Raw genomic sequence first — 57,671 nt, 5'->3', positions numbered from 1 at the left:
ACATCGCCCGCCACCCCCGCACGGACTACGTCGCGCAACTGGTCGGCCTGAACCTCTACCGGGGTACGGCCGACGGCCACAACGTCCGCCTCGACTACGGCCCCGGCATCACCACCGCGGAGACCCTGTCGGGCCCGGTCTTCGTGGCCTTCCCGCCGAACGCGGTCACGCTCCACCGTGACCGGCCCGCCGGCGCCAGCGCCCGTAACCTCTGGCGCTGCGAGATCGCGGGCCTGGAGACCCAGGGGGACCAGATCCGCGCCGCTCTCACCGGCGAACTCCCTCTCGCGGCCGATCTGACCACGGTGGCCGCCGCCGAACTCGATCTGCACCCGGGCGCGGCGGTCTGGGCGACGGTGAAGGCGACACAGACCCACGCCTACCCCGTCTGAGGACGCGCCGCGGCAGCGGAACGGGCCGACGTCCTCACACGCCGGCGCGGAGGCGTACGAGGACGGAGCCGTCACCACGAGCGCTCCCGCGACGGGCAACCGGCCGCCGGTGAGCAGTCGTCAGCCGAGCAGAGCGGATCGAGGCCAGTCGGCCGGCGGGTACGGCAGGCTTCCCCCGTGTTCGTCGAGGACGAGCACGCGTTCCACGGCCTCGGGGGCATCGCCGTGCTGGGCCGGGTACGCCAGTGCCATGCACAGCCCCGGGAAGACCTGGAGGTCCCCCACCGCCCATCCGTCCGGGGCGAGGGCAGGCGCATGGTCCACTCTCGCCCAGGGCGCGGTCGAGGCCATGACGTCGACGGTGCGCAGATTCGCGGACAGTCCGTGGCCGCTGGCCTTCACCACGGCTTCCTTCCTGGTCCAGCAGCGGAAGAAGGCCGCCTGACGGTCACCCTCCGGGATGCCTGCGAGGTATGCGCGTTCAGTGACGGAGAGGGCGAGTTCTCCGATGCCCCGGACGTCCACCTCGCGGCGCTCCTCGATGTCCAGCCCAAGTTCGACAGCGCCGATCGCAAGGGCCCAGAACGGTCCGCTCCGCGAGAGGCTGAACCGCGGCGGTCCCGAATCCGGCCGCACGACCACGGGTTTCCCGTGAGCCGGACTCCCGCAGGTGACGCATGCCGCGGTTCCGAATGCGATGTCACCGGCGTCCGCTTCCACATACCGGGCCATGATGCGGCGTACCGAGGCGTGCGCGCCGGCGTAGTGGTCCCCTGCGTTGTCCCTCAGTGTGCGCACGCGGGCTCGTTCGTCGTCCGAGAGGAGGGCGAGATCGGCCTCGTCCACCCGGCTCCGGGACCGGCCCACCCACACATGGACGGCCCGGCTCGCCCTCGGTTCCCCGTGACCGCGCCGGGCCGGCAGGAAGGTCTGTTCCATCGGGCCGCTAGCCGATCGTCAGCCCCGTCACGGCACGGCCGATGACGAGGCGCTGAATCTCCGAGGTCCCCTCGAAGATGGTGAAGATCTTGGAATCCCGGTGGAAGCGCTCCACCGGGTGGTCACGGGTGTAGCCTGCGCCGCCCAGGATCTGAATGGCCTGCTCCGTCACCCAGACCGCGGTCTCACCGGCGACCAGCTTCGACATCGAACCCTCGGCGTTGTCGAAGGCCTTGCCGTTACGGGCCATCCAGGCGGCCCTCCAGGTGAGAAGCCGGGCCATGTCGACCCGGGTCGCCATGTCCGCCAGCAGGAAGGCGACGGCCTGGTTGGTCCCGATCCTGCGGCCGAACTGCTCGCGCTCGCAGGCGTAGTCACGCGCGTACTCGTACCCTGCCCGTGCGATACCCACGGCCATGGCCGCCACCGTGGGCCGCGACGACTCGAAGGTCTTGAGGGCGGCCTGGCTTCCGGAGGACCTGCCCTCCCGCGCGCCGGCGAGCCGTGTGTCCAGCAGCTCCTTTCCGCCCAGCAGGCAGGACCCCGGCACGCGTACGTCGTCGAGGAACACCTCGGCCGTGTGCGATGCCCGGATTCCGTGCTTGCTGAACTTGCGCCCCTGCGACAGGCCCTGCGTGGCCGGGGGCACCACGAACGTCGCCTGGCCCCTGCTGCCCAGTGCCGGGTCCACCGAGGCGACGACCACATGTACCGCGGCGATGCCCCCGTTGGTGATCCATGTCTTGTTGCCGTTGATGACCCACTCGTCCTTGGCCCGGTCGTACCGGGCCGTGGTGCGGATCGCTCCGACGTCGCTGCCCGCGCCGGGCTCGGAGGAGCAGAAGGCGCCCAGCTTCACGTCGTCGGCCGTGCCGAACATGGGCGGGATCCACTCCGCCTGCTGTTCCGGGGTGCCGTTGGCCAGGACGGACACGGCGGCCAGGCCGGTCCCCGCGAAGGCTGTGGCGATTCCCGCGTCGCCCCAGAAGAGCTCTTCGAACACCACCGGCAGGCTGAGGCCGGTCTCCTCCAGCGACTGGGTGAAGAAGAAGTCCAGTGAGTACAGGCCGGTCTTGGCGGCCTCCTGGATGACGGGCCAGGCGACCTCCTCCCGTTCGTCCCATTCCGACGCCGCGGGCCTGAGTACGTTCCTGGCGAAGCCCCGGGCCCAGGTCCGCAGTTCGACGAGGTCCTCGTCCAGCTCCATGTTCATGATTCTCCAACCAGCGTGGGCCAGTGGTTCTCGATGTCCTCGGCGGTGAACTTCACCTGGTCGAAGAGCGGCCCCTCGGCATAGAGGATGCGGGTGATCCGTCCGCCTCCGACGTTGAACACCTCACCCGTGGAGCGGCAGTTCTCGTGGGCGAGCCAGGTGGCGAGGGCGCTGACCTGGCCGGTTGCGAAGAGGTCGCCCGAGTCGGGCGGGAGCATGGCCTCGGTCATCCGCGTCATGGCGATCGGCGCGATGGCGTTCACCCCGATGCCGCGCCTGGCTCCCTCGATCGCCAGGGTCTTCGTGAGCCCGATGACTCCGGCCTTCGCCGACGCGTAGTTCGCCTGGCCGAAATTGCCGAAGACTCCCGCGGGTGAGGACGTCATCACGATCCGGCCGTACCCGCGCTCCCTGAGATGCGGCCAGGCCTCGCGGGTCACCAGAAAGCTTCCCCTCAGATGCACGGCCAGCACCCGGTCGAAGTCCTCCGGCTCCATCCTGGTGAAGGAACGGTCCCGGAGGATTCCGGCGTTGTTGACCAGGATGTCGACATGGCCGAATGTGTCCAGCGTCCGCGCCAGAAGGCTCCCGGCGCCTTCGGGGACGCTGATGTCGCTGGTGTCCGCCGTCGCCTCACCGCCCGCATCGCGGATCAGGCCGACGACCTCGGCGGCGGGCCCCTGTGAGCCTCCCGCCCCGTCCAGTGCCGAGCCAAGGTCGTTGACGACGACCTTGGCGCCGCGCCGGGCCAGCTCCAGGGCGTGCGCCCGGCCCAGGCCGTTGCCGGCGCCGGTGACGACAGCCACCCTGCCGTGAAAGTCAAGATCCGGCATTCTCTTCCTCTCTCCACGTGTTCGCGCGGCCTGCCCGCGTGCATCGGTCCGCTGGTCTCCCGCTCGTCATCCCGGCAACGGTCCGCCCCGGAGCGGGCGATGATCAGCCGCTCGGGGCCACGGGGCACGGGGGCGGACGGGGGCGCCCCCTGCTGCCCTGCTGCCTGGCCGGGACGCCCCCATCGCCGTCGGCCGACGGCGTCCGCGCCCTGCCCCTCTCATGCTCGTCCGGGCACCGTCCCGCTCTCCGCCGGCAGCACGTCACCGGATCCGGCGGGCCGAGGCACGGGCATGGCCAGGCCGATCAGGGCGACAACCATCGCGATGGCTCCTGCGGTCAGCAGTGCGTGGTTGAAGTCCTCGATCCGTACCGGCCCGTCGCCCGGCAGGATCAGAGCCACCAGGGCGACGCCGAAGGCGGTCCCCAGCTGCCGGGCCGCGGTGTTCGTCCCGATGGCCCCGGCCAGCCGCTCCGGTGCGGTGGAGAGCAGGACTCCGCACGCGGTCCCGGTCACCACGGCGCCCATGCCGGTGCCGACGACCATCCCGCACGGCAGCCAGAAGCTCAGGAAGTCGGGCTCCGCGCTCAGGGCCAGCCAGGTCCACACGCTCGCCGCCGCCATCGCCAGCGATCCCGCGCCGATGGCGTACTTGGGCATCCGGGCCGAACTGATCCGGCCGACCAGAAGCGCGGCCACGCCCGCGGCCAGGGCGCAGGGTGTCATGGCGAAGCCCGTCCTCAGCACCGAGTAGTGCCATACCTGGCTGAGGATCAGCACCCCGGCCAGGAGCCACACGCACATCACGATCCCGTAGAGGGTGGAGGCTCCCACGGAGAAGGAGAACGTGGTGTTGCGCCACAGGGTGACCTCGAGTGCCGGGACGGGATGGCGCACCGAGCGCCGGACCACCACCGCCACCACGAGGGCGCCACCCACGATCGAGACGGTCGTCCTGGTGTCCCCCCATCCCCAGTACTGGGCGTTGCTCACCGCGAGAACGATGGCCCCCAGGCCGATGCCGAGCAGGAGGGCACCGGCCCAGTCCGGCATGCCGGCCCGTCCGGCACTCCCGGACCGCCGGGACTTGCCGCCGCGAGCCGCCAGGAGCAGCAGCAGCGCGCCGAGCGGAAGGTTGACGTAGAAGATCGCCCGCCAGTCGAGGGAGCTGACGAGGGCGCCCCCGACCGTGGGGCCGACGGCCGCCGCCAGTGCGGTGGCGGCGCTCCAGATGCCGATCGCCCGTGTCCAGCGGGCCACCGGCACCCCGTGCAGCAGCAGTACGAGGGAGGCCGGGATCATCACCGCGGAGCCGATGCCCTGAATGCAGCGGCCGACGAGCAGCGTGGGCAGGTTCGGCGCCACCCCGCACAGCGCCGAGGCCGCCACGAAGAGGCCGACGCCGGACATGTAAAGGGGCCGGCGCCCGACGACGTCGGCGAGGCGCCCCGCCGGTGCGAGCAGCGCCGCCAGGGGTACGGCGTAGATCGTGATGACCCACATGACGCTGGACAACGACTCCGACGGAAAGCCGGAACGCAGCTCGGGTACAGCGAGGTTGACCACGGTCGCGTCGAGCATCGCCAGGAAGGTCGCGCCTGCCGCGAGGATCGTGATCACGAAACGGCCGCCGGCCGCCGCGGCCGGTGGTTCAGCCGTCATGGGTGTGCGGTCGTCGCCCGTCTCTCCGACCCGGCGGACGGCCGTGCCTCCGTCAAGGTCTGTCTCGGGCTTCATCAGCGGGACTCCTGGGGTTGATCGGCCGGTCCGGACCGTACTGAGAGCCGGTCACCCGGCGGTCATTCGAAGGTGATGCGGAACAGGTTGGCGAAGCGTTTCTCGAAGGACTGGGCGGTGACCTCCAGATAGCGTTCGTACTTGAGAACGGTCTCGGGGCCCGCGACGGCCTCGGCGGCGGTCCGGTTCTTCCGCAGGCGCTCCAGCCAGGTCCTGATCGTGCGTCCGTAGTGGGCTCCGTCGAAGCGCACCGCGATCGGGTCGAAGATCAGCTCACTGGCTTCGAGAATCTCGGAGAGCCGGGGCGGCTCGGTCTCCGGGAAGATGTCGTCCGAGACGAACGCGATGTCGCGGATGTACGCGCGGTCGAGCTTGACCACGTTGCCCTTGCCGACCGTCTGGAGTCCCAGCCGGCCGCCCGGACGCAGCCAGGAACGGCAGCTCTCGAAGAACTCCCGGTATCCCGCGACACGTTCGGTGCGCGAGAGTCCCCGCCGCGCGAAGTGCTCGAACGCGCCGATGGAGATGATCGCGTCGTACTTCTCGGCAGGCCGGTGGTCCATCCAGTTCTCCAGGCGCACCTCGGCGCCGGGCACCCCGAGGGCGCGTGCGGCTTCGGCCTGTTCCTCGCTCAGCGTCAGCCCGACGGTGGATTCGACGCCGTGCACCTGGCTCATGCGCTGCAGCAGACCGCCCCAGCCGCAGCCGATGTCGAGGACGCGTCCGCTGCCGGCGGCGCCGGTCTGCCCGACGAAGTAGTCGAGCTTGCGCAACTGGGCGCTCTCCAGCGTGTCGCCGTCCTCCCAGAGCGCGCAGGAGTAGATGCGGTTCTCGTCCAGCCAGACCCGGTAGAACTCGTTCGACACGTCGTAGTGGTGCTGGATCGCGTCGGGAGACGCGCCGTTGTAGCTCTCCTGCGTGCCCGCTGTTCCCATTCCCTCTCAGACCCTTCGTTCGAGTACTTCGATGTGGCCAGCCGGTTCAGCGGGTCACCATCGGACGACCGCGGCACCGAAGCTCAGTCCGCTGCCGAGCCCGATGAGACAGACCAGGTCGCCTCTGCGCAGTCGCCCGGAGGCCACGGAGGCGGCCAGTTGCTGGGGAATACTCGCCGCGTTGGCACAGCCGTGCTCATCGACCGTGATCAGGACCTTCTCGTCCGGGATGCCCAGGCTCCGGCAGAACTGCCGGGTGTACGGCACCGAGATCTGACTCACGCAGACGAGGCCGAAGTCGTCCATGGTCAGGTCGTTCTCCGCGAGGAGTTCGGTGATCAGGCTGAAGTCGGTGTCGGCCAGCGCCCTCAGCATCTTCATCGGCTTGACCTTGAGCCGGCCGATCTCCAGCCGTCCTTCGGCGTTGGTGGCCATCGGGGTGACCGAGGCCCGCCAGGCCCGGGAGTTGGCTCCCATCCTGTGGGCCAGGACACCCGGCTCGTCGCTCGCCTCCAGCAGCAGCGCGGCACCCACGTCCGACATGGTCAGGGCGGCGCAGCTCTCCACGTAGTCCTGGACGCTCGCCACCGTGTTGCCGAGCAGCCGGGTCGGAGCCTCGCCGCAGGCCACCAGGATGCGCCGGTAGCTGCCCGCCCGGATGAGCGTGTCTCCGATCTCGACGGCGTTGAGGACCGAGTTGCAGGCGTTCTTGAGGTCGAAGACCGGGCATGTCGCGCCCAGCCGCTCGGCGACGATGTGCGCGGTGGCCGGTTCGAGGACGTCGCCGCTCGCGGCGGCGAAGATGATGAGGCCGACGTCGTCCGGGCCCAGACCGGTCTGCTCGAACAGCTGGTGCGCGGCCGCCACCGCGAGGCCGGACGCCTCCCAGTCCGGCGGTGCCACATAGCGGTTGCGTACCCCGGTGAACCGTTCGATCAGGCCGCGGGGCAGGTCGAGGTCCGGGTTGAGGGCGGCCATCTCCTCCTCGACGTCCGTGACGGCCATCCGCCGTTCGGGCAGATGGACCGCGACGGCCCCGATCCGGGAGTGCAGCGTCACGACTGGTCGCTGTTCACGGCTTCCGCGACGAGCGCGGCGACCTGGGCGATGCTGCGGACTGCCGGGGCCTCGTCCTCGTCGAACGTGATGCCGAAGTGGTCCTCGACCGCGAGCAGCCCCTGGAGCAGCTTGAGCGAGTCGACTCCCGGCAGGTCGAGGAGCTGGGTTTCGGGCGTCACCTCGGCCAGGGGGACCTTGAGGTGATCGGCGATCAGTCCTCGTACCTCCTCGAGTACGCGTGTGTCATCCGTGTTGCCGCCGTCGACCGTCTCGGCCGTGTGCTGGGTCACCTGGGTCATCTCCTTCGTCTTGCTTCGGGTCAGCTTCGGTTCGTTCTCGGGGTCAGTCCGGCAGCGGGGCCGGCCGGTAGTCGTTCAGCGAGCTCGCCAGTACGGCACCGGTGGCACCGATCTGACGCAGCCGGGACACGTAGGCGGCGCCCCGCATGAGCTGCTCGGCCACCTCGGCCACCGTCCGGTTCTCCACCGGGAAGAGATCGCTGTCCTTCGCCCAGTCGTTGAAGGCGCCCATCGCCGGGCCGCACCACACCTGGTAGTCCCGGAGACGGTCGGCTTCCCCGTCGACGGCCCACCGTGCCGACAGGCCCAGGTACCAGCGGAACACCAGCGCCATCCTGACCTTGGGGTCCTTGGCTGCGCGGTCGATGTGCGCGGGTTCGCGGGGGCCCAGGTAGTCGACGCACGCCCGCCACACCTCGTCCACGGACATGCGGAACACGTCCTTCTCCAGGCGGCTCAGCTCCTTGGCCGGCAGCGCGTCGAGGCTGTCGTACGTCCGGTAGAGCTCGCGCAGCTTCGCCGCCCGCATCGGGTACATGGTGCCGCTCCTGAGGACCTGGACCTCGGCGCCGATCTCGAACATGTCGGCGGCGGGCGCCATCGCGTAGTCGGCGACACCGGCCCGGCCGAGCAGCTCCTTGGTCCGTGGTGATGTTCCGGCTTCCACGCAGCTCTGGTTGACCGATCCGGTGACCACGTAGTCCGCGCCCATCGTGAAGGCGGCGGCCAGCCCCTCGGGGCTGCCCAGCCCCCCGGCGGCTCCGACGCGGGGCACCGTCGGGTAGCCGTGCTCCCGGGTGATCCGGTCCCGCAGCCGCAGCACGGCGGCGGTCATCACGTTCGCGGGGCGGCGGTCGGTGTGCCCGCCGGAGTCCGCCTCCACGGTGATGTCGTCGGCGAGCGGCACCCGGGCCGCCCACTCCGCCTGGGGGGAGCTGATCCGGCCTTCGGCGACCAGCGTGTCCAGGATCTCCCGGGGCGCGGGCCGCAGGAACAGCGCGGCGACCTCGGGGCGGGAGACCTTCGCGATGACGCGGTTGCGCGGCACGACCCGGCCGTCCCCGTCCCGTACCAGGCCGGCCACCCGGTAGCGCACCACTTCCGCGGTCAGGCCCAGGAAGGCGGAGGCTTCCACCAGCCGGACCTCCCGGTCGAGATAGAGGTCCACGGTGGCCCGCTCCAGACCGGCCTCGGCCGGGCTGTGGATCAGGTTGCAGGCGAACGGCAGACCGGGGATCTTCGACTCGAAGACGTTCAGCGCGGACGCGATCCGGTCCGGTGCCAGGCCTGCCGCGCCGAACGACGCGAGCAGGCCCGCCTCGGCCATCGCGATGACGAGTTCCTCGGAGGCGATCCCGTTCGCCATCGCACCGGTCATATAGGCCAGCCGCACTCCGTGCGCCTCGCGGAACGCCGCCGAGCCGAGCAGGGACGCCGGCAACGGTGGTACGGAAGCCAGCAGTTCGAAGCCGTCCCCGTCCGTCTCCGCACCGCCGGACACCGCGCCCACCGCGTCACCCTCGGCGACGATGTGGCAGGCGTCCTGGAGCCGGTGCAGTTCGCCCCGCACTCCCGCGACATCGAATCTCGGGGCGCGCTCCCCCTGCCAGTTCAGTGTCCGGCTCACTTCTGACCACCCCCCGTGACCACCGCGATGGCGATGTCCTTGAATGCGTAGACGCGCAGTTCGCCGCGCCAGACGCTGGCGTCGGCGACCAGGATTCGCTGACCGTCCTCCTGGCGTACTTCCTTGATGTGTGCCTCGAAGTCCAGCCGGGGATGGGTGTTCGCGAACTCGCCCCGGTAGGTCCACTCGACCTTGACGCCGGGCGCGTGGTCGAAGTGCGCGTCGGGCCATCCCCGGGCCACGTCGGTGGACATGGCATAGGCCCGGAGGCCCGCGTACACCGTCTCCGCGCCGAGCGAGCCCGGCATCACCGGGTCCTGGTGGAAGTGGAGCGGGAAGTACCAGTCGTCCGGGCTCAGGTCACGGTGGCCACGCAGATAGCCGGCACCGTGCAGGCCCCCGTCGGGGACGTAGCTGAAGCCGTCGAGCATGTCCAGGCGCCCGGTACCCAGGCGCAGCGAGCCGGTCCTGGCCCGGAGCCCGTCCAGGTCCGCCTCGATCGCGGCACCGGGCGGCAGCTCCGCCTGGTCCAGCCACAGCGGTACGGCCTCGCCGCGGTCCAGGCCCACGCTGCCCTCCCGCAGAGCGCTGGTGAAGTAGCCGGAGAGCTGCTCCCCGGTGTAGAAGGGTTCGCCGTCCACGGAGAGTTCCCAGTCGGCCCGGTGCAGGATCGCTCCGCCGACGGCGTCGTTGGACAGGATGGTGACCCGCTGCCGGACCGTCTTCCCGCGCAGGTCGACCTGGCGCAGCGAGGTGGCGTGCCCGCCGAGATTGCGCAGGAAGTACTCGGTCTCCGGGAACCGCAGCGTGGTCCCGAGGAAGTACGGTCCGAGCACCCCGGGCTGGACTCCGGCCTCCATGTACGCGAAGTGCGGCATGTACCGCTGGTTGTTCTCGGTGAAGTACCAGCTGTCCTCGGGAACGTAGTACTCGGACTCGATCACGTCGCCGGGCCTGATGGCGCCGCTGACCCCGTCGATGCGCAGCACCCGGTCCACGAAGCAGAGTTCACCGCTGGGCAGCCTGGGAGTCCGGGGCATGTCGCGGAAGACCTCGAACTGCTCGCCCAGCATCGCGTGGTCGCCCTTGGCCACGTGGGCGATGTGCATCTCGTTCAGCAGGGTGGGCTCGTCGGACGCCCCGCGACGGGCGAGCGCCCGAGGTGTGTGCCCCTCCCGGTCCGGGCGGAACGGCGTGCCCGGCTTCTCGACGATCTGGAAGCCCACGTTGCTGATCCTGGCGACGGGCAGTTCGTCGGCGTGGACGAGAACGTCGGCGATGACGAAGGGCCGGGGCACCAGGCCGATGTCGACGATGTCGATCTCGTAGCGGATCTGGCGCGTGGCCGGGTTGATCTGGCCGCGCACCTTGGTCGTTGTGGTCAGCCCCTTGATGGGCTGGTACGTGGCGTCCGGCAGGCACAGGTGGAGGCCCGCGTGCAGCCCGTACACCTGGAGCGCCTGCATGGCGCCCTCCGCCACCAGTGTTCCCGGCATCACCGGGTCGCCGACGAAGTGGCTGCTGAAGTACCACTCGTCCGGGTCGAGCCGCTTCACCGACGTGCACGAGCCGAGACCGTGCGCACCGCCGGTGAGTTCCATGCGGGGTACGTCGTCCACCATGAGGAGCCGGGTGGGGTTCAGCCGCAGCGAGTGGTTGGCGCCGGGCTCCTGCTGATGGGCCGGGCCGAACACCTCCGCGAAGCGGCCTTCGGTGAGCTTGGCGATGTCGTCGCCGTCCAGCTTCGTACGGTCCGTCCTGGCCAGCGGTTTGAAGGCGGATGCCCGTGGTGCCGCACGGCCTGCCGGTTTCGGCTTCGCCCCGGTGGACTTGGCCTCGATGATGCCGCCCGCCTCGGCGAGTTCGCGGTCGGTGAAGAAGCCCGCGCAGCCGTTGCGCATGGTGAAGGCGAGCTCGCCGTCGACGAAGCAGTCGTAGTGGAAGAACGTCAGGGTCGGTCCGTTGGTGCGCAGGACATTGCTGATGTGGATGTCGCACTGGATCCGCTGCCCCTCCCGGACGGAGGAGCCGTACGCGGTGAGGGACCCGTCGAGCAGCCGGTAGACCCGCTCGCCCCGGTTCTCCAGGTCGATCCCCATGTAGCTGATCAGTACGAGGTCACACTGTCCGGCTTCGGCGAGCACCCCGAAGGGCATCTGACCGTCGACGCTGTACCAGGCTCCGGCCGGCACGTCGTACTCGGTCCGGATGAACGACGGTTCGAACTTGCCCAGTTCGGCGTCAAGGGCGGTGACTCTGCTGACGAAGTGGTAGGGCTCGGCGGGCAGCCTGACCCGGCGTTCGTACTGGTCGACCGGCGCGTACCGCGGCCCGAAGGCCTTGCCGATCTCGCCGTTGGCGAACTCGTGCAGGTCGTGCTCGTCGAGGATCACGCCCGGCGGCTTCGTCCGCACGGGGACCGCGGGGCCGTCTCCGGCCGGCGGCCGTGGCCCTTCGGCCGCGGTGGTCGCGGCCCGCCGGGGGCGGCCCGGGAATGTGATGGCCGGCTGCTCCTCGGGAGCCCTGCTTTCCGGTCGCAGCCGCTGGATCGCTGCGCGGCTGTGGCCGGCCACGGACTCTGCCACCGGTGGTCCTCCTAGGGTGATCTGGCGCAGGGGCAGCGACCGCGTGGTCTCCCCGGGCGGTGCGGGCAGGTAGGGCGAGAGGTTGACGGGCAGGCCGTGGGCGGCCAGCCGGGCCAGGACGCGGCCGATTCCGGATGCCGCGCTCGTACGACGCCGGTCCACGGACGCCGCGACGTGGCTCCGGCCCGGCAGGATCTCCTTGATCCATCTGCTGCAGGTGCCGCCGGGCCCCACTTCCACGAAGTACCGGTAGCCGCGCGCGTACAGCGTCTCGACCAGCCGGGGGAAGTCGATGGTCTGGCGCAGGGTCGCCGCGTTGTTCCGGGCGATGCGCTCGGCGTCGAAGTCCGACAGGGGAGCGTAGCCATTCGCGGAGTACAGCTCCACGTCGGCGACCGGCCGGGTCCGCCTGCGCAGACAGCCGGCCAGTTCGTCCGCGTCCGGGATCGGACAGTGCAGGACATGGCTTACGCCGCTGGGCAGGCTCCGGCAGCCGAGCGCGTCCACGACGGCCTGGCACTGAGCCGGGTCACCCGAGATCACCACCTCTTTGGGGGTGTTGACGTGGGTGACGAAGACGCGGTCGTAGCGTTCGACGGCATCGCGCACCTTCGCCGAGTCCTCGAAAAGGACGAAGCCGGACCAGACGTCACCGTCCGCCGTGTCGGGCGAGAGGTTCCACGCCTCGCGGACGGCGGACTTGGGTCCGCTCAGCCGGCCCTGGAACACCTCGGTGAGCCGGGTACGCTGCTCCGGCCCGTGCGATGCGGGTGAACAGGCGCCGAGCGCGTAGAGCATGCTGGACTCGCCGAGGCTGTAGCCGAACGCGCCGTGCACGGGCACGTCCAGGAGCTTGCGCAGTGCCTGCGTCTGAAGCCACGCGAACGAACTGCCGATGTCCACCATGGAGGAGAAGTCCTGCATGAGAGCCGTGGTCGCGGCGGCCTCGGCGTCCGGGTCCGCCGGACGTACACGGCGTGGAAAGAGCAGGTCGGCACGCATCAGCTCGCCCGCGTCGTCCACCGCGTCCTCGGCGATGGGCAGCATGCCCGGCAGGGCGCGGAACAGTTCGGCTCCGACACCCGGGTACGCGCTGAGCATGCCGGGGAACACCAGCGCGACCTTGCCCTCGGCGCCGATCGGCGCAGGTGTGTAGTAGCTCCCGGCCGGGGTGGTCCACTCCGTCCCCGTCCGGTGCGCCCGCGGCACCATGGCCAGCGCGCGGTCGGCCTCGCGCCGCAGGACGTCGTGGTCGGTGGCGCAGAGCACCAGCCGATGACCGTGTCCCGGCCGTGCGGCAACCTCTGTGGCGGTCCTGCTGAGTTCGGTGCGGTCTCCGGTCGCGTCGCGTACCGAGGCGACCCGGTCCATGAGTGCGGCGAAGTCCGCTGCGCCCACTGCCACGATCATCTGCCCATGGACGTCGGGGCCTTCGACCGCCTTGACGTCACCACGCGGCGAGCTGCCCGAGAGGACGACGCTCACGTGCGCGCCCCCGGTCCCCAGGCCGCTCACCACTGCCCGGCGCGGCCCCTTGCGAGTGGCACGCAGCCAGGGGCGGCTCCGCTCGGGCACGTAGAAGGACGACCCCGACAGCAGATCGGCGAAGCGGTCCGACGGGCCCGTCCAGTGCGGGACCGCCGGGAGGTAGGCGCGGTGCAGACACAGCGCGGCCTTGACCACGCTGACCAGGACCGCTGCCAGCTGGGTGTCCCCCACATTGGCGGAGACCGCTCCCAGCGCCGTCGTCCGTTCCCCGGTCCCGGTGCCGTCCCAGACCCGGGCCAGGCCCTCCAGCTCGGCTGCGTCCTGGGCGGGCACGCCCGTCGAGTGCAGTTCGACGTAGTCGACCTCACCCGGCTCGGCCCCGGCGCCGGCCAGCGCGTCGAGCGTGGCCATCCGGACCTGCTCGGCGTCGGCGGCCGGGCCGACGGCCGGGACGGGCGCGTACCGGACCGCCAGGGCGTCGATCGTGGCGTACACGGGGCGCTCGGCGTTCCGCGGGCCGCCCGCACGGGTGAGCAGCAGTGCGGCCGCGCCTTCGCCGGCCCGCCAGCCGCCCCTGCCGCCGAGGCCGAGTCCGGGCTCGCCGCCATATGCCGCGAGTCCGAAGCGCGCGAGCATGTTCTCCACGTTGCCCGTGAAGTCGACGGCGCCGACCAGCACCGCTTCGACCGAGTCGTCGAGGAGCATCAGCGCGGCCGTCTCCAGGGTGGTCGCCGCGCCGGCGCTGTCGGCGGCGACCGTGAACGCCGGTCCGGTGAAGTTCCACAGCGACGACACCCTGGTGGCGGTGATGCCCAGGTAGCTCAGCACCGCGTTGGGTGACCAGCCGTCGCCGATCCCTCGCTGCGCCGCCTCGATCAGCTCTGCCACGGCGTCGGCATCGCCGGCCAGGGCGAGCTCCTCACAGCGCCGGCGCAGCGCCCCGGCGACGTCGTGCCGTGCGGCGTAGGAGTGTCCCACCGCGTTCATGTCGGCCGCGACGATCACGGCCACCCGCCGGGCGGGCGGGCCTCCCCCGTCCTCTCCGTGCCGCTGGTATCCCGCGTCCAGCAGGGCCTCCTCCGCGACGCGCACAAAGAGCAGCTGCTGGTCGTTGAAGCCCTCCAGGTCGATCGGCGGGACGCGCAGACGTGCCGTGTCGCAGTCGAAGGAGTTGACGTACGCACCGTCGGGCCGGGGCCGGTCGGGTGCGAGCCCGCGCCAGCGCTCCTCGGGCAGCGGCCCGAATCCGTCGCGTCCCTCGTACACCGCGCGTTCCAGCTCGCCGGCGTCGGTGAAGGGGCCGGCATGGCATCCCAGGCCCACGATGTCGAGCTTCGGCAGTGCGCGGGGAGTTTCCGGCCCGGCCGGCGGCTCGGCACCGGTGGTGGCGGGCTCGGCGAGAACCACATGGGCGTTCGTGCCGCCGAATCCGAAGGACGACACCGCCGCCGTGCGCGGTCGGCCGTCCCGCGGCCACTCGGTGGGCGTCCGCACCAGCCGTCCCCGGGCGCCCGCGAGCGGTTCGGTCACCCCCGGGGTGGGCGGAATGATCCCGTGCCGCATCGCGAGGATCGTCTTGATCAGTCCGGGCATGCCGGCCCCGGTCAGCAGGTGCCCGAGGTTGGACTTGACGGAGCCGAAGAACGGGATGGTGCCGCCGGCGCCGAAGTACTCGGTGATGCCGGACAGCTCGACGCCGTCGCCGACCTGCGTCCCGGTGGCATGGCACTCCAGGTACTGAACGGCGGACGGGTCCACACCGGCGTCCTGGTAGGCACGCCGGTAGGCGTCGATCTGGCCGGTGCGCTGGGGTACGAGTGTGTGCCGGCCCGTGCCGTCGTTGGTCAGGGCGGAGCCCTCGACGACCGCGTGGATCCGGTCGCCGTCGCGCCGGGCGTCCGCGAGCCGCTTCACCACCAGCATGCCGGCGCCCTGACCGGTCAGTGCCCCGCTGGAACGGGCGTCGAAGGGCTGGCTCCGGCCGTCCTCGGGGTAGGCCCGCAGATCCGAGAACGCCAGGTGCAGGCCCACCAGTTCCTGGCCGCCCACAGCGCCCGCGAGCATCACGTCGGCCCGGCCGACGGACAGGTAGTCGCAGGCCAGTCTGAGTGCGTACAGCCCGGAGGCGCACGCACCGTCGACCGCCAGCTGCGGACCGCCGACGCCCAGCGCCGCCGCCACGACGCGGGCGGGCATGCCTCCGACCCACAGGTTGTGGGCGGCGGCCAGCGGGTCGCCGTCGTCGCGCGCCCCGCGCGACAGCACCTCGCCCGGGTCCAGCCCGGCCTCCGCCAGACCGCGCCCGACCGCGGCCAGCCACCGGTCCGAGCCGCGCCGGGTGGACAGGAGCGAGGGGAAACCCGCGTTGCCCAGCACGACCCCCGTACGTTCCGCTGACCCGGCTGCGGCTCGGCCGACGGTGTATCCGGCGTCGCCAAGAGCATCGCGGGACGCGTGGAGCGACCACTGGAAGATCCGGTCGAGTGCGCAGAGGTAGTCGGCGGGAAGCCGGTATCCGGTGGGGTCGAACCTGAAGTCCCGGACGAACCCCCCGCGGGTGCTGTAGATCCGGTGTCTGTCCCCCGGCCGGGCCGGCGGGCCACCCGGCCGGCCTCGCTCGAAGATCTCCTGGGTGCCGTCGGTGCGGCTGTCGCGGCCGTCGTTCAGGTTCCGCCAGAACTCCTCGACCGTCGCGGCTTCGGGAAACAGACACCCCATGCCGACGACCGCGTACTTCTGCCCGTTCGTCATCGCGATCAGCTCCCGGCCACTGCGGCGGTGTCCGTCCGCGCTGTACCGGATCCGCCGTCGGCGGGCGCGGACATCAGCGGGTCGAGGCCCTCGGGGCCGACCGTCGGACCGATCATGACGATCTCGTCCCCTCCGCGCCCGGGATCGAACTGCTCGGCGAACATCTCGGCTCCGACGTGCTGCGGGATGAGAACGACACCGCGCGCCTCGAACATCTTGCGAAGCTCCGGCGTGACCATCCCCCCGTCCCACGCGCCCCAGTTGATCGAGAGGACGCGCTCGGCCCGCCGCTCCCGCCCGAGTGCGGCCACCGCGCGGTTCAGCGCCTCGTTCGCCACCGCGTAGTCGGCCTGGCCCCGGTTTCCGAACAGCCCGGCGACCGACGAGAACAGCACGATGTGCTTGAGGCGTCGCGCGGAGAGCAGCGTCAGGACGTTGTCGAGGCCGACCAGTTTGGTCGCCAGCACGGCAGTGACGTCCTCGGCCTTCTTCTTGACGATGAGCCGGTCGGCCAGCAGGCCCGCGCCGTGGATCACCCCGCTGATCCGCTCCTGGCAGGGTCCCAGGGCCTCCTTGACCGCGCCCGCGTCCAGGATGTCCACCGCGTGGTAGGACACGCGGGCGCCTCCGGCACGGAACCGGGCCAGGTTCGCAGCGATCTCACGCTGGGCGAGAAGGGACCGGTAGCGTCGCTCGGTCTCGGGGAGGCTGACCTTCCCGCCGCTCCTTCTGGCCTGCTCGATGACGCGGCCCTTCAACTCGGCGCCGTCACAGCCCGTGGCCCACTCCGGCTCCGCCTCCAGCGCGGTACGGCCCAGGACCACCAGCTCGCAGGGGTACTTGGCGGCGAGTGCGGCGACACACTCGGCCGTCACCCCCCTGGCTCCTCCGGTGACCACGAACACGTCCGACGCGTCGGGCGCCGCGCCGTCGGCCCGCCCCTCTCCGGGTGCCGGCGCTCCCGCCGGGGCGAAGGCCGGCGCCGTACGCCGTCGGCCGTCGCGCCGGACCTCGCGCAGTGCGGTGTCGGCGTCGTTCAGCTCACCGTTCACGATGGACCGGACCGCTTCGTCGTGGAGTCCCGGTGCGATGTCGATGGACCGGCAGAACAGTTCGGGACATTCCACGGCCAACGTCTTGACCAGGCCGGTCAGTCCGCCCAGCATGTCGGCCGCCGGCGATCCGCCGTCGCACCCCGCTCCATCGTCCAGGCCGGTGATGACGACGAAGCCGGAGCGCTCGTCCCGCACGGTCGCCAGCAGGTGCTGCTGTGTCAGTTTCGCCAGCAGGACCACGTGGGCCAGGCGCTCGACCGCGTGTGCGACGGTCGCCGCTCCCCCGTCGGCCATCTGTACGCACAGATCCAGCCGGCCGGCCCGCCCGACCACGTCCTCGACGGCTGCGGCAAGCGCCGCTTCGTCCCACGAGGCGAGCGGGGTGACCGGGACATCCCTGGCGTCCGTCGAGACTCCCGGCAGCGTGATGAGATGTGGCCGCAGGCCCATGCTCAGGAGCTCGTCGACCACACCGCGGGTGCGGACGGAACCGTCATCGACCAGCAGCGCCGCTGACTGCGGCGCGAATGCTTTTCCCTGGGTCACCACCTCGCCCACGGTGTCGTGGGTGACTCGGAGACGGCCGACCCCCGATGCGGGTTCGTCCTCGGCCACGGGTTCCGTCCCGCCCTGCGCCGGCTCCGCCCCGTCCGTGTCGGAGGCGATCAGCACCGTCACCACGTCGTCGAGCGTCCGCAACTCACCGATCCGCTGCGTATCCATCTCACGAATCCTCGGGAACATCCCCTGCAGACCACTCACGATCTCCACCCGCTTGATGGAATCCACACCGAGATCCGCCTCGATATCCATCGCCGCGTCCAGCATGTCCACCGGATAACCGGTCTTCTCCGACACCACCGCCAACAACGCCTCACGCGCCCGTACCACCGCAACCGAATCAACCACCGGAGCCACCGCCACCGGAGCCTCCACCACTGCCGGAGCCTCCACCACCACTGGCGTCTGTGCGGCTGCCGGCGCGTTCACCACCGCCGCCGGCTCGGGTTCCGCCCCGACAGCCGCCACCGGCTCGGGCCGCGGCTCCTGGACAGGGGCCGGCCGCTGCTGCGGCACCGTCGCCGGGCAGGCCACCGAGGGCGGCACGGACACCTGCGGAACGGATGGCACCGGGAGTGCCGCTCCGTCGAGCAGAGCCGTGATGGTGTGGTGGGCCTGCTCCTGTCCCTCAAGAATCAGGGCGTTGTAGCGCTGCAACAGCTGCAGCGACATCCGGACGTCCCCGGCGGGTGCGGCTGACACCTGCTCGGCGATGTCGGCGATCATCTCCTGGGCAACGCGCAGCTGCCCGTTGAGGTACCCCTGGGACAGCGCCACATGCTTCGCCAGCAATTGGCTCGTACTGATCGACACATCAGCTCCATCATCGTGAGTAGCAGGCCCGCTGCCTGATTCCGGGGAGATCCCCACACGTCCGTCCCGGCCCGGGGGAACGACGGCAGGGCCGGGTTCCCGCAACGCCTCTGGGGCGGTGGAGCTCAACACGTGAGGTGTGGCGAGCAGTTGCCGATACGCCGCACCCTTCTGCTTCGGTACGAAGTTCTTCGCGGCGAGGCGGACCGAGCCCTTCGCGACGGGTGCCGCCTCCACGGTCCGGTCGTAGCCGCCGATGTCGTGAACGGGCAGTCCCAGGACGCGAAGCTGGAGGGCGAGCGCTTTGAGGGACCGGTCGGCGTCGGCGCGCGGCCCCTTGTCGGCCGCGAGACACACGACCGGCTTGTCCGGCAGGGTGCGCTTGACCAGTCCGGAGAGTACGGACTTGGGCCCGAACTCGACGAAGACCCGGAATCCCGCGTCGTACATCTCGGTGATCCGTCCGGAGAAATCGACCGGGTTGCGCAACTGCTCCACCAGGACGGCCTTGTTCCTGACCGGGTCCGCACCGTAGGCGGCGCCTGCCGTGTTCGCGTAGACGGGCCGGTCGGGTGTCTGGAACTCGGTCGATTCGACGGCCGCGCGGAAGGCCTCCACCGCGTGCTCGACGAACGGCGTGTGGAACGCTGCCGACACCGGGAGCCGCGACGCGGTGATTCCCCTGGCGCCCGCCTCGGCCAGAAGCTTCTCGATCTGTCCGGTGGCGCCGCCGACGACGAACTGCTCGGGGGCGTTGACATTGCAGATCCGGGTCTCGGGATGGGCCCGCACCAGATCGTCCACGACGCTCCGGGGGGCGCTGAGCGCCGCCATGGCGCCGGCGTCGCCCGTCGCGGGGGCGGCGGCCATCGCCCGGCCCCGTGCACCGGCCAGCCCGAAGAACTTCTTCTCGGTGAGAACGCCGGCGGCCCAGAGGGCCGTGAGTTCGCCGAAACTGTGGCCGAGGAAACCGTCGGGTGAGAAGCCGAGTTCGCGCAGCCAGTTGTACTGGCCGACGGAGAGCGCGCCGATCGCCGGCTGGGCGTTCTGCGTCTGCCGCAGGAGTTCGCCCTGTTGTTCTTCCCCCTTGCCGAAGGCGGGCGGCGGGAAGACCGCACGCGAAACAGCCGGCCGGCCGGACACGTACATGGCCATGCTGTCGAAGGCTTCCCGCACCGGGGGCAGGGCCAGGGCCGCGGTGCGTCCCATGTTGACGTACTGGCTTCCCTGCCCGGCGAACAGGGCCGCGACCTTGGCCGACCCGTCCAGCGCTCCGCGCCTGCCGTGGATTCCGGCCGGATCGCTCCATGTCTCGGCGTCCGGCCGCTCGCGCACCATGCGTTCGGCGCTCGCCCGCAGCTTCTCGTACTCCTCCCGCGTACGGTGGACGAAGCCGATCCGGAGGTCTCCGGCCGGAACCGCCGCGTCGTCGGCGGCCGGGGGGTGTTGCGCGAGCGCCTCCGCCAGCCGCCCGGCGTCGGGTGCGTGCCACAGGGCCGTGCGCACGGCCGGCGCCAGTACGGACGGCCGCTGCCCGGGGGTCGTGTACTCCTCCAGTACGCAGTGGTAGTTCGTCCCGCCGAATCCGAACGCGGAGACCGCGGCCCGCCGGGTCGGGCGCCCTGGTTCGTAGATCCATGGACGCGCGAGGACGTTGACGTAGATCCCGCTGTCGGCGTCGGCTGTCGCTCCCAGCGGCTGTGTGACGTTGATGGTCGGGGGCAGGACCTTCTGGTTCAGGGCCAGGGCTGCCTTGATGATCCCGGCCGCACCCGCCGCGGCCTTGGTATGGCCGATCTGTGACTTCACGCTTCCGATCGCGGCGAACTTGGGTTCGGAGGTGCTTTCCCGGATGAAATCGCTGAGCGCGGAGAGTTCCACGCTGTCACCCGTTTTGGTGCCGGTTCCGTGTGCCTCGAAAAGGCCGACGGACGACACCGGAACGCCGGCGTCTTCGTATGCGCGGCGCAGAGCCAGCATCTGCCCCTTTTTCTGGGGAGCGTAGATACTTCCGGACCGGCCGTCGTTGGCGGTGCCAAGGCCTCGTATCACCGCGTAGATCTTGTTGCCGTCACGCTCGGCGTCCTCGAGCCTGCGCAAGGCGAGCATGCCGATCCCATCGCCGAGGAGGGTCCCGTCGGCGGATTCGTCAAAGGGCCGCACGTTCCCGGAGAGGGAGAGTGCCGGAGTCTTGGAGAACGCCATATAGGCAAAGACGGTGTTGTCGACGGTACAGCCACCGGTCACCATCATGTCCTGTCGGCCGGCCGCAAGTTCGCGTACAGCGACTTCGATCGCCGCGAGGGAGCTCGCGCAAGCGGCATCGACCGTGCAGTTCATTCCGCCGAGGTTCAGCCGGTTGGCGATGCGCCCGGCCACCACATTGCCGAGCAGCCCGGGAAAGGATGCCTCGTCCCATTCGACGAACGCCCTCGTGAAACGCTCTGCGATCTCGTCGGCATCGCGCTCCGACAGGCCGATACTGCGTGCCGCGTCGGCCACGACCGGTGCCTGCATCCGGGAGCTGAGCGGGATGGTCGCCGACAGGGATCCGCTGATGCCGAGCACCACACCCGTCCGCGACGGCTCGTACCAGGAGGATCCCTCGACTCCCGCGTCGCGCAGCAGGTCCCTGGCGACGACCAGGCTGAGCAGTTGGACGATGTCGGTCGACGGCAGGAGCGTCGGCGGAATACCCAGGCCCATCGCATCGAACTGAACGTCGGGAAGAAAACCCCCGCGCCGCGAATAGGTCTTGTCCCGCGCCATTGGATCCTGATCGAAGTATCGCTCGGTCGACCATTGCGAATCCGGGACGTCCCGTATGCAATCCTCCGCCTCGATCACTCTTTGCCAGAAGTCGCCCGCGTCGCTGGAATTCGGAAAGATGGATCCGATTCCAACAATTGCGATAGGGGTGTCCGAGAGCCGCAGTTCACTTGATTGGGAGCGCATGTTTTCCCTACATAGAGTCCGTTTCGTGGCGCCCTGAGGGCGTTCCAAACCAGTCACTCCGAAACGGCGGCAACGGCCACGCGAATGCGGCCCCCGCCGTCTGCACTGCGAGCTTGACACAGCTCAACACCGGTCAGCAAGACCACTTTTGGAAGTGATCGGAGCCGATAGAGATTCTGACGGAGCGTGACACATTTTTGATTACCCTGAGTAATTAAAAAAGGGCACAGCAAGGCCGGCACTCGGCCACCGGGCCGAGCGCACAAGTTTTCTAGGGTCTGGAATGCGACATGATTCGCAAGCCGTATCGCGGCGATTTCCACCCGGTCGGCAGCACCGGCACTGCTGCGAATGATCTGGTGACGGTGGGCAATATTCTGGTCATGACCACCTTTCGGTCACGGTCCGGTGCGCGGTCCGGCAGCAGGCCTCGACCGGACTGCCGGTGGGACGCGCCCGCGGCAGCTGCCCGATCCGCGCGAGGCGGGCCTCGTGCCGGCGGCCGCAGGAGCGGGGTCCGTCGCTCCGGACCCGGGCAGCGGCGTCGACGACCTTCCGTCGCACGGGGATGTACCGCCCCAACTCTCTGTCGCCACCGGTGAGTAGTCGCTCACGGCTGACATTCTCGGCGAGCAGCGCACGGGCCTGAACCCCGCTGAAGGTGTAGCGCACGATGTGCCGGTCATCGGCTCCGTACGAGCCCGCGTTGACCAGCGCACTCCCCTCGGGGAGCACCAGAGCCCGCGCGCGCTCGTCAAGGACCGGACCGTCGTACCCCGCCGGGACGACTGCCACCGGGTTGCATCTGATCTCCCGGAGCTCCGCACGGAGTTCCGGCACTTGGCCCTCCAGGAGCGATGCCGCGGCACCGGCCTTCGCGAGGACCACGGCCGAGGTCCGCAACTCCGCCTCGGCGAAACCCGGCGGGGAGGCCTCGGCGCCGCCGACGACGGCCGTGTCGGCCTCACCGCTCCTGATCGCCCTCATGCCGGCACCCATGGCCTGGGCACCGCTCGCACCGGCCGACGTCACGCCGTAGGCGTCGCCGTGCAAGCCGTACCGACTGGCGATCTGCGCCGCCGGGGCGTTGGCCATCAGCACCGGGACGGTCGGCCCGAACACATAGTCCTGGCCCTGTTCCCGCATGAGGGCCATCTGCTCTTCGGCGGTCTCGGTTCCCCCCACCCCGGAGCCGATGGTCGACATGATCCGCTCGGACCGGCGAGGGAGCCCCGCGTCCCGTCCGGCCTGCCTGACCGCCTCGTCGCAGGCCACGATCCCGAACTGGGAGAATCGGTCCGTCCGATGGACTTCCTTGCGGGTGAGCACCTTGGTCGGCTCGAAGCCCGAGCACCGGCCCTCGCCGTCACGCAGCCCGCTCTCACCTCTGCGCGACCGTTCGCACAGTGCGGCGACTCCGTTGCCGAGCGCTGTGACAGCGCCGAGGCCCGTGACCACGATGTCACGGCTCACTCCAAGCCGGCCTTGAGACAGAGGACCGAGAGCGCGTCACCAGTCGTACTCACCTCACGGAAACCCTTGGGCTTGATATCGACGGAGAACTCCTTCTTCACGGCCTGCCCGAGTTCGGCGAGGTAGAGGGAGTCCATGTCGAGGGAGTCAAGGGTCGCCTCGGGGGTAATACTTGGCGCCTCAAGATCAAAGCGTGCCGGCGAGTCGATCACGAACTCACGTATCTGTTCCTTGGCCGCCACTTCAGATCCTCCACAAAAGTCGTTCGCGTCAGCGTGTTCGACGCGGGAGAGAGGAAGCGGAACACGAGAGACCGCCGTCCACGGTGATCGTCGGTCCAGTGATGCAACCAGACTTAGGCCGAGGCCAGGAAGCGCGCACACGAGGAGATCTGTTCCGGTCTCGCAGCCCGGCGCACCGGAATGCTGTCGCGTATCCATTCCTCGGTGAGGTCGAGGTCATCGACGAATTCGGCGTCCACGAGGCCCGGCGCGATGACGTTCACTGTGATGCCCCGGTGGGCCACCTCCAGGGCCGCCGACCGGGCGAATCCCTCCGGTCCGGCCTTGGACGCGGAGTAGCCGGCCATTCCGGGCAGGGTCCGGTCGCCGAGCGGCGAGCCCAGGATGATGATGCGCCCGAACTGGGCCCGCGCCATGGGTCCCAGCGCCCGTCGGGTGGTGCAGAAGGCCGCCGACAGGTTGGTGTCCAGCACATCTCGCCAGTCGTGCGCGTCCACCCCGAGAAGCACCCCGTCGATGCGTCGGCCCGCGTTGCCCACCAGCACCGGCACCGGCACCGGCACCGGCCCGAGCTCCTGCTCCTGCTCCTGCTCCTGCTCCACGAAGTCGAACAGCCGGTCGACCGCTTCCTCGTCCGACACGTCCGCCTGGAACGGCGTGGCCGCGCCGCCGAGCTTGATGACCTCTTCGACGACACGCTCCGCGCCTTCGGCGTCCTTGCGGTAGTCGACCGCGACGCGGTGACCGGCCTCGGTAAGCGCCTTCGCGATGGAGGCCCCGATTCCGCGGGAACCGCCGGTTATCAGCGCACATCCCCGTTCGCCGGAATTCGGCGTGCGCACAGGAGGCCGTCCGCTCATACCGGAGGACATGACTCCCTTCCATGAATCGATTGCGCAATGCACATACTTACGCTGCTTTCATTTCAGTCATATCCGCAGAAGAAGAAGACTCCACTCAAGCAATCCCCGTCCCTCGCGAGACCGAATCGTGACACACCAACTTTCGGACTACAACCCCTCTTCCTGGCGAACTTCACGCGGCGATGGTTTCAAATGGCCGACCCCGATAAGTCGGCCCAGAATCTGCACTGTTGGAGGCATTGGTTCACCCTGGTTTGCTCCCCGCGGTCACGACCGTCAGCCGCATGTCACGGCGCGAGTGGACCAAGTTCCGCAGCAGACGGGAATGTGCGTCTCCACGTCAACTGAGCGATTCCACACCGTTGCTTCTGGTTAACAGGTCATGCGCCCAGCGGGTTTCAGTGATGCTCAAGTCTCATTCTCCTTGATCTTCAAGGATCCGTTCGGCGGAATCTGCCCAGGTGAAAGGCTTGAGGCGGTCGCCGCAGCCGTCGACGGAGCGCGGACGGCGGCGAAGTGACCGCAGACGGACTCGAACGGCACACACCCGTCCGTAGGGGGCGCGTGCGGGTGATGTAACGGCAACCGGAACCGTCCGGTCCGACGATGGGGTCCCACTCCCCGACGCCGGACATCGTCCGGAGCCGAACACCGCACCCGAGATGCGCACTTCGACCCCGGATGCCCTCGGAACAGACACATTTCCGCCACCTGGTGGACCGCTCGACAAGCCGATGCCGCCACCGGACGACGACGGCCCCGACGCCGCCGAGTTACCCGCGAGAGGCCTGCGGGAAGGGCCCACCGCGCAGGGCACTCCCCCTCCGCGAACCCGGTCCGGCAACGGCTGCGCGAGGCTCCCACCTGGCCCGTCGCGGGAAACCGCAGGGATTTCGACCCGCTCTCGGCCCGCACACTCGCAGAGACACCGATGCCGGAGGCCGCAACATTGCGGGAACTGCGCGCCGACGGCTCTGCGCCACAGGCGAACCGGCGAATATCTCCGTCATCGGCGACACAGCTCGAACCCTGAACAACATCGTTCAGCGCAGGATCATGTGAGATTGAACGTCCTTTGGAGCGACAGCGGGAGTCCCTCAACTGCAATCTGGTTCGATGCCATTGCGGCTCTTCCCGAAAGGAACGAATAGCGAAGGGAATAGGGACGTCGAACCCTCGCGCTGCTGGCGACACGCGGGCGCGGGGACGTCTACCGTGACGCGCTGGCACAGGGCTGCGCGGACGCCATGCGGGCCGGTGACCCGGTGCCGGCGGGCTACTCGTCCGTGGCCACGATGAGTCAGCTGTTCGCGCCCCGGGCCCTGGCCGCCGAGGAGTTCACCCGGGACCGGCTGACGACCCTGTCCCTCTTTCCGCAACGGGAAGAAGGGTTCGCGGCCCAGTACGAGGCCACCGTCACCGGTGACCGGCTGCCGGGACTGGCCCGCGTCCGGTGTCCCTCGCTCGTCCTCGCTCGTCCTCGCGTTCGCCCATGACTTCGTCATGCCACCCGCCATGGGACGCGCGGTGGCAGACGCCATCCCCGACTGCCGCTTCGAACTGCTGAGGAGCGCGAGCATTTCGGATTCCTGGAGCGTCCTGCGGAGGTCAACCGCCGGCTGGTCGACTTCTTCCGCAGCGTCGTGCGAGGCAGTTCCCAGGAGGGATCCATGGATGAGCGGACGGCACACCGGGAAGATCGTTCTCACGTTCGCGTAAGGGGTCTCCCCCTCGGCGGACCGGAGCGCCTTGGGAAGCCTCGGTCGCCCGAAAGCGATCCTGGTCCCTACGCCCTGCGCAGCAGCATGTTCATGATCGTCATCGTCAGTACGGGCTCGCCGTGCTGATTGAGCACCTCGACATCGGTGTGCACCAGGCCCCGGTCGGGCTTCGAACGGGAGACCCGGGCCGTGGTGACAGTGGCGCGGACCCGCAGGGTGTCACCCGGCCGCACCGGCCGTGGCCAGCGCACTTCGTCGACTCCGGGCGAGGCGAGCGACGCGACCTTGCTGAGGTAGTGGTCCGCGTAGAGGCGCATCATCACGGCTGTGGTGTGCCAGCCGCTTGCGATCAGCCCCTGGAAGGGGCCGTCCTGTGCTGCCTCGGGATCCGTGTGGATGCTCTGCGTGTCGAAGCGCCGGGCGAAGTCGAGGATCTCCTGTTCGGTGAGGGTGCTGCTGCCGAAGACATGCACGGTTCCCGGTACGTAGTCCTCGAAGTACCGGTCGTCGATGGGAGTGGTGAAGTTGTCGGTCACGGCCGGGGAGATCGTTGTCATGGGTGCCTTTCCCTCGGGTCACGGATGCGTCCGGCGGCGCTCCGCCGATGTCCGCGTACGGTAACGGACCGCGGCTTCCTCGAAGGCCCCGAGTGAGTCAGGATGGGCCAAAGCACCGCGTGCCCAGACGAGTTCGTGATCCGCGTCGGCGAGTACGCGCTTGACCGGCGCCTCCGGCTTCCTGCCCGACAGGGTGCGGGGAACAGCGGGGACCTGGACGATGTGGTCCTGCACGTGGTGCTCGGAGAGTGTGGCACGCAGAGCACGGCTGATCCGCTCACGCAGCCGCAGGTCGAGCGTGCTCCCCTCGCGCAGCTCCACGAAGAGCATCAGCTTGTCCATGCCGGTCCCGGCCCCCTCCACGTGGACGACCGGGGAGTCGGCGACCCGGCCCCCGGACAGCGGCAGCTTATCTCCCTCTCGACGACGGGCAGCGCGGCACCGTGAACCCGCGCACCGTGCGCATCCTCACCGGGGTCTCCCCCGGTGAGGTGACACACCTGCTCCTGCGCGTACGCCTTCACACCGGGGGGAGTGGTGTGCCGGTGCCTCCCTGCGGACCATCCACGCCGATGACGGAGCCCACGGTGAAACGGAACGGCAACCGGGCCCGCCCCTCGACGAGGCCCAGGCCGAGCCGCAGGAGGTACACCGTGTCGGGGGCTCCCCCGTGGTCGGTGGTGTGCACCGTTTCGACGTGCGCGGCACATCCGTCCGGCAGGCCGAGTCGGGCCCGTGCCCCGGTTCCGGTCCACACCGCCCCGTCCGCGCGGAGTTCGGGGCGCAGCCGGCTGACGAACACCTCTTCCAGCGCCACCGGGCGTTCCGTCTCCACCTCGTCGACGAGCAGCAGTTCCCCGGTCCCGCGGTGCCAGGAGAAGGCGCGGCGCAGCGCTGTCAGGCCGGGCACCTCGTAGGCGCCGGTGAGATCGAGTGTCAGGTCGGCGCCGTGCGCGTGGAGGCCGAGGTCCAGGACGCGGGCCGTGCGGGCGCGGCCGGCCGACTGTTCGCGCGTGCCGACGCGGGGAACGGAGTGCGCGCGCGAGGAGGCGTGCAGGAACGTGTAGCGGGTGGCCTCGTCGAAGTACCCCTTGCGGTATTCTCCTGCGCCCGGGTCGGCGAGCAGCACCTCGCCCCGGGCGGCCAGTACGAACTGGCCGAGGTCGTTGTGGTTGTGCGGCTCGGCGTTGTGACCGCCCTTGGCCGCGAAGGCCACGCCCTGCCCCCGGTCGACCAGCCAGGCGAGGTCGGGGAGGTACGCCGAGGGCGGCTCGGGTTCCGGCTCGGCGGCGGGGTCGGGGGCGCCCCAGCGCAGGGTCCGGGAGAGGTCGGCCCAGTCCCGTGAGAGGTCCGCCCCGCTGTCCGTGGCCTGCACGGCCTCGGCGGGGATCCGGACTCCGGTCCTTCGGTCGAGCTGCCGGGCGAGACCGGCGGGCACGCGAGGCCGTTCCTCACCGTCCGAGAAGGCGGGGAAGAGCCCGTCGCCCAGATGTACGGCGGCCGGAAAGCGGGCGATGGCCCGCACCTTGGGATGCGTGAGCAGATCCTCTCCGGTGAACTCCCGCAGCCCCTCGGCGAAGTAGACGAAGTGCGCGAACCCGAACGCCCAGTAGCCCAGCCCCTCCGCGCAGCCCCCGTCGTCACCGAAGCCGCTGAGGTACGTGAGCTGAGCGCGTCGGCACCGGTCGAGGACTCGGCTGAGACGCGGTCCCCGGTCCCACAGGGCCAAGGCGGCGAGCCCCGCGCATCCGCCGCACACGGCTGCCCAGTTGTGGGCCCAGCCCTCCCAGAGAAGCGGGCGGTCGTCGTCGGCGAGGAGGGAGAGCACCCGGTGGTCCACCTGGTCGCGCACGCGGGCGGCGACCCGGGGATCGAGCCGGTCGCCGCAGACCTGGACCGCCTCGGCGAGCAGCTGCGCGGTGAGCGCGGCGAACAGGTCGAGGCACTGGTCCATGCCCCGGCCCAGGTGGGTCGCGTGCGTCTCGTGGGCGGGCAGCGCCCAGGTGTACTCGTCGCAGACGGACCACAGCGCATCGGCAAGGGGGCCGAGCGCGGCCTCCGGGTCGGTCAGGGCCTCGGCTGCGAGGGCCGTCACCAGCGCCCGGCGGCGGAAGTACAGCTCCTCGTACGCCAGCCGGTCACCGTCGTCCTCGAAGCGGCGGTACACGGAGAACGGCAGGTCCGGCAGGCGCGTGCTCCGGGCGGAGGCGGCCGCAAGCCGGATGCGGGCATGCACACCGCCCAGGCCGTCCGTTCCGTCAGCGTCCGGGCACCGCTGACGGTCCCCCGCCCTGCCTGATGGTGCCGGTGTCATCGCGCCTCCCTTCCCGTACGACAGAATCCTCCGGCGTTTCCGGATCGCCGAAGGCCGCCATGACCCGGCAGTTGCGCCACACCACGAACAGCACGCACCCGGGCAGCACCGCGAGCCCCAGCAGCGGTGCCTGGTTGATGAGCAGCAGGGCCACGGCCCCCAGCACGAGGTTCATCAGGGCCGGCAGGACGTGCCGGGTCACGGCGTACGGCGCGAGCAGGAAGAGCCGCCGCCCGGTGTCTCCACCCCCGGCCACATGCGCGAGCGCGACCGGCCAGGCGGCGACAGCCACCAGCGCGACCATCACCGCCATCGGCACGACTGCCGTACCCAGTGCGGATGTCCGCAGCGTCACGACATCCGCGACGGCCGCTGTCACGAGCAGCACGAAGGGTGCGGAGATCAGTACCGCCCGCCCAAACAGCTTCCGGTAGGCCTCGGCGAACAGCCGTACCGGCGCCTGCTCGTCCCCCGTCGCCGCGCCGAGATAGGCGAACGCGGCAGCGAGGGAGGGTCCCGGCAGTGTCAGCAGCAGCAGTCCGAAGAACAGCGGGTGCCGCCAGGGCTGATGGGTCACATGCAGCGCGGCCAGCAGGGGCAGGTTCGTCACGGCGATGCCGAGATTGACGACGAGCACACGGTGGACGTGCGCCCAGATCAGCTCCCATGAGCCGTGGGCGACATTGAGCCGTGGACGCCGGCCCGCCTCCATCGTCCCCATCCCTCAGCCCTTCACGCCGGTGGTGGCGATGCCTCGCACGAAGTAGCGCTGGCCGAGCAGGAACACCGCCAGGACCGGCACCACGGAGAGCACCGAACCCGTCATGATCATCGCCGACTCCGCGTCGTACTGCCCGATGAAGGCACGCAGCCCCAACTGGACGGTCCACAGGCGGTTGTCGGTGAGGTAGATGAACGGGCCCATGTAGTCGTTCCAGGTGTTGACGAACGTGAGGAGCGCGAGGCTCGCGAGGGCCGGCTTGGACAGCGGAAGCACGATCCGCGCCCAGATGCCGTACTCGGTCAGGCCGTCGAGGCGAGCCGCCTCACTGATCTCGTCCGGGATCGTCAGATAGAACTGCCGCATCAGGAAGACCCCGAACGCGCCGAACGCCTGCAGCAGGACGAGTGAGGTGAACGAGTTCACGAGGCCCAGCTTCTGCATGATCACGTACTGCGGCACCATGTACGCCTGCCACGGCACCGCGATCGTCGCGATGTAGCCGGTGAACAGCAGATCCCGGCCCGGGAAGCGCATCTTGGCGAAGCCGTACGCCGCGAAGCTGCCGGTGAGCACCTGCAGAAACGTGATCACGACACTCAGGAAGAACGAGTTGCCGAGGTAGGCGGCGAACGGCACCCGTGTCCAGATCGTGGTGAAGTTGTCCCATTTGAACTCTTCGGGGATCCACTGGATCGGCACCGTGAAGACATCGCGGTCATCCTTGACCGACGAGATCAGCATCCAGATGAACGGCAGCAGCACCGCAAGGGCCACGGCGGCGAGCAGCAGGTACAGGGCGATCCGCCCGGCGACCGCCCCCGCGCCGCCGCGGGCCCGGGGCTCCGCGGGAAGGCCTGTGGGAGCCGGATCCGTGGGCGCGCCGCTGCCTTTGCGCAGCACGATGGTGCTCATCGTTCGCTCCTTCGCTGCATCCGGAACTGGATCACCGTGATCACCAGGCAGATCACGAAGAGCGCGAGGGAGACCGCCGAGGCGTAGCCGAAGCGGCCCTGGGTGATGCCCTCACGGAAGATCAGCTGGGACAGGACGAGAGTGGACCGGCCGGGCCCGCCCTCGGTCATGACCTGCACCAGGTCGAAGACCTTGAAGCTGGAGACCGTGATCATGACGGTGACGAAGAAGGTCGTGGGCCGGAGCCCCGGCAGGGTGACGTGCCAGAACCGCTGCCAGGGGCCGGCGCCGTCCATGCGCGCCGCCTCGTACAGCTCGGCCGGGACCGTCTGGAGTCCGGCCAGGAACAGCACCATGTAGTAGCCCATGTCGCGCCACACGCTCGTGATGATCAGCGCGGGCATCGCCCAGTCCCGGGAGCTGGTCCAGCCCGGCGGGTTGTCGATGCCGACGAAGGCGAGGAACTGGTTGACCGGCCCCGATTCGGGGCTCAGCAGCATGTTCCACACCACGGCGACGGCGACGAGCGAGGTGATGTACGGGAAGAAGAAGGCGGTCCGCAGGACGTGTACCCCGCGCAGTTTCTGGTTGAGCAGCACGGCGAGGCCGAGCGAGACCAGGAGGGTGAGCGGGATGTGTCCTGCCGCGTAGTACAGGGTGTTCCGCAGCGCGGCCCAGAAGTTGGAGTCGTTCCACAGCCGCTGGAAGTTGTCCAGGCCGGCCCACTTCGGGGTGGAGTAGGAGTCCCAGTGGGTGAAGGAGATCGCGAGTGCGCCGATCACCGGGACGAGGGTGAGGGCGGCGAATCCGAGGAAGTTCGGCAGGATGAACGACCAGCCGACCAGGAGGTTGCGACGCCGTCGGCGCTTCGCGGCGGCCCGGTGGGCCGCGGAGGCGCCGTCGGGCGCGTGCTGGGTGACGGGGGGCGCGACAGCACTCACCGGACTTCGTCCTTCACGCGCTTGTCCATCTCCTTGATGCCCTCGTCGACGGACTTCTCACCGCTCATGACCATCTCGTGCTCCTCCTTGAGGATCTGGTCGATGTCGGAGGTCCGGTCGCTGACCGGCATCTCCAGCCGCACCGTGTCGGGCTGCATCGCCGCGCGGGACAGGGCGTCGGCGGGCATGCCGTCGACGGAGAAGAAGGTGTCGAGGATCTTCTTGCTGGTGTACGCGGGTGTGACACCGATCTTCGCGACGGCGGCGGCACCCTCCGGCCCCGAGGCCCAGGTGACGAACTTCTTGGCGGCGTCCGCGTTGCGGGCCTTCTTGTTGACGGCGAACGCGGTCGGCGAACCGAAGGTGACGGTCTTGCCATCGGCCTTGGCCTGCGGCATCGGAGCCATGCCCCAGTTGATGTCGTTCTTGCCCTGTGCCTTCTCGGAGAGCAGCGCGGCCGCCCACCACGAGCCCATCGGGACCATGGCCGCCTTGCCGGTGGTCAGCTGCGAGTCGTAGGTGATCTGGTTGCTGGAGGCGGTGGAGAACGGCAGGGCCGCCTTCGCCTTCTGCAGGCCGAGGGCCATCTCGTACTGGTCCTTGAAGAACGAGTAGTCGCCACCGAGCTGGTCGCCGCCGGTCTGCGCGGAGGAGACCGCCTGGATGACGGAGCGCCAGGTGTGCAGATAGGTGCCGTAGACCTTGTCGGAGCCGGAGCCCTTGGTGAACTTCTTCGCCAGCTCCGCGTAGTCGTCCCAGGTCAGCTTGGACAGGTCTGCCTTGCCGGTCATGTCCTTGTTGTAGAAGAGGACCCAGAAGTCCGAGCGGTAGGGCAGTGCGTAGTACGTGTCCTTGAGGTTGTAGTCGTCGAGACCGGAGTACGACGCCTTGTCCAGCCCGGCCGCCTCGTCGGTCAGCGGCAGGAGCTGGCCCCGGGTGGCGTAGCGGGCGTAGTCGGTGACGTTCTTCATGGTCAGGACGTCGGTGGTGTCACCGCCCGCGAGCATGGTGGTGACCTTCTCCGGGTAGTTGTCGGCGAGGATGTCGACCGGCTGGACGTCGATGTCCGGGTTCTGGGCCTCGAAGCCGTCTATCAGGGCCTTGAACTCGGGCGTGGTCTTGTAGTTCCACAACGCGATCTTCACGACGGTCCTGCCGTCGGACGACGAGGCGCTGTCCGTGCCACTGGCGTCGCAGGCGGTGGCGGTGAGGGTCGCGGCGACGACCAGCGGTGCGATTCGGGCGAGGTCTTTCGTCAACTTCATTGCGGCGGCTCTCCTTTGAGCGGTTGAGGAAGGTGGAGCAAGCGGATCGGGGGTCAGGCGCTCAGGCCCAGGGCCCAGCTCTCCGCGGTGATCTCGGCCCGCAGCGGCTTCCCGGCTGCCCAGCGGCCGAGCTCGTCGAGGACGTGGTCGGTCAGCCGGCCGATCTCGGTGCCCAGGGAGCCGGCGATGTGCGGCGTGATCATCACGCGGGCGAGGCGGCGCAGCGGTGAGTCGGCGGGCAGCGGTTCGGGATCGGTGACGTCGAGGATCGCGAAGAGCCGGCGGGCGGCGCACTCGGCGGCCAGTGCGCCGGGGTCGACGAGGGTGCCTCGCGCGGTGTTGATGACCGTCGCGAAGTCGGGCAGCATGCGCAGCTCTCCGGCGCCGATGAGATGGTGGGTCTCCGGCAGCTCGGGGGCGTGCACGGACAGCACGTGGACCTGCGGGAGCATCTCCTCCAGCGGTACGAGCCGGGCACCGGCCCGCGCGACCTCGTCCGGATCCGCGTAGGGGTCGGCCACCAGGCAGGTAGTGCCACGCAGCACCCGCAGCAGTTCGACGACCTGCCGACCGATCCGCGAGAAGCCGACAATGCCGACGGTCCGCCGGAAGTTGGACAGGTCGCCGTAGCCGGTGACCGAGCCCCAGCCGCCGTAGGCGCGTTGGTCGTCGGCGGCGAGGAAGGGGACCTTCTTCCCGGCGAAGATGATCGCGGCCAGGGTGTATTCGGCCACCGGTACGGCGTTGGCGTCGGCGGCGCTGGTGACCTGGATCCCGCGCCGCCACAGCTCCCGCCCGACCAGGTCGCGCACGCTGCCCGCCCCGTGCAGCACGGCCCGCAGGCGGGGTGCCGCGGCGAGCCTCTCCGGTGTGAGAGCGGGCGCGCCCCACGACGTGATCAGCACTTCGGCGTGGGCCAGGCGTTCGCGCGACCGTACGCCGTCGAGGTCGTCCGTCCAGCAGGGCTCGTCCAGGGTCACGAGATCGGCGAGGCGGCGCAGCCGGTCCTGATCGAAGTGTGCCTCGAAGCTGGACCTGCTCATCACGACCAGAGCGCGGGCCTTGGTCTGCATGCGGTGCGGGCTCCTCTGCCTCCGGGCCCCCGCTCAAACAGCAGGTGCCATCCATGTTTCCGGCGAGTTCCAGCCAGAAGACGCTGAGTCAGAGATAGTGGTCACCCACACAGACCCACTAGAGGTCAACCAGAGACGAAACGATCCGAACACATTCGAACATCATCCGGCTCGGCACCGGACGGAAGGGAATGCGCCATGACGTCGCCACGGATCACCGGGTCAAAGGGGCCCGCGGGATCCTCCGCGGGGACCGACCAGCTGTTCGCACTGCAACGCCGCGAACGGCTCATGGACCAGCTGCGGCTGCACGGCGCTGTTCGCGTACGCGATCTCGCGCGGGACCTCTCGGTCAGCGAGCTGACGATCCGGCGCGACATCGCCGCCCTGGCCGAGCGCTCCCTGCTGACCAGGGTGCACGGCGGGGCGACGCTGCCCTCCGCCCTGGAGCAGGAGCCGGTGCGCCGCAGACGGCTGGCGATGCCCGCGTTCACGATCGGGATGGTGGTTCCCTCACTCGACTTCTACTGGCCGCACATCGTCAGTGGCGTCCGCAACGCCGCGGCGGCACACGGCGTCAACGTCCAGCTGCGGGGCTCCAGCTACGACCAGGCGGAGGACCGCCGGCAGATCGTCCGGCTGACCGAGTCCGGCCAGGTGCAGGGGCTGCTCCTCGCGCCGAACCTGGAGGGGCCCGGCATGCACGAGATGATCGACTGGATCGGGAAGCTGCCCGTTCCCGTGGTCTTCGTGGAGCGCAACACACCGGACTGGACTCCGACGCCGCACCAGCTCGAATGGGTGCGCAGCGACCACGCGACCGGGCTGGAGATGGCTGTGCGGCATCTGCACACGCTCGGCCACCGCAATATCGGGCTCGTCCTGTCCAAGGGCAGCCCCACTTCGGCGCACCTCGCCGTGGGGTGGCACCGCGCCTGTGCGCATCTCGGTCTGCCTGCCGACTTCCTGATACGCGAAAGCGTTGCCCTCGACGTCCCCGGACACCGCAGGATCATCGGTGAGATCCTGGAAGGCTGCCGCCGCTCCCGCATCACCGCGCTCATCGTGCACAGCGATCCCGACGCGCTCTCGGTGATCCAGTACCTGACCGAGCAGGGCATCCGCGTCCCCGACGACCTGGCCATCGTCAGCTATGACGACGAGGTCGCCCATCTCGCCGATCCGGCCATCACGGCGGTCCGGCCGCCCAGGGCGCTGGTGGGGCGCACAGCCGTCGAAATGATGCTGGCGCGCCTGCTCGAAGGAAGCCGCCGCCCGGCGCAGCGGGCACTCATTCTGCCCGAGCTGATCATCCGCGCCTCGTCACTGCCGGCCGCACCGCTCTCCGGACCTCCGCCCACGGCGCGGCGTCGCGAACCTGCCTGAGCGGTGTCTGCCCTGCCGTCCTCCTCGCGAGAGGCGGAGAAGACGTCGAGGACGAGGGCCCCACTTCGGATCGAGACCTTGAGTCCCGGGTTGACCGTCTTGGCGCCGGCGGCCAGGTGGCAGCCAACTCTGAACATGAATGACCGAGTTGTCGCACCTCGTGGATACGCGAAGCAATGCGCCGAGGCAACCATCCGCAGCCGTCGGCCGTCATCCACGGCATGAAGATCTCATTCCTGATACACAACGCGTATGGAATAGGAGGGACGATCACCACCACGTTCAACCTGGCCCGAGCGCTGGCCGACCGGCACGATGTGGAGATCATCTCGGTCCTCAGGACCCGGGAACGGCCGAACCTCACACCCGACCCGCGCGTACGGCTGCGCCCCCTGGTGGATCTGCGGCACGAGAAGACCGACCCGAGGCATCTGACGCCGTCGAAGGTCTTCCCCTCGGCCGAGTACCGGTACCGGGAGTACAGCGCGCTCACCGATGAGCGCATCGGTGAGGCGCTCTCCTCGCTCGACGCCGATGTCGCCCTGGGTACCCGCCCCGGCCTCAACGTCCACCTGGCCCTCCAGGCCCCGGCGCGGACCGTGCGGATCGGACAGGAACACCTCACGCTCGACAACCACCCGCCCCGGCTGCGCAACGCGCTGCGCCAGGCCTATCCGCGCCTGGACGCGATCACCCCCGTCACCGAGACCGACGCCGCCGCCTACCGGCGAAAGATGCGGCTGCCCGGCGTGCGGGTGAGAGCCCTGCCCAACAGCGTCCCGACCCCGGTCCTCCCGCCGGCGGACGGCCGCGAGCGCGTGGTGGTCGCGGCCGGACGGCTGGTGCCGGTGAAGCGGTTCGACCTGCTGATCGAGGCGTTCGCCTCGGTCGCCGCCGAGTATCCCGACTGGAAGCTGCGCATCTACGGCAGGGGCGAGGAGCAGACACGGCTGCGTGCGCTCATCGACCGGCTCGGGCTGTACAACAACGTGTTCCTGATGGGCGCGGTCACCCCGATGGAGGCCGAGTGGGTCAAGGGCTCGATCGGGGCGGCGACATCCGGTTTCGAGCCCTTCGGCATGACCATCGTCGAGGCGATGCGCTGCGGGCTGCCTGTCGTGAGCACCGACTGCGCGTACGGCCCCGGCGAGATCATCACCCCCGGCCAGGACGGCCGGCTGGTTCCCGTCGGGGACCGGGAGGCGCTGGCCGACGCTCTGCTGGATCTCGTGGGCGACGACGAACTGCGCCGGCGCATGGGGCGCGCCGCGCTGGAGAACTCCCGGCGCTACGCCCCCGGCCCCGTCGTGGCCCAGGCCGAGCAGTTGTTCGAGGAGCTGCTGGCGGCCCGGAACACCAACCGGCCGGTACGCGGAACGGACCGTTCCCTGGTGAGCGGCGGCTACGCGGCCAGGGACACCATGCTCGTCGCGGCCGGCAGTGTCGTGAGGGCCGTACGGAAGGCGCGGCGATGACGGACAGCGACGGCAATGACAGCAACGGGCCTGCGGAGAAGCCTCGCGGGGACGTGACGGTGGCCGCGGACGGGCGGCTGACCTTGAGCGTACGGCTGCCGCTGCCCGCCTCGGCGCGTCCCCGGCTGCTGCTCCAACCGCGCCCGAAGAAGGGGAAGCCTGAGGGAACCGGCCGCTTCGCGGCGCTGGAGCCCGTGGAGCAGGACCGGTGGCGGGCGGTACTGGAGGTGGCCCCGGCCCTTGAGGAAGGCCACTGGGACGCCTACGTCGTGGGCACGCCGGGGGAAGAGCGAACACCGCTGCTGCCGGGCTTGCGCGATCTGCGTGCGCTCGTGTCCGGCGGGGGCGACAGCCGGGCCACGCCGGTGACCGTCCGGATCCCGTACGCCACCAAGGACGGCCGGCTCGCCGTACGGGCCTGGTGGCGGGACGGGCACGCGGAGGCCGGCCCGGTCGTCCTCACGGACGGCTCCATGACCGTGACGGCACGGCTGTTCGGCGCCCGGCTCGGGGAGGGCGCGGTGGTGACGCTGAACCGACGGGGAAAAGGCTCCATCGCACGCCGGTTCGCGCTCCGGGCCGAGGGGGGACAGGACTTCTCGTTCACCGTCGGATACGAGGAGCTCGTGACGGACGGCGAAGGGGCCGGAGCCGGGGAGACGGCGGTGTTCTGGGACGTGTACGTCCACCCGGCCACCGGCGCGCCGCGGATCCGGGTGGGCCGCCTGCTGGACGACGTCGCGGAACGCAAGGCCGTCTTCGTCTACCCGGCCGCTGTGCTCGGCGAAGTGTCCGCGCGTCCGTACTACACGGTCGACAACGATCTCTCGGTGGAGATCGCACCGCAGCGTGCGCGGTGAACTCCGTTACTTCATAGGGGCGCTGACGTGCCGGAAGGCGATGTCGCCCGGCACGCACGCGACACCGTGAACGGGTCGGGGGGGGGCGCCCCCCCCCGCCCCGCCCCCCCCCCGCCCCCCCCCGGCCCCCGCCCCCCCCCCCCCCCCCCCCCCCCGCGCCCCCCCGCCCCCCCCCCCCCCCCCCCCCCCCCCCCCCCCCCCCCGCCACCGCCGGCGTTTCCCGCTCACCGGCGGCCTGTCCTCAGCAGCCCACCGGCGAGGAGCCGACGACCACATCGTCGAACCACAGGGTGTCGTCACCGGTCCCGTAGCTCTCCCAGCCCAGCCGCAGGGCGGTGGGTCTCGGCGGCGTGGACCGGGAGAGCCACTGCTGGTCGATGTCCTGCGTCGGTACGCCGTCGGCGTGCAGCCCCGGCACCTGTTCGTCGTTGAGCCAGGTGTCGAGTTCCGGTGCCGAGGTGTCGACCGCGAATCGCAGGCACTGCCAGCTGTCCGTCGGCAGGGGTCTGCTCAGCCCCACCCCGACCGGGCTCTGCGCCGGGAGCGTGGCGTCGTCGCTCTCCCGGTTCCACTGCAGGGCGCCGTTCTGTCCGCCGATCCGCAGTGCCTTGCCGTACTGGGAGGTGTCCGGCATCGACACGAAGGTGACATGCGCGGCCGGGAGCGCGGTGGTGTGCCGCACCCACATCCGGATGTGCAGCACCGGACCGACCGACGACAGGTCCGCGGTGGCGGCCACGAAGGCGTGGTTGCAGTAGCCGGCCCGCCCGTCCAGCCGCAGCGAGCGCGTGCCGCTGTGAGCCACTTCCGTGTCGACGGCGGCCGTGCCCGTGCCCTGACAGTCGGGCGCCGTGAACTGCCAGTTCCCGGCCGGGGCAGGGCCGGCCTGGTCCTCGAAGTCGTCGCAGAGGGCGGCATCGCCGCACTCCGCGGAGGGCGGCGTGGTGGGCGGTGGTGTCGTGGGAGGCGGTGTGGTGGGGGGCGAGGTGACGTCACCTCCGCAGGACACACCGTTGAGGGTGAAGTCGGCGGGCACCGATTCGGCCGACTGCCCGGTCCCCTGCAGACCGAAGTCGACAGTACCGCCGTCGGCCAGCTCTCCGTTCCAGACAGTGTTGACGGCGGTCACGGAGTGGCCGGTCTGTGTGACGGTCGCGTTCCAGGCGGAGGTGACGTGCCGGTCGCCGTCGTACGTCCATGCCAGCTGCCAGCCGCTGAGCGCCGAACCGGTGTTGGTGATGCGCACCTGGGCCGTATAGCCGCCGGACCACTCGTCGGCGGTGTAGTCGACCCGGCACCCGGACGCCACACCCGAGCCGCTGGCGGGCACCACGACGAGGAGGGACAGGACGAGCGCGGCAGCGGCGGCGGCCGCTGTCCAGGGTCTGCGCGGTAATCGCAGGGAGAGACTCGGCATGTGCGCCTCCTCAAGGCGGGGAACCGTAGGACAGTTCATGGATGGGAGCGCTCCCATCCATCACACCGACATGACGGCACACTGTCAATATGGGCGTCCCAGTCGCTCGTCGCTCCACCACTGCTTCGGCCCGCCCGCTGTTCCACGGCACTTGGCCGCTCCGCACGGACGGCGAACCGTGGGGACGGCAGGCAAACCGGTGCGGACCGCCGACCACGCGTGGTTGCCCAGCCCGCAGGTCGCCAACCCCACGGGCCGTGCTTCCGGATTGGCGCCGCCAAGGGCTGCGGCTGCGGCTGCGGCTGCCGTGTCAGTCTGCTGAAGTATCCTTCCCGCCACCACACACCGACTCGGAGGACCGAGAGACTTGACCGGCCTGTCTGCTTTCCCGCTGCCCTTTCGCGCTTCACGTTCCATATCGTCCGCGGCACCCCGAACACTGCGGGAACTTCAGATCATGCAGTGCAGCTCACATATCCGGGAAAAGCCGGGGTGGTTCGACAAGATGAATGACGCCGGCATCGTCTCCAGGTGGACGGAAGAGGCGGTCGCCCAAGGGCTCACCGAAGCACAGGTTCACTACATGCTTGCCGAACTCGGACACTACGCGGCGCTGCGGGACGCCGGGACGGGCATCGAGGTATCCGCCGTCGACGGGGTGTGGCAGTCGGACACACTGATCGACGACAAGCTCGGATCCCGGCTGCGCGAGGCGGCCCGGGTGCTGGAACAGGTTCCCGAAGCAGAACGGGACTGGCACCCCGGCTCCGGCGGGCAGGTGATGGATCTGGTTCATCCCTCACTCTTCTGTCTGGTGAGAGAGGCGGGCAACGCGCCCGAGCGGGCTTGGCGGAATCCGACGGACCGTTACTCCGCCTACGAGTTCTCGGAGAAATTCCAGTGGCTGCCCACGGACGTCGACGTCAGTTCCGACGGTGACATCAGCTTCCGTTCGTACGTCAACAACGTCCACCCCGAGGCTCATCACGAACTGGCCTCCGTACTACCGGACTTGCTCGCACGTCTGCGCCCTCTTTTCGAGAACGTGCTCACCGATCTGCGCCACCCGCGCCCCCTGCGGATCGAGGCCGATCCGCAGGGTTGGTACGACAACGCCCAGGAACCGGAGTATCCGGAAGAGTCCTCCTACAGTGACGAGGCGGCCTATGAAGAAGCCGTCGAAGCGTGGGAGGAGACCTATGACACCTGGTGGGAGAACCGCCGCCCGGTCATCCCGGACGCCCCGGCCTTCAGCCCGCCCGAGGTGCCCGACGGATCGGCCCGAGTCGACCTGCGCGGCCGCCGCCTCCAGGTCATCGTCAAGCTCGCCACCATTCATCTCACCCCGGAGAAGCCCGAATACTCCGGCGGCTCCTGGCATGTGGAAGGGATGCTGAACGAGCGGATCGTATCGACCGGCATCTACTACTGGGACAGCGAGAACATCACCGAGAGCCGGCTGAGCTTCCGGACGGCACTCAACGAACCGCACTACGAACAGAATGACAACAAGGGGATGAGTGAGGTCTACGGACTGGAGAACGAAGGCGCGCTGAACCAGACGCTCGGATCGGCATCGACCCCGGCCGGGCGCTGCCTGGCGTTCCCAAACGTCCTGCAGCACCGCGTCGGCTCATTCCGCCTCACGGACCCGACCCGCCCGGGACATCGGAAGATTCTCGCGTTCTTCCTCGTCGACCCGTCGGAGAGCATCGTCTCGACATCCGATGTGCCACCGCAACAGCCGTGGTCCGACACGTCGGCCATGACGCTTGAACAGGCCAGGGGCTATCGCGAACAGCTCATGCAGGAACGCAAGTTCTTCGTCGACGAGCACAACGATCAGCTCTACGAGCGGGAGTTCTCCCTCTGCGAGCACTGACCTTCTTCCGTCCGCCCGATTCGGCATCCAGGCGGGGCCGCCAGGCTGCCGAATCGGCGCAGGACACTCCCGTGCCGCTACGGACGGCCGATGACCACGGCGCCCCGGAAGCGGTCGCGGTCCGCTGAGAGGGCCGACATCGTGTCGAGGGACCCGTCGCGGACCGGCAGAAGGTGGGCATCGACCCAGGTGTCCCCTGTTTCCGCGTTGGCCCACGGATCATCGATCACGACAGCTCCGGGCACGACGCCGTGACAGAGCACCCAGTGCGGCACGTCGAACCCCTGCATACCGGCGAGCGAGAGCAGGAGCAGCACATGCTCCCGTCGGCCGATCGCATCCCGGATCGCGGTGAGGGAGAGGTGGGCCGGGTCGATCGGCACGCCGATCCGCCCGGCGTCCGTGCGCGACGCGCGCTGGAGCAGGGCACGCCACTCCTGTTCCTTCTCCGGGAGATGGTCGAGCAGGACCGGCCGGTCCGTGTCGAGGTGGACCGTGACGGGGGACGACGGCCAGGCCCGGCGCACGGCGACGCCCAGTCCGACCGGCTCGCACGCGAGGAAGTTGTTCGCGTCGCGCCACAGCGTCAGTTCCGTCCGACGGTCGAGGGCCTCCGTCGGCAGCATCCCCGCGTGCGCCTGCGCGACCAGGGCGGTGACGGCACCGCAGGTGAAGTGCGTGGTCTGCCCGTAGTACGGGGGCTCGGCGACCACACCGTCGTCCAGCCAGCGGACGTAACCGGAAGCGGGTCCGTCCGCTCCCTCCGACTGTGTGAGCGGAGGAGTCAGGGGAGCGAAGCCGGCGGCGGCGGCGTCCTCGGGATCCACTGTCCAGCCTTCCCACTTGACCTGCATGAGCTCTCGGCGGCGTGCGTGGGCGACGACTGCCGCAACGGCTGCCCGTACATCGCCGACGGCATCGACGATCTTCAGATACGCCGTGCCGGGGCGTGCCGTCACGAGCGCGGCAGCGGTCCACTCCTCACCGCCGTCACCCGGAACGGCGACGATGTGAGGGGTGTGGGCCGAGCGGTCGACCGTCTGCCACCGCTCCGGCAACCGGTGGTCCCCGAGCCACCTCGACAAGTCCGGTGACTCACCGGGCACGAACGGGACGACGACGCTCTTCACGGGTGATTCCTGCGGGGACGGCATTCCGGTTCTCCTGGCGGACGGCGGGGTGATGGGGACGGATGACGGGCCTTCACCCGCGGGTGATCGGCCGTGCGGACTCGGGCAGCCGCCCGGATTCATGCCCGGGACTGCCGAAGCACCCAGACGAAGTAGGGGGCACCGACCAGGGCGATCATGAGACCGGCCGGTACCTGGGACGGGGCGACGACGGTGCGGCCGAGGGCGTCGGCCACACAGACCAGCAGTGCGCCGAGCAGCATCGCGACCGGGATCGAGCGCCCGTGGCGGGCGCCCACCAGTGACCGGGCGAGGTGAGGGGCGACGAGCCCCACGAATCCGACGACGCCGACGGCGACCACGCTGAGTGCCGCCAGCACCGCGGCGATCGCCAGCGCCGCGAACCGTACGCGTACCGGCCGGATGCCGACGATGCGTGGGGTGTCCTCGTCGACGGCGAGCAGATCCAGCCGGTCGCGCATGGCGAGCAGCACGGGGAGCGCGAGTGCCAGGGCCACCGCGACCGGGACGACGTCGGGGAACGTACGCCCGTACGTCGTACCGGAGAGCCAGGTGAAGATCCGGGGTGTGTTCCACGGGTCCGCACGCAGCAGGAGGAAGGTGGTGAGGGCGCTGAGTCCGTACCCGCAGCCGATGCCGATCAGTACGAACCGGTCGGGCAGGAAGCCACCGCGCCAGGACAGCAGGGCGATCAGTCCGAACGTGGCGAGCCCGGTCACGACGGCGGCCACGATGAGCAGCGGGCGGCCGCCGGACACTCCCGATGTGACGATGACGACGGCTCCCAGCCCCGCGCCAGCCGTGATGCCGAGCACCCCCGGCTCCGCCAGCGGATTGCGTACCGCGCCCTGTACGACGCATCCCGCGAGTCCGATGGCCGCACCGGCGAGGATCGCGGCGACCACGCGCGGGATCCGGTCGTCGAGCGCCTGCCCGATCAGATCGGGAGCGGTGCCCTGGGCCCAGAGCGCGATGTCCCCCGTCCGCAGCCAGAGGCTTCCCGCCAGGACCGCCACGACGGCCGCCGCGACCAGAAGTACCGCCGAGGCGGACAGGACGAGAAGGAACGCGCGGCGCGAGCGTGCGGCGACCCGTGCGCGCGGTGGCTGACGGAGCCCGCCCGTGTCGCGGAGACGGAGCGCGAGGACCACGATCACAACGGAGCCGAGCAGCGCGGTGGGCACACCGGTGGGAATGGAGGCGGCCCCGTCCGCGCCCTGCACCGCACGCAGTGTCGCGTCCGCCAGCAGGATGAGCAGCGCACCGAGCAGCCCGGCCGCGGGCACCAGGTAGAGGTGTCGGCGCAAGGCCCGGACCCGTCCCGCGATCAGCCGGGCGAAGACCGGGGCGCCGAGGCCGACGAAGGCGAGAGGGCCGGCGAGGGTCACTGCCGTGCCGGTCAGAACCACCGCGCAGATCACGGCGATCACGCGGGTCGACCGGATCGGCACGCCGAGGGTGGACGCGGCGTCGTCTCCGAGGTTCATCACGTCGAGCCGCCGGGACAGGGCCAGAGCGACGCACAGCACGACGGCCACGACCGGAAGGGCGCGCACCGACGCGTCGATGTTCATCTAAACAAGCGAGCCGCTCCCCCAGGCGAAGAGGCCGGTCGTGTTCTCCTTGAACAGGATGAGGACCATCGAGGTCGCCGAGTCCAGGGCCATCGCGATCGCCGACCCGGCGAGGATGAGGCGGGTACCCGAGGTGCCCGCTGCCCGGCCCGCGAGGAGCAGCACGAGTGCCGCGGCGGCCAGGCCGCCGGCGAAGGCGACGGCGCCGGACGCCCAGAGGGGGACGGTCAGACCGAGCGCGGCGACGAGCGAGAGCGTGAAGTAGGACCCGGCCGTCACCGCGAGTGTGTCCGGGGAGGCGAGGGTGTTGTGCGTGACGGACTGCAGCAGCGTGCCCGCCGATCCGAGGGCGAAGCCCACCGCCACACCTGCGAGCAGTCGCGGCAGGCGCGAGCCTATGAGGATGTCGCCGACCGGCGCTCCGCCGGTGTTCTCCCGTTCCCCGGTGAGGTACCTCACCAGTTGGCCGGCGCCGACACCCGACGTTCCCTGCGTCAGGTGCCACATGCCCACCAGGACGGTCAGGACGGTCAGGACCGCCAGGACGGCCGCCCCGGTGGGACCGCCGCCGCGCTCGGTGCGCGGCAGCGTTTCCCTCCGGGGTGCCGATGTCTGCGAGATGCTCACTTCTTGTCGAGTACGTCGACGAAGGCGTCGATCGCCTGCTCGCAGGAGCGGGGACCGCCTGCGCCCCACACACCCGACGGGAAGGCGTGGGCGCGGCCTTCCTTCACGGCCGGGATGGTCTTCCAGAGCGGGTTCTTCTCCAGGGCGGCGACATACCCGCCGGCCCCTTCGTCATTGGCGTAGAAGAAGTTGGCGTCGCCCACCGCGGTGAGTCCCTCGACATCGGTCTGCGCGAGGCCGTAGGAGGGATCGACGCCACCGTCGCCATGGGCCTTGTTGACGTCGTCGGTCCATACGGGCTTCATGCCGAGCTCTTCACCGATCTGGGTGAACAGGGCGCCCTTGCCGTAGGGGCGGACCGTCAGGTTGCCTCCCTCGAGCCATCCGTCGAAGAACAGGAAGTCGTCCGTCGGCAGATCGGCGTCGGCGACCTGCTGCTTGGCCTTCGCGAGGTGGTCGTCGAACTCCTTGATCACCTGGTCGGCGCGCTCGGTGCGCCCCGTCGCCTTGCCGATCATGCTGAACACGTCCTGCATGTTCCCGATCGGGTCCTTCGGGTTCGCCCCCAGCGTGGCCATCACGGGCACGCCCCGCTTCTCCAGCTTCGCGATGGTCTCGTCGTCGGCCTTGAACGCCTCCACGACGATGAGGTCGGGCTTCGACGCGTAGAGGGTGTCGAGGTCGGGCTCCTCACGGGTACCGATGTCGGTCACCCCGCTGGGCAGCTTCTCCGCGCTTACCCAGGTGCTGTATCCCTTGGCGTCCGAGACCGCGGTGGGGGTGACGCACAGGGTCAGCGCGTCCTCGACCTGCTGCCACTCCAGGACCGCGATCCGCTTGGCGGGCTTGTCCAGCTTCACCTGACGGCCGACGCCGTCCGTGAAGGAGACCGGCTTCGTCGAGGTGGTCGTGGTGTCCTCGGCACAGCTCGCCGACGCGGGCGCCGCGTCGGCACTGCTGCCGGCGGCTTCGGTCTTGTCGGCGGAGGTCGTGCCGCAGGCCGTTGCGACGAGGGCGATGAGCCCTGCGGAGGCTGACGCCGCCAGGCGGTGGGCACGGTTCATGAACGGTCCTCTTTCTTGCGATGGGTTGCGGCGGCGGACGATGCGCCGCCGGCAATGCGGGCGGGGTGCTGTCCGACCGCCTCGGGCGGGGTGTTCAGGCAGGTTGGCCGGGCCGATTCAGGCGGACCGGAGGCCGGGCCGTTCGGACGGGAGGGACCCGGCGGATTCGGAGGGGACGACCCGGAAAGCCCGGACGGGGCGACCCGGCGGTTGCTGACGGGACGACCGCTCCGGAAGGGGCGGCCCGCTGGTTTCAGACGGAAGAACCGGCCGTCGGGGACGGGCCGGCCCGCCGGTTTCAGACGGGATGGCGTCCGATCGGGTCGATACGGAGACGGCCCGTGCGGGGATCCGTGCCGACCTCGACATGGATGTCGTAGACCTCGCCGATGTTCTGCGCGGTGAGGACTTCGGCGGGTGCTCCCACCGCATGAACGCGGCCGGAGCGCATCAGGACCAACGTGTCCGCGACGCGGGACGCGTGGTCGAGGTCGTGCAGCACGATGCCGACGGCGATGCCGTGCTGCTCGACGAGATCGCGCACCAGGTCGAGGGTCTCGATCTGGTAGCGCAGGTCAAGGTGATTGGTGGGTTCGTCCAGCAGCACGACGCCGGTGTCCTGGGCCAGGCAGGCCGCGAGCCAGACCCGCTGCATCTCACCGCCGGAGAGCTCCCCGACCGGCCGGCCGGCCATGTCGCGCACGCCGGTGACGCCCATGGCGTGGTCGACGGCGCTCCGGTCCTCGGCCGTCGGTCCGGCGAAGCCACGCCGGTACGGGTGGCGTCCGAAGGCCACGACCTCCTTGACCGTCAGTCCTTGGGGCGCGGGCCTCGACTGCGAGAACAGCGTGACCTCGCGGGCGAACTGGCGGGCGCTGAGCACTGCGGTGTCGCGCTCGTCCGTTCCGCCGGGGGTACCGAGCGTCATCCTGCCGGCGTCCACCGGGTGCAGCCGTGAGAGTGCGCGCAGCACTGTGGACTTCCCGCTGCCGTTGGGCCCCACCAGTGCGGTGACACGACCGGGTTCCAGGGCGAGCGAGACGCCGTGGACGACCTGCTTGCCGCCGTGGCTCAGCGCCAGGTCGTGCCCGTTGAGCGCGGCCGCCGCGGGGTCGGGGCGGGGCGCGGCCACGGGGGCGGCGGTCTGCCGGAAGGGGCTTGTGAACATCGATGCGTCCGGAGTTTCGAAGGGGCGTGGACTGCGGCACCCTCCGTCCGGTCTTCACGAGCCGGACAGCGAACTCTTCCGCGGACGGGCAGCACCGTCCACGGCAAGCACCAACTAAGGGTTACCTAACTTCGAGAAGGTTATATTCCGCTTGCCATGTCGACAACCAGGAGTTCTGGACATGCGATACGGGATTCCGGACATTTCACGAGGGGAGGTCGGCTGCCGCGAAGAAGGCGCCCGGAGTGGTTCCCATGACCCGGCGGAACGCGGCGATGAAGGAGCTGGGCTGCGCGTAGCCCAGCGTCTCGGAAACCGTCATCACATCGAAACCCTCGGAGAGGAGCATCAGGGCCCGGTGGATCCGCAGCATCTGCCGCCACTGGGCGAAGGAGAGGCCCGTCGTCTGGCGGAACGCGCGGGTGATCGTGCGTTCGCTGGTCCCCAGCAGCCGCGCCCACTCCTCCAGCGAACGGCCGTCGGCAGGATCGTCCAGCAGGGCTTCGGCCATCACATCGATCCGGGGATCACCAGGCAGCCGCAAGGCGAACTGGCGCGCCGACGGCTGAATCACGTCGAACACCACCGACTCCGCCCGGGCTCTGGCCGATGGGTCGAGATCCGTGCGGGACAGGTGGGCCAGCAGTGACTCGAGCAACGGCGTCATCTCGATCGCCTGCGGCTCGCCGAACGCGAACGGGGTACGCTCGGGGGCGAAGAGGGCGTCGTGGAACTCCGCGCCCGCCGTCGCCCGGCCACTGTGAACCACACCCGCCGGCATCCACAGCCCGCTGCCCTCGAACACGGTGAAGATACGGTCCCCCACCTGGGACGTCAGCGTTCCCCCGCGTACCCAGACGAGCTCGTGCAGAGGATGCGCGTGCGGTGTCCACTCCGTGGGAACGCGCGGAATCCGGAACCCCGCGCTGATAGCGAAGGGGCCCACCGTCTGCTCCGTGGGTGCTGGAGCACTGCGCACCACCGTGCCCGCCTCGCGCCGCCACATCCCGGGCATCGCTTCACCACAGGACGATCGGACCATGCGTTCGAGTCTATCCCCGGCCCACACCGCCCCCGGGGCTGCGACAGACAGGGCGGTCGCACCCGAGGCGGGTGAGGCTCGGGCACCCCGGACCGGCGGACGGCTTCGCCCACCACCGCACCGGCGTGTCGCGGGCTCAGACCGCCGAACGGGGTTCGGGGCGTCCGGTGATCTCCGCCGCGTTGGCACGGATCCACTGCAGCAGCGGGTCCAGCGCCGCCGCCGCGCCACGGCCCAGGTCGGTGACCGAATACGTCACCGAGGGTGGCTGCCCCGTGCCGACGCGGCGGTGCACGAGCCCGTCCTGCTGAAGTGAGCGGAGCGCCGATGTGAGGCTCTTGTCGCTGATTCCCGCGACCGCCGTGCGTAGTTCGTGATAGCGGAGCGGTTCGGTCAGCAGCGCAGTGAGGATCAGGATCGTCCAGCGGCCGGCAAGGTGCGCCAGCACCTCGCGCGCCGGGCAGTCCTTGTGGAACACGTCACCCATCACACCTCTCCCGGTCTCCTGGACTGCGCGCTCACCCGTGGGAAAGCACCGCACCACGTGGTGAGCGCCTTCCGCCGCACCGCCACTCTCCTTAGGTTAGTGACCTGCTCACGCCCGAGGAGGAAGCGTGCCACCAACCACACTCATCACCGGAGCAGGCCGCGGTCTGGGGGCCGCCGTCGCACGGCACCTGGGAACGCGCGGACATCACGTGATCGTCAACTACCGCACCGGTGCGGACGACGCGGCAGAAGTAGTGCGCGACATCGAGGCCGATGGCGGCAGGGCGTCGAGCGCGAGGGCCGACGTCACCGACCCCGCCGCCGTCGATGAGCTGGTGACCGGGATCCTCGCCGAGCACGGGCGGATCGACACCGTCGTCGTCAACGCCAACACCGCACCGCCACCGTTCGCCCCGTTGGCCGACCTGCCCTGGGCGGCCTTCGCGGCCAAGGTCACCGGAGAGCTTGCCGCTGCCTTCCACATCACCAAGCGCGTCCTCACACCGATGCGGGCACAAGGCGCGGGCCGGATCATCTACATCGGCAGCACCTCTGCGGACTACGTCGGCGAGGGCCGGCTCGCACACGGCACAGCAAAATCCGCCCTGGCCACATTCGCCCGCCACGTCGCCGCGGAAAGTGCGCGCGACGGCGTCGGCGTCATCGTCGTCGCGCCCGGCGCAGTCCGGACGCCGGCCACCGCAGAAGTTCTGGCGGGCCGGCGTGGCGAAGCCCTCGCCCGCGAGTCGGTGCTGGGCCGGGTGCTCGAGCCCCACGATGTCGCCGCCGCGGTGGCACTGGCCGCCGATCCCGCGCTCCGAGCGGCCACGGGCACGACCCTGCGGGTTGACGGCGGCTGGTCGGTCCTCGTCGGCGGCCCGACCAGCTGAGCGCACACGTCCGGGCCGAACGGCCAAGGCCCTCGGGCGGAGCCCTGTCGTTCGCGTGACGGGCCGGCTCGCCGGACTTCGGGCCACGGGCCACGGCATTCGTCGGCGAAGCGCCCTCGGACCGTCCATCAGCTCGTCCTCCCGCGCGCCTCTCCCTGGACACCGACAACGTCCGCGCGTCGGACGGAGGTTCAGCCGTCTTGGCGGCAATCACCGCGACGCAGTACACATACGGTCGTACGTATACTAGTTTGGGTTCGGGCTTGGTTCGGGCTTGGGCTTTCGCCCCGGAAAGGGCAGGCCGCCAAAGGCGGCCTGCCCGGCGAATGGGTCGCGCAGCCCCCGGCCCTCACATCCGGCACAGAGCGTGCGGACGACGAGCAGGGGAGGCACTCGTGACGAATGCCAAGGAAGAAGTGCTCGCGACCGATGGGCCGCCGGAAGACCGCTCCGCCCCGCCCTGGCCCACCGTGTCGACCGTCATGACCGGCATGTTCATGGCCATTCTCGACTCGTTCATCGTCGTTGTGGCGGGCCCCGCGATCCAGGACGACCTGGGGGCGACCGTCGGCCAGATCCAGTGGATCCTCGCGGGCTACCAGCTGAGCTACGCGGTATTCATGATCACCGGTGGCCGCCTCGCGGACCTGTACGGGCGCAAGCGCCTCTTCGCCATCGGCACCGCGCTGTTCACACTGTCCTCGCTGGCCGGCGCCGTGTCACTGAGCCCGGGGGCCCTCATCGCCGCCCGCATCGCACAGGGCCTGGGCGCAGCGCTGATGGTTCCCCAGGTCTTTGCCGTCATCACACTCACCGTCCCCGAGAAGGGCCGCCCCCGCGTGTTCGGCGTCCTGGGCATGGTCATCGGCATGGCGACCATCAGCGGGCAGCTCGTCGGCGGTCTGCTGATCGGAGCGGACCTGTTCGGCACCGGCTGGCGTGCGGTGTTCTGGGTCAACGTCCCGATCGGGATCGCCACATTCGCGCTCGCCATGAAGTTCGTCCCGGAGTCGCGTTCCGAGAGCGCACGTAAGCTGGACTTCGCGGGTGTGGCAGCCCTGAGTGCCGCGCTGCTACTGCTCACCTACCCGCTGATCCAGGGGCGGGAGGAGGGATGGCCGTGGTGGGCATGGGCCTGTCTCGCGGCAAGTGCCGCCGCCTTCGCCCTGTTCGTGGCATTGGAGCGGAGCCTCGACCGGCGCGGCGGGGATCCGCTGATGCGACTGGCCCTGTTCACGCAGCGGTCTTTCTCGCTGGGAATCGTCCTGGTGCTCGCCGTGTATGCGTTGCTGACGTCGTACTACCTCGCCCTGTCCATCGCGTTGCAGGACGGCCTCGGCATGTCGGCGCTCGGCTCGGGCCTGGTGTACACACCGGCCGCGGTGGCCTTCTTCGTCTTCAGCATGATCGCCGGTCGCCTCGTCCCGAAGTACGGCCGCCGCGTACTGGAGGTCGGCTCGGTGGTGCTGGCGCTCGGGTACCTGGCCACCGCGGTCGTCCTGCTCTCCGGCCCGGGACTGACTCCGCTGCTGGTGATTCCCACCCTGATGCTGCAGAGCGTCGGCGGCGGGCTTCTCATCACGCCGCTGCTGAACACCGTGCTGAGCGGGGTCTCCGCGGAGAGCGCAGGGATGGCCTCCGGGGCTCTTTCCACCGCGCAGCAGGTGGGTGGAGCGCTCGGTGTGGCCGTGATCGGTGCCGTGTTCCTCAACTCGTTCGACCCTGCCGACGGCGGTCAGGTCCACGCGGCAGGGCACGCCTTCGCCATGTCGTCGCTCACCACGTTCGGGATCGCGGTTCTGGCGTCCACACTTGTCTTCCTGCTGCCCGGACAGGAGAGAGCCGCCGTGTGACGACAGGTTGCGCGGCCCGGGCCGTCGGACCGGGCCGCGCAACCTGTCGTCACGTCATTACGGAGAAGGCGGCGGGATCAGCGCGGGGGCACCAGGAGCCCGTCGATGATGCGGCGCGTCCTGTCCACGGCCTCCGTGTCCCCGGACTGAAGGGCCGTGTTGGTGGAGCAGAGCAGGGCGTCGATCTGAAAGACGTTGAGCTCGACGTCGAGTCGGGCCACCTCGCCGGAATTCACAGCCTTGCGCAGTTCGGTGGCGAGGGCTTCGCGCCACTCCCGCTGATCGCGGAACAGCGCGTCATGAACCGGACCCGGCCGACTGTCGAACTCGGCAAGATTCGCCACTCGGAAGCACCCGCCCGCGAACAGCGGGGTCTCGGCGTAGACCACCCAGTGGTCCAGCAGCGCACGCAGGCGGGCGATGCCCGCGGGGGCTGCCGTCGCCGGGCGGATCACAGCATCGATGAACATCTCGCGCGCGAACTCCACGGTGGCGAGTTGCAGGGTCTCCTTCGTTTTGAAGAGAGTCTGAATCCCTGCCTTGCTGAGTCCTGTATCGACGGCCAGCCGACCGAAACTCACGCCGCCGAGTCCCTCCAGCGAGGCGATGTCGACAGCCCGGCGAAGCACCGTCCCGCGTGTCCGGGCTCCACGCAGGAGACGCTTGTCCGTGACTTCCGGCTGAATCCTCTCCGACGCCTCGGACGGAGGCGATCCGGCACCGCCGACTCGGGAGCCGATCGACTTCTCAGCACTGCCCATACGGTCGATCGTAACCTGTTCAACCCGCGAATCGGATCGCTGGAAGCCGACCCCGGAAGCGCTGACGTGGTGCCGGGCCGAGCGGGACAAGCCCGAGAGACATGCTCGCCGGTCAGTCCCGTCACGCACGGCTCAGTACATGAGCCAGCCCCTTGACCATCTCGGTCGCCAACACCGCCTGCCCCGAGGCCGAGAAGTGGATGCGGTCCTCACTGAGCAGGTCTTCCCGGGCATTGACGGGGTGGTCCCACATGTCGACCATCACGGCGCGGTACTCGGCGGCCAGTGCGCGGGTGATGTCATTGACCTTCGCCACTCGCTCCGCCCAGTCCGGGAACGCCGGAACGAGATAGGCCCTGCCCAGGGTGAAAGTGGTCAACTGGGCCCCGGTCCGGGACGCCAGGGCGTACATGCGCCGCAGCCCCTGCTCGATCCGCTCGAAGTCGGGCTGCCGCCGCACGAGGTCGTTCGCCCCGCACGGCAGGTGCACCAGGTCCGGGCCGAACTCCCACAGGTGATCGATCTGCTTGACAAGAGTCTGCTCCGTGGTGGCGCCGACCTCGGCCGTTTTCAGATACTCCAGGTCCGGCCGCACCCGGCGAAGAACCGACGCCAGCCTGTCGGGCCAGCCCGCATCCGCGTACCCGGGGCTCGGATCCCCGGTGCCGGCCGACAGACTGTCGTCGATCACCGCGAATCGGCTCCAGGGTGCGTCGAACAAGAGCGCCGCCGCGTCCAAGGACTGCAAGCAGTACGGATCGGACTCCTCGGTGAGCCGCTTCATGGTCATAACACAAGCATACGTACGGTCGTATGCAAGGACAACACTTCCGGCATCTCTCAGCCGACCGAAGCGCGGCGCGTCAGCGACAGTTCGGGGTGCCGCGCCACCCCTCAGCCTGCGGTGGTCACCTGTTGAGCGCGGGGACGATCTTGAATCCGTAGGTGCGGGCAGGCGTGTTTCGGAGGAGGTGAAGGAGCCCTTCACGATGGCGGAGGGTGTCGCTTCCCGGGTCGCGAAACGCGTGAGCCGGCCGATCTTGCCGTGGACCGGCAGACCAAGCGTCGGACGCAAGGCAGATGAAGACGGGGTCTCAGAGGCGCCCAGGTGGTGCGCAAGGCGCAGCCCCTCGAACCGGAAGGGCGACCTCGCGATCACACCCCCGCACAGCGGACCTCCTTCCGGTTCGGATCCCAGCAAAGCCTTGGGCGGGAGGGGTGTAGGGGTCCAGGGTGCTCATGGGCTCTCCTCCACTGGGCAGGCAGAGCTCCGGGCTCGCGCAGGATGGTGTCCGACCAGGCTTGGGACGGTGGAAACAATCCCGGCTGCGATGATCACTTTGAGCAGGGCGTCGATCTGATGCACAGTCAGGGTGCGGTCCTGGTCGCAGGCCCGGATGAGGCCCCGGTGAGGTCGTCTCCCCCGGTGCGGCGCTTGTGCTCGACGACGAGTTCGATCTTCTCGGCCAGGCGGCGGGCCCGCACTACCAGCGGTGAGGCAGAAGGCATCGGCCGCAGTGTGGTGGCCAGGTCCTCGGTCAGCTCGCCCAGGACGGGGGCAGGGATCCCGAGGATGCGAGCCACGACATCAGTGGGAACACGGCGGGCGAAGCCGGCGTGCAGGTCGAACCGGCGGCGCCGGGCCAGGTCACTCACGGTGCGTTCGGTGACCTCCCTGGCCACCGGCCTCATCCGCTGGACCGCGCGGGCGGCGAGGTAAGGGGTGAGTAGGCTCCGCAGATGGCGATGTTCCGCACCATCAGTATTGAAGGGCTGCCGGTCGCTGCGGGCGAAGAGGTCTTCCCGGCAGGGCCGTCCGCCGAAGCCCTGAGTGTCGTCGGACAGCCGGGTCGGGTCCTTGGCGAGGCGGGGATCGGCCAGGAGCTTCCGTGCCAGGCCATGCTCGCTGACGACCCAGACAGGCAGGCCGTCCGGTGCTACGCAGCGCCGCACCGGCTCATGCCCCAGGAGCTGGCGCCACCGCGACTGGATGTCTGGCCCGTAGCCGGGACTGCTGATTCTGAAACGGTCATGGCGTTGAGCTTTGTTGGTGCCGGTGGCGGCCCTGGAATGCGCCCCGGGCCGCCAGGGGGAAATCCCGGGTCAGAGCACCTGGTTGCAGTCAGCGTTCTTCGAGGCGAACGTCAGCAGCGGCGTGAGTGCGAGGGTGGGCAGGGTCACGAAACGGCCTTGCTGGAACGAGTTGAGGCGGTTGCTGATCTGCTTGGTGCAGGAGCACACCGTCCGGCGGTCCTGGGCGGTCGGAGCTGCTGCGTTGATCGCGCGGACCCCGTTCAGGCACTGAGCGGCCGGAGCGGAGGTCGATCCGTTGATGTAGGGGAGACAGGCGGCGATGTTGCTCGTGACCTGCCCGCAGGTGATCGCGGCGGAGGCGGGTGAGGCGGCGATCAGAACGGCTGCCAGGGGTGCGGCGGTCATGGCGAGCGCTGCGCGAAGGCGCATCTCGGGTCCTTCCGGTAGGCCGTCCCCGGCCTGGACACGGTCCGGCGTCCGACGGCCCGGATACATACCGCGGTCGCGGCGTCGGCCGGTCCGACTGCGGGTAATGTCGCCCGTTCGCCGCAAGCCGGTGAGTCGTCGGTGGGGAGCCGCCACTTCTGATCAGCCCGCTTTGAAAGGGAAACCGTGCAGGCGGCGCGCAGCGGAGGGGTGGGCGGCCGGGCGGGTCGGGCGCCATGACATGAGCCGGATCGCGGCGAGGTTGATCATCGCTTCGGAGCTCTCGGGCGGCCGTTCGTGGTCGCGCCGGTGCCCGCCCGCTGACGGGCGAGGACGGGCCGGGGGTTCGCGAGACACTGGAGCGGTTCGCCGAGAACACCGGGCGTGGGTGATGCACGCCCGCCGCCTGGTCCGGGCCGCGCGGACTCAGTTCCACGAAGACATCGGTCGGGATGCGCGCGGGGTGAGGGGCACCGTAGGCGGACTCAGCAGGGGACTTCCTTGGCCTGAAGGGGGATCTCCCGCCCGAGTGCATAGCACTTCACGACCGGATTCTCGAACGTCTCGTCGAGGAATTCGAACCAAAAGGACAGATGCCGCTGTTCGGCCTCGATGTGGATGTTCTTCGCGCCGGCCGGGATGGCCGTACGCACCCCTTCTTCCATAAGCCCGGATTCGTTGCTTTCCTCGGTGTGCCGCTCCCCGCCCTTGTCGTACGCGAGGCTGATGCGGGTGAGGGCGCCCGTCTCCGCCCATTCGTCTTCGGCGCGGATGAGGATCGAGCCGCCTTCAGCCGCGTGGGCGGGCAGGGCCGAGGCGAAGGTCGCGGCGGCAGTGAACAGTGCCGTGGCCAAGCTGCTTGCCGCGCGATACGAGAACGCCATGTGAATTCCTCCAGGATCAGGGAAAGCCGTTGAGACGAACACGGACAATGTGGGGTACGGAAGGAGCACCGGCCAATTCTCAAAGAGCGATCGGGTGACGGGCGTCGAGCATGGCTCGATCAGGTGGACCTCGAACAGCTCTGCCAGAGTGAGCACCAGGAACGCGCCGGGCCGCGGACCGCGATGTTCCCGCAGGGACCGCGCTCACGAAGCCGAGGCCCCTGCGTCCGCGCTGCTCGTCGTGGACCGCGTCACGCTGGAACCTCCATGGCATAGGCACGACCTGGCGGCCCGTTCCTTCTGGAGGTCCCTCTTTCGCCGGTGGCGCCACGGCGCTTGGCACACGGAGGCGCCATGAAGTCACGGAAGCGCGACCGGGTGAGGCTCGCAAAGTCATCGCTGCCCGTGGGGGTGGCGGGCGACGCCAGGGCTGGTGGATCGGCAGGATCTGACGCGGGTCGCGGGCGCGCATCGGCTGCCCGGTGTCCGCGAAAGCGGCGAGGACCTGCTGGTAGGCAGGATGGACCGGGGAGGACGAGACGGTCCGGCTCACCGACGGACGCGCGGGGGCAGGCGTCGGTGAGGGCAGCCTCGTCAAGGAGCTGTGCCCAGAGATGCTCTTGGAGCACGCGGCGGCGCTGCGTGGCCGGGCGGTGACACGGTCCGGGTCTTGATGGACGGCCAGGTGGGCGGCCTGACGGGCCGATCCGGCGCCGGGGTCGCCGACGCGGCGTCCGGCCAGGTCACCGAGGATTCCTGGTCCGGGGCCCCTGTGTGGATCCCAGGAGCGGCGGACGGTGTCAGGTAGAGCCCTGTCGTAGGTGGCGCGGGTGCCGCCGCAGTGGTGCCACGGGTCCGCAGGTCTCGCCTGGACCGTCTTGGCAGGGTACGGCCCCGGGTGGGGCGCCCTTCATTCCCAGCGTCGCATCTGGTTGTCATCGTCGAGTCGGTCAGATCCGATCGTGCGGCTACGGTGCACCGTCGTACTTCCGAGCATTGCGTGCCACATCAGGTCAGTCGCGCAGAAGCTCTCGATGACCCAGCACCATAGCCCTTCGATGAAGTCCTGCCGGTCCAGTTCCATCGCGGCTTCGACGCAGGCGCACCTGAGCCGGTCCTCGATCTCCTGGATCTCCTGGACGGACGCGGTCAGGCCGCTTTCCCGCTTCTCCAGAAGCCAGCAGTGTCCGTAGTAAATCAGTGTGCCGATGATCGGATTGCGTGCGATCGCGGCCCAGGTCCGGGCTGTCAGTTCGACCGTGGCGCCGTTCAAGGACCCTGGGATCAGCTCGTGGCGTACCGGCTTGCCTGTGTCTCCCTGGATGATGGCCTCATGCCAGGATGCGCTGCCCTCGCTGGGGCCGATCCCCTCGTCGTCGCTGATCAGCGCGCAGGCGATGACGCGGTGCCGGTCGTTGCACATCTGCCAGGCGAATGTTGTCGTCACATAGACGCCGCCGGCGGTGTCACTACGGAACTGCGCCATCCGATTCAGCACGGCGGCGATCTTGCGGTAGGCGGCGACGAGGTCCTCTCTCCCGGTCCGGCCGTCCGAGATAGTCAGGATGCTGTTCGCCAGGTCGCCGGATGTCAGGTCGTAGCCGAAGTCGACGACATCGTTGACGACTCTGGAGACGGCGCAGTTGACGAAGTCGTCTACGCATCCGGCGGCCAGCAGACCGACCTGCTGCACCGTGCTGTCGACCATCAGGTATGAGGTCCACAGACGCTTGTCCTCCCAGACAGCGCCGCCACGCCGCATGGTCACAGCGGCCCGGGCCTCCTGCTCCCGTCGCTGTTTGACCTGCAGCGCACCGTAGGTCAGGGAGCAGCCTGCCGCGTAGGCGCCGAGGTAGCTTTCCGGCGCCAAGGTCGCTTTGCGGAGGTAGGTTTCGACATGGTCGTAGAGGGAGCGGCAGGGCGAGCTGTCCGAGAAGAGGTTGTAGTCGCAGAAGAACATGAAGTCCATGAGCATCGTCGACCAGGCCAGCCCGGACCGGCCGTACATGCCGACTTCGAACATCAGCGCATACATGCCAAGGCTCTGTCGCTGGTATGCCCCCCGGAGCCCGTACTTGCGGCAGACCCGGATCCACTGCTCGGTTCCCGTGTCTGACCAGCCCGTGCCCTTGCGGAGGATTTCAGGGTCGTGTCGGCGAGACGGGAAGCGGAGATCGACGTCGACGAAGCGGACCTCCGCGGTGCCGGCAGTGTCGACCACGGGCCCGCCCCGGGCCCGTGCCCAGGGACCATTCACAGGCCGCGTCGTAGAGTGAACAGGTGGCCCAGGCACCCCAATTGGCCAGCAACGCGGCCAAGGTCCGGTAACCCGGCGGCTCGGTCCGCGATGCCGTCGCGGCGGTCGTCAGCCACAGCGAAGCGTCGCGGCGGTCGTCAGCCACAGCGAAGCGGCGCAGCGGTTCCCAGCGAAACGCGCCAGCATCGGGCTGACCCAGTCCTGTTGCTCCGCGGTGACAAGGTTCACCCCGCACGAGTCAGATGGCCGGACTTCAACACCCGCCAGTGCGGCGAAGCCTGGATCCAGCCGGACATACCACGGCGTGTTGTCACAGCCGCCCTGGCATCCTTCCAAGATGCCGTTATGGCGGATCCCAGCGGCGGACGGTACTGCGACCGTGTACTCGGGGCCGTGCGGCATCTGCAGCGCGGTGGCGTAGCAGTGCCGCCAGTAGTGTGCGTCGTCGGGGGGCAGATGGGCCGGCGCGCACGCCGGGTCCGCCGTCGGGGCAGTGCTGTGGACCGGCCACACCTGGCCGAGCAGTCCTTTGTTGGTGATGTTCGCATCATCGAGCCGGTACTCAGCCATCGGGGCGCCCGCTTCCCTTGCGGATGTGGTTCTTCGCCCGCCCCGTACCACGGGATCTGTTCGACGCTTCCCGCAGCGACGGGACCGAACCGGAGAGCGGATCGGCACAAGACGCACTCCAACATGCCCTCGCCGAAACGGCACTGCACACGTGCCGCACCAACCCACAGCGTACTCAGCGCGATTGTAGCAATTGCACACGAATCAGAGAAGACCCGCGGGGCCGACGCCAGGCCCAGTCCGCCGCCATGCACCACGGCACGGCCCATCACGGAGCGGGGGCGCCCTCAGCAGCGGACAGGAAGGAAGCGATGCCTGGCCGTGGACGCGTCGGGCCCGGTCGTCGAGGCCGTTGTCCTGTCTGCCTCCACGCACGACGACGCCGCCGGCATTGCGCAACCCTGCGGGCCACTCAGTCGCCCTGTCCGCAGGCGTGGCATCACCGAACACATCTGGTCCTGCGAAAAACACGAGGCCCGGGCCGGTCTTCTGGATCAGGCCCCGAGGCGCCGGCCCCCGTCGGACCGGCGCCCGA

42 protein-coding genes and 1 pseudogene (1 of these 43 running past the window's edge) are annotated in these 57,671 nt (G+C 69.7%); 8 read left to right on the top strand and 35 right to left on the bottom strand.

Translation table 11 applies throughout. From position 1 onward, the window contains the following. Positions 1 to 392, top strand: the final stretch of a protein-coding gene (locus tag ACZ4LX_RS14015) for an ABC transporter ATP-binding protein (RefSeq protein ID WP_467649640.1). The gene continues 697 nt to the left of window position 1, outside the view; only the last 392 of its 1,089 coding nucleotides appear in the window; its start codon lies off the left edge, out of view; the stop codon is at positions 390 to 392. Positions 393 to 512: 120 nt separating this feature from the next. Here the strand turns inward: ACZ4LX_RS14015 and ACZ4LX_RS14010 are convergent, their stop codons facing one another. The 13 genes from ACZ4LX_RS14010 to ACZ4LX_RS13950 form a co-directional block, all read right to left on the bottom strand. After that, complete coding sequence (locus ACZ4LX_RS14010) at positions 513 to 1,331, bottom strand: 4'-phosphopantetheinyl transferase family protein (RefSeq protein WP_467649639.1); 819 nt, start codon at positions 1,329 to 1,331, stop codon at positions 513 to 515. Between the two features lie 7 nt (positions 1,332 to 1,338). Next, positions 1,339 to 2,544, bottom strand: a complete 1,206-nt coding sequence (locus ACZ4LX_RS14005) for an acyl-CoA dehydrogenase family protein (RefSeq protein ID WP_467649638.1) — start codon at positions 2,542 to 2,544, stop codon at positions 1,339 to 1,341. Continuing rightward, complete coding sequence (locus ACZ4LX_RS14000) at positions 2,541 to 3,377, bottom strand: SDR family NAD(P)-dependent oxidoreductase (RefSeq protein WP_467649637.1); 837 nt, start codon at positions 3,375 to 3,377, stop codon at positions 2,541 to 2,543. The genes ACZ4LX_RS14005 and ACZ4LX_RS14000 overlap by 4 nt, the downstream gene beginning before the upstream one ends. Positions 3,378 to 3,595: 218 nt before the next feature. Then, the gene (locus ACZ4LX_RS13995) at positions 3,596 to 5,113 is read right to left on the bottom strand and encodes an MFS transporter (protein ID WP_467649636.1); all 1,518 of its coding nucleotides are present in this window, start codon (positions 5,111 to 5,113) and stop codon (positions 3,596 to 3,598) included. A 62-nt stretch (positions 5,114 to 5,175) separates the two neighbouring features. After that, positions 5,176 to 6,048 carry a class I SAM-dependent methyltransferase gene (locus tag ACZ4LX_RS13990; RefSeq protein ID WP_467649635.1) on the bottom strand — a complete coding sequence of 291 codons (873 nt, stop codon included), beginning with the start codon at positions 6,046 to 6,048 and terminating at the stop codon, positions 5,176 to 5,178. A gap of 54 nt (positions 6,049 to 6,102) precedes the next feature. Next, positions 6,103 to 7,107: a 3-oxoacyl-ACP synthase III family protein gene (locus tag ACZ4LX_RS13985; RefSeq protein ID WP_467649634.1), complete on the bottom strand. Its 1,005-nt coding sequence runs from the start codon at positions 7,105 to 7,107 to the stop codon at positions 6,103 to 6,105. After that, positions 7,104 to 7,397, bottom strand: a complete 294-nt coding sequence (locus ACZ4LX_RS13980) for an acyl carrier protein (protein ID WP_467649633.1) — start codon at positions 7,395 to 7,397, stop codon at positions 7,104 to 7,106. Before ACZ4LX_RS13980 ends, ACZ4LX_RS13985 begins: the two co-directional genes overlap by 4 nt. 52 nt (positions 7,398 to 7,449) lie before the next feature. Further along, complete coding sequence (locus tag ACZ4LX_RS13975) at positions 7,450 to 9,033, bottom strand: PfaD family polyunsaturated fatty acid/polyketide biosynthesis protein (protein ID WP_467649632.1); 1,584 nt, start codon at positions 9,031 to 9,033, stop codon at positions 7,450 to 7,452. Further along, a complete protein-coding gene (locus ACZ4LX_RS13970) occupies positions 9,030 to 15,857 on the bottom strand; it encodes a beta-ketoacyl synthase N-terminal-like domain-containing protein (protein WP_467649631.1) in 6,828 nt (2,275 codons plus the stop codon). Before ACZ4LX_RS13970 ends, ACZ4LX_RS13975 begins: the two co-directional genes overlap by 4 nt. A gap of 5 nt (positions 15,858 to 15,862) precedes the next feature. After that, a complete protein-coding gene (locus ACZ4LX_RS13965) occupies positions 15,863 to 21,241 on the bottom strand; it encodes a beta-ketoacyl synthase N-terminal-like domain-containing protein (RefSeq protein WP_467649670.1) in 5,379 nt (1,792 codons plus the stop codon). Between the two features lie 381 nt (positions 21,242 to 21,622). Beyond that, positions 21,623 to 22,714 (bottom strand): beta-ketoacyl synthase N-terminal-like domain-containing protein, encoded by a 1,092-nt coding sequence (locus ACZ4LX_RS13960; protein ID WP_467649630.1) that lies wholly within the window; start codon positions 22,712 to 22,714, stop codon positions 21,623 to 21,625. After that, positions 22,711 to 22,956, bottom strand: coding sequence for an acyl carrier protein (locus ACZ4LX_RS13955; protein ID WP_467649629.1), 246 nt, complete (start codon positions 22,954 to 22,956; stop codon positions 22,711 to 22,713). Before ACZ4LX_RS13955 ends, ACZ4LX_RS13960 begins: the two co-directional genes overlap by 4 nt. 113 nt (positions 22,957 to 23,069) lie before the next feature. Further along, a complete protein-coding gene (locus tag ACZ4LX_RS13950; RefSeq protein ID WP_467721177.1) occupies positions 23,070 to 23,798 on the bottom strand; it encodes an SDR family NAD(P)-dependent oxidoreductase in 729 nt (242 codons plus the stop codon). Positions 23,799 to 25,114: 1,316 nt separating this feature from the next. Here ACZ4LX_RS13950 and ACZ4LX_RS13945 point away from each other — a divergent pair. Beyond that, positions 25,115 to 25,315: a hypothetical protein gene (locus ACZ4LX_RS13945; RefSeq protein WP_467649627.1), complete on the top strand. Its 201-nt coding sequence runs from the start codon at positions 25,115 to 25,117 to the stop codon at positions 25,313 to 25,315. Between the two features lie 290 nt (positions 25,316 to 25,605). Here the strand turns inward: ACZ4LX_RS13945 and ACZ4LX_RS13940 are convergent, their stop codons facing one another. From ACZ4LX_RS13940 to ACZ4LX_RS13905, 8 genes are all read right to left on the bottom strand, one after another. Beyond that, positions 25,606 to 26,097 (bottom strand): MaoC family dehydratase, encoded by a 492-nt coding sequence (locus ACZ4LX_RS13940; protein ID WP_467649626.1) that lies wholly within the window; start codon positions 26,095 to 26,097, stop codon positions 25,606 to 25,608. Between the two features lie 18 nt (positions 26,098 to 26,115). After that, a complete protein-coding gene (locus ACZ4LX_RS13935; protein ID WP_467649625.1) occupies positions 26,116 to 26,439 on the bottom strand; it encodes a hypothetical protein in 324 nt (107 codons plus the stop codon). 178 nt (positions 26,440 to 26,617) lie between these two features. After that, positions 26,618 to 28,411, bottom strand: a complete 1,794-nt coding sequence (locus tag ACZ4LX_RS13930; protein WP_467649624.1) for a heparinase II/III domain-containing protein — start codon at positions 28,409 to 28,411, stop codon at positions 26,618 to 26,620. Beyond that, positions 28,356 to 29,132: a hypothetical protein gene (locus ACZ4LX_RS13925; RefSeq protein WP_467649623.1), complete on the bottom strand. Its 777-nt coding sequence runs from the start codon at positions 29,130 to 29,132 to the stop codon at positions 28,356 to 28,358. The genes ACZ4LX_RS13930 and ACZ4LX_RS13925 overlap by 56 nt, the downstream gene beginning before the upstream one ends. Before the next feature lie 3 nt (positions 29,133 to 29,135). Next, a complete protein-coding gene (locus tag ACZ4LX_RS13920; protein WP_467649622.1) occupies positions 29,136 to 30,047 on the bottom strand; it encodes a carbohydrate ABC transporter permease in 912 nt (303 codons plus the stop codon). Beyond that, complete coding sequence (locus ACZ4LX_RS13915; RefSeq protein WP_467649621.1) at positions 30,044 to 30,988, bottom strand: carbohydrate ABC transporter permease; 945 nt, start codon at positions 30,986 to 30,988, stop codon at positions 30,044 to 30,046. The genes ACZ4LX_RS13920 and ACZ4LX_RS13915 overlap by 4 nt, the downstream gene beginning before the upstream one ends. Next, positions 30,985 to 32,253 carry an ABC transporter substrate-binding protein gene (locus ACZ4LX_RS13910; RefSeq protein WP_467649620.1) on the bottom strand — a complete coding sequence of 423 codons (1,269 nt, stop codon included), beginning with the start codon at positions 32,251 to 32,253 and terminating at the stop codon, positions 30,985 to 30,987. Before ACZ4LX_RS13910 ends, ACZ4LX_RS13915 begins: the two co-directional genes overlap by 4 nt. Before the next feature lie 53 nt (positions 32,254 to 32,306). After that, positions 32,307 to 33,326, bottom strand: coding sequence for a hydroxyacid dehydrogenase (locus tag ACZ4LX_RS13905; RefSeq protein ID WP_467649619.1), 1,020 nt, complete (start codon positions 33,324 to 33,326; stop codon positions 32,307 to 32,309). 198 nt (positions 33,327 to 33,524) lie between these two features. Between ACZ4LX_RS13905 and ACZ4LX_RS13900 the strand changes: the two genes are divergently transcribed. The 3 genes from ACZ4LX_RS13900 (at position 33,525) to ACZ4LX_RS13890 (ending at position 37,047) form a co-directional block, all read left to right on the top strand. Further along, positions 33,525 to 34,712: a LacI family DNA-binding transcriptional regulator gene (locus ACZ4LX_RS13900; protein WP_467649618.1), complete on the top strand. Its 1,188-nt coding sequence runs from the start codon at positions 33,525 to 33,527 to the stop codon at positions 34,710 to 34,712. A 221-nt stretch (positions 34,713 to 34,933) separates the two neighbouring features. Further along, a complete protein-coding gene (locus tag ACZ4LX_RS13895) occupies positions 34,934 to 36,187 on the top strand; it encodes a glycosyltransferase family 4 protein (RefSeq protein WP_467649617.1) in 1,254 nt (417 codons plus the stop codon). Beyond that, positions 36,184 to 37,047: a hypothetical protein gene (locus ACZ4LX_RS13890; protein ID WP_467649616.1), complete on the top strand. Its 864-nt coding sequence runs from the start codon at positions 36,184 to 36,186 to the stop codon at positions 37,045 to 37,047. Before ACZ4LX_RS13895 ends, ACZ4LX_RS13890 begins: the two co-directional genes overlap by 4 nt. Positions 37,048 to 37,288: 241 nt before the next feature. On the opposite strand, the gene ACZ4LX_RS13885 is transcribed toward ACZ4LX_RS13890, so the two are convergent. Beyond that, positions 37,289 to 38,464 carry a cellulose-binding domain-containing protein gene (locus ACZ4LX_RS13885; RefSeq protein WP_467649615.1) on the bottom strand — a complete coding sequence of 392 codons (1,176 nt, stop codon included), beginning with the start codon at positions 38,462 to 38,464 and terminating at the stop codon, positions 37,289 to 37,291. Between the two features lie 367 nt (positions 38,465 to 38,831). Here ACZ4LX_RS13885 and ACZ4LX_RS13880 point away from each other — a divergent pair, with 367 nt between their 5' ends. Then, positions 38,832 to 40,346, top strand: a complete 1,515-nt coding sequence (locus ACZ4LX_RS13880) for a DUF4246 domain-containing protein (protein WP_467649614.1) — start codon at positions 38,832 to 38,834, stop codon at positions 40,344 to 40,346. A 77-nt stretch (positions 40,347 to 40,423) separates the two neighbouring features. On the opposite strand, the gene ACZ4LX_RS13875 is transcribed toward ACZ4LX_RS13880, so the two are convergent. The 6 genes and pseudogenes from ACZ4LX_RS13875 to ACZ4LX_RS13850 form a co-directional block, all read right to left on the bottom strand. Continuing rightward, positions 40,424 to 41,500, bottom strand: coding sequence for a peptidase C39 family protein (locus tag ACZ4LX_RS13875; RefSeq protein WP_467649613.1), 1,077 nt, complete (start codon positions 41,498 to 41,500; stop codon positions 40,424 to 40,426). A gap of 95 nt (positions 41,501 to 41,595) precedes the next feature. Beyond that, positions 41,596 to 43,698 (bottom strand): annotated as a pseudogene (locus ACZ4LX_RS13870) (iron ABC transporter permease). Then, positions 43,695 to 44,762, bottom strand: coding sequence for an iron-siderophore ABC transporter substrate-binding protein (locus ACZ4LX_RS13865; RefSeq protein ID WP_467649612.1), 1,068 nt, complete (start codon positions 44,760 to 44,762; stop codon positions 43,695 to 43,697). Before ACZ4LX_RS13865 ends, ACZ4LX_RS13870 begins: the two are co-directional and overlap by 4 nt. 298 nt (positions 44,763 to 45,060) lie before the next feature. Then, on the bottom strand, positions 45,061 to 45,930 hold the full coding sequence (locus ACZ4LX_RS13860) for an ABC transporter ATP-binding protein (RefSeq protein ID WP_467649611.1): 870 nt from the start codon (positions 45,928 to 45,930) through the stop codon (positions 45,061 to 45,063). Positions 45,931 to 46,135: 205 nt separating this feature from the next. Further along, on the bottom strand, positions 46,136 to 46,936 hold the full coding sequence (locus ACZ4LX_RS13855; protein WP_467649669.1) for a helix-turn-helix domain-containing protein: 801 nt from the start codon (positions 46,934 to 46,936) through the stop codon (positions 46,136 to 46,138). 172 nt (positions 46,937 to 47,108) lie between these two features. Then, positions 47,109 to 47,459 (bottom strand): winged helix-turn-helix transcriptional regulator, encoded by a 351-nt coding sequence (locus ACZ4LX_RS13850; protein ID WP_467649610.1) that lies wholly within the window; start codon positions 47,457 to 47,459, stop codon positions 47,109 to 47,111. Positions 47,460 to 47,586: 127 nt separating this feature from the next. Between ACZ4LX_RS13850 and ACZ4LX_RS13845 the strand changes: the two genes are divergently transcribed. Beyond that, complete coding sequence (locus ACZ4LX_RS13845) at positions 47,587 to 48,351, top strand: SDR family oxidoreductase (protein WP_467649609.1); 765 nt, start codon at positions 47,587 to 47,589, stop codon at positions 48,349 to 48,351. A gap of 395 nt (positions 48,352 to 48,746) precedes the next feature. Next, positions 48,747 to 50,204: an MFS transporter gene (locus ACZ4LX_RS13840; RefSeq protein WP_467721175.1), complete on the top strand. Its 1,458-nt coding sequence runs from the start codon at positions 48,747 to 48,749 to the stop codon at positions 50,202 to 50,204. 77 nt (positions 50,205 to 50,281) lie between these two features. On the opposite strand, the gene ACZ4LX_RS13835 is transcribed toward ACZ4LX_RS13840, so the two are convergent. The 7 genes from ACZ4LX_RS13835 to ACZ4LX_RS13805 all read right to left on the bottom strand — a co-directional run bounded on the left by ACZ4LX_RS13835 (position 50,282) and on the right by ACZ4LX_RS13805 (position 57,136). Beyond that, positions 50,282 to 50,965: a TetR/AcrR family transcriptional regulator gene (locus tag ACZ4LX_RS13835; RefSeq protein ID WP_467638081.1), complete on the bottom strand. Its 684-nt coding sequence runs from the start codon at positions 50,963 to 50,965 to the stop codon at positions 50,282 to 50,284. A 121-nt stretch (positions 50,966 to 51,086) separates the two neighbouring features. Further along, positions 51,087 to 51,755 carry an SGNH/GDSL hydrolase family protein gene (locus ACZ4LX_RS13830; protein ID WP_467638084.1) on the bottom strand — a complete coding sequence of 223 codons (669 nt, stop codon included), beginning with the start codon at positions 51,753 to 51,755 and terminating at the stop codon, positions 51,087 to 51,089. 578 nt (positions 51,756 to 52,333) lie between these two features. After that, positions 52,334 to 52,918, bottom strand: coding sequence for a cytochrome P450 family protein (locus ACZ4LX_RS13825; protein ID WP_467638087.1), 585 nt, complete (start codon positions 52,916 to 52,918; stop codon positions 52,334 to 52,336). A gap of 150 nt (positions 52,919 to 53,068) precedes the next feature. Continuing rightward, the gene (locus tag ACZ4LX_RS13820) at positions 53,069 to 53,428 is read right to left on the bottom strand and encodes an alpha-amylase inhibitor/seed storage/lipid transfer family protein (protein ID WP_467638090.1); all 360 of its coding nucleotides are present in this window, start codon (positions 53,426 to 53,428) and stop codon (positions 53,069 to 53,071) included. 482 nt (positions 53,429 to 53,910) lie between these two features. Continuing rightward, positions 53,911 to 54,309 carry a hypothetical protein gene (locus tag ACZ4LX_RS13815; RefSeq protein ID WP_467638093.1) on the bottom strand — a complete coding sequence of 133 codons (399 nt, stop codon included), beginning with the start codon at positions 54,307 to 54,309 and terminating at the stop codon, positions 53,911 to 53,913. Positions 54,310 to 55,219: 910 nt separating this feature from the next. Beyond that, positions 55,220 to 56,530 carry a hypothetical protein gene (locus ACZ4LX_RS13810; protein WP_467638096.1) on the bottom strand — a complete coding sequence of 437 codons (1,311 nt, stop codon included), beginning with the start codon at positions 56,528 to 56,530 and terminating at the stop codon, positions 55,220 to 55,222. A gap of 144 nt (positions 56,531 to 56,674) precedes the next feature. Further along, complete coding sequence (locus tag ACZ4LX_RS13805; protein ID WP_467638098.1) at positions 56,675 to 57,136, bottom strand: hypothetical protein; 462 nt, start codon at positions 57,134 to 57,136, stop codon at positions 56,675 to 56,677. Positions 57,137 to 57,671 lie beyond the last annotated feature (535 nt).

The sequence above is a fragment of the Streptomyces sp. NPDC026062 genome, from assembly GCF_055568375.1.
Note: the sequence above shows the minus strand (reverse complement) of the source record. Positions and strands in the feature narration are given on the sequence as shown.

Coding starts and splice junctions, on each gene's coding strand:
- ACZ4LX_RS13875 (WP_467649613.1), bottom strand. CDS start 41,500: ATGCCGTCCCCGCAGGAATCACCCGTGAAGAGCGTCGTCGTCCCGTTC.
- ACZ4LX_RS13815 (WP_467638093.1), bottom strand. CDS start 54,309: ATGGCGTTCTCGTATCGCGCGGCAAGCAGCTTGGCCACGGCACTGTTC.
- ACZ4LX_RS13820 (WP_467638090.1), bottom strand. CDS start 53,428: ATGCGCCTTCGCGCAGCGCTCGCCATGACCGCCGCACCCCTGGCAGCC.
- ACZ4LX_RS13935 (WP_467649625.1), bottom strand. CDS start 26,439: ATGGACAAGCTGATGCTCTTCGTGGAGCTGCGCGAGGGGAGCACGCTC.
- ACZ4LX_RS13860 (WP_467649611.1), bottom strand. CDS start 45,930: ATGTTCACAAGCCCCTTCCGGCAGACCGCCGCCCCCGTGGCCGCGCCC.
- ACZ4LX_RS14000 (WP_467649637.1), bottom strand. CDS start 3,377: ATGCCGGATCTTGACTTTCACGGCAGGGTGGCTGTCGTCACCGGCGCC.
- ACZ4LX_RS13930 (WP_467649624.1), bottom strand. CDS start 28,411: ATGACACCGGCACCATCAGGCAGGGCGGGGGACCGTCAGCGGTGCCCG.
- ACZ4LX_RS13905 (WP_467649619.1), bottom strand. CDS start 33,326: ATGCAGACCAAGGCCCGCGCTCTGGTCGTGATGAGCAGGTCCAGCTTC.
- ACZ4LX_RS13940 (WP_467649626.1), bottom strand. CDS start 26,097: ATGACAACGATCTCCCCGGCCGTGACCGACAACTTCACCACTCCCATC.
- ACZ4LX_RS13910 (WP_467649620.1), bottom strand. CDS start 32,253: ATGAAGTTGACGAAAGACCTCGCCCGAATCGCACCGCTGGTCGTCGCC.
- ACZ4LX_RS13885 (WP_467649615.1), bottom strand. CDS start 38,464: ATGCCGAGTCTCTCCCTGCGATTACCGCGCAGACCCTGGACAGCGGCC.
- ACZ4LX_RS13855 (WP_467649669.1), bottom strand. CDS start 46,936: ATGTGGCGGCGCGAGGCGGGCACGGTGGTGCGCAGTGCTCCAGCACCC.
- ACZ4LX_RS13890 (WP_467649616.1), top strand. CDS start 36,184: ATGACGGACAGCGACGGCAATGACAGCAACGGGCCTGCGGAGAAGCCT.
- ACZ4LX_RS13805 (WP_467638098.1), bottom strand. CDS start 57,136: ATGGCTGAGTACCGGCTCGATGATGCGAACATCACCAACAAAGGACTG.
- ACZ4LX_RS13925 (WP_467649623.1), bottom strand. CDS start 29,132: ATGGGGACGATGGAGGCGGGCCGGCGTCCACGGCTCAATGTCGCCCAC.
- ACZ4LX_RS13995 (WP_467649636.1), bottom strand. CDS start 5,113: ATGAAGCCCGAGACAGACCTTGACGGAGGCACGGCCGTCCGCCGGGTC.
- ACZ4LX_RS13920 (WP_467649622.1), bottom strand. CDS start 30,047: ATGAGCACCATCGTGCTGCGCAAAGGCAGCGGCGCGCCCACGGATCCG.
- ACZ4LX_RS13865 (WP_467649612.1), bottom strand. CDS start 44,762: ATGAACCGTGCCCACCGCCTGGCGGCGTCAGCCTCCGCAGGGCTCATC.
- ACZ4LX_RS13850 (WP_467649610.1), bottom strand. CDS start 47,459: ATGGGTGACGTGTTCCACAAGGACTGCCCGGCGCGCGAGGTGCTGGCG.
- ACZ4LX_RS13900 (WP_467649618.1), top strand. CDS start 33,525: ATGACGTCGCCACGGATCACCGGGTCAAAGGGGCCCGCGGGATCCTCC.
- ACZ4LX_RS13965 (WP_467649670.1), bottom strand. CDS start 21,241: ATGCGCTCCCAATCAAGTGAACTGCGGCTCTCGGACACCCCTATCGCA.
- ACZ4LX_RS13945 (WP_467649627.1), top strand. CDS start 25,115: ATGAGTCAGCTGTTCGCGCCCCGGGCCCTGGCCGCCGAGGAGTTCACC.
- ACZ4LX_RS13830 (WP_467638084.1), bottom strand. CDS start 51,755: ATGACCATGAAGCGGCTCACCGAGGAGTCCGATCCGTACTGCTTGCAG.
- ACZ4LX_RS13970 (WP_467649631.1), bottom strand. CDS start 15,857: ATGACGAACGGGCAGAAGTACGCGGTCGTCGGCATGGGGTGTCTGTTT.
- ACZ4LX_RS13895 (WP_467649617.1), top strand. CDS start 34,934: ATGAAGATCTCATTCCTGATACACAACGCGTATGGAATAGGAGGGACG.
- ACZ4LX_RS13990 (WP_467649635.1), bottom strand. CDS start 6,048: ATGGGAACAGCGGGCACGCAGGAGAGCTACAACGGCGCGTCTCCCGAC.
- ACZ4LX_RS13835 (WP_467638081.1), bottom strand. CDS start 50,965: ATGGGCAGTGCTGAGAAGTCGATCGGCTCCCGAGTCGGCGGTGCCGGA.
- ACZ4LX_RS14010 (WP_467649639.1), bottom strand. CDS start 1,331: ATGGAACAGACCTTCCTGCCGGCCCGGCGCGGTCACGGGGAACCGAGG.
- ACZ4LX_RS14005 (WP_467649638.1), bottom strand. CDS start 2,544: ATGAACATGGAGCTGGACGAGGACCTCGTCGAACTGCGGACCTGGGCC.